50 protein-coding genes and 2 pseudogenes (1 of these 52 cut by a window edge) are annotated in these 56,326 nt (G+C 66.6%); 23 read left to right on the forward strand and 29 right to left on the reverse strand.

Translation table 11 applies throughout. The features are described 5' to 3' along the window. Window positions 1-170 precede the first annotated feature (170 nt). Window positions 171-1,535 carry a methyl-accepting chemotaxis protein gene (locus ACK8CO_RS00775; protein WP_414897805.1) on the forward strand — a complete coding sequence of 455 codons (1,365 nt, stop codon included), beginning with the start codon at window positions 171-173 and terminating at the stop codon, window positions 1,533-1,535. Window positions 1,536-2,280: 745 nt separating this feature from the next. Here ACK8CO_RS00775 and ACK8CO_RS00780 read toward each other — a convergent pair. The 3 genes from ACK8CO_RS00780 to proS all read right to left on the reverse strand — a co-directional run bounded on the left by ACK8CO_RS00780 (window position 2,281) and on the right by proS (window position 6,628). Further along, a complete protein-coding gene (locus ACK8CO_RS00780; protein WP_414897806.1) occupies window positions 2,281-2,958 on the reverse strand; it encodes an ABC transporter ATP-binding protein in 678 nt (225 codons plus the stop codon). Continuing rightward, the gene (locus ACK8CO_RS00785) at window positions 2,951-4,231 is read right to left on the reverse strand and encodes a lipoprotein-releasing ABC transporter permease subunit (RefSeq protein WP_414897807.1); all 1,281 of its coding nucleotides are present in this window, start codon (window positions 4,229-4,231) and stop codon (window positions 2,951-2,953) included. Before ACK8CO_RS00785 ends, ACK8CO_RS00780 begins: the two co-directional genes overlap by 8 nt. A gap of 1,005 nt (window positions 4,232-5,236) precedes the next feature. Continuing rightward, on the reverse strand, window positions 5,237-6,628 hold the full coding sequence (gene proS, locus ACK8CO_RS00790; protein ID WP_414897808.1) for a proline--tRNA ligase: 1,392 nt from the start codon (window positions 6,626-6,628) through the stop codon (window positions 5,237-5,239). Window positions 6,629-6,758: 130 nt separating this feature from the next. Between proS and ACK8CO_RS00795 the strand changes: the two genes are divergently transcribed. From ACK8CO_RS00795 to ACK8CO_RS00810, 4 genes are read left to right on the forward strand one after another with little or no spacing between them, the layout of a single operon-like run. Beyond that, window positions 6,759-7,889 carry an AI-2E family transporter gene (locus ACK8CO_RS00795; RefSeq protein WP_414897809.1) on the forward strand — a complete coding sequence of 377 codons (1,131 nt, stop codon included), beginning with the start codon at window positions 6,759-6,761 and terminating at the stop codon, window positions 7,887-7,889. A gap of 1 nt (window position 7,890) precedes the next feature. Next, the gene (locus ACK8CO_RS00800; RefSeq protein ID WP_414897810.1) at window positions 7,891-8,577 is read left to right on the forward strand and encodes a chromosomal replication initiator DnaA; all 687 of its coding nucleotides are present in this window, start codon (window positions 7,891-7,893) and stop codon (window positions 8,575-8,577) included. Between the two features lie 41 nt (window positions 8,578-8,618). After that, window positions 8,619-10,787 carry an RNA degradosome polyphosphate kinase gene (locus ACK8CO_RS00805; protein ID WP_414897811.1) on the forward strand — a complete coding sequence of 723 codons (2,169 nt, stop codon included), beginning with the start codon at window positions 8,619-8,621 and terminating at the stop codon, window positions 10,785-10,787. A gap of 55 nt (window positions 10,788-10,842) precedes the next feature. Beyond that, window positions 10,843-12,390, forward strand: a complete 1,548-nt coding sequence (locus ACK8CO_RS00810) for a Ppx/GppA family phosphatase (protein ID WP_414897812.1) — start codon at window positions 10,843-10,845, stop codon at window positions 12,388-12,390. Window positions 12,391-12,504: 114 nt separating this feature from the next. Here ACK8CO_RS00810 and ACK8CO_RS00815 read toward each other — a convergent pair whose 3' ends face one another. From ACK8CO_RS00815 to ACK8CO_RS00825, 3 genes are read right to left on the reverse strand one after another with little or no spacing between them, the layout of a single operon-like run. Continuing rightward, a complete protein-coding gene (locus ACK8CO_RS00815) occupies window positions 12,505-12,864 on the reverse strand; it encodes a hypothetical protein (RefSeq protein WP_080616257.1) in 360 nt (119 codons plus the stop codon). Between the two features lie 44 nt (window positions 12,865-12,908). Next, window positions 12,909-13,940, reverse strand: coding sequence for an endonuclease/exonuclease/phosphatase family protein (locus ACK8CO_RS00820; protein ID WP_414897813.1), 1,032 nt, complete (start codon window positions 13,938-13,940; stop codon window positions 12,909-12,911). Continuing rightward, entirely contained in the window at window positions 13,937-14,620 is a 684-nt protein-coding gene (locus ACK8CO_RS00825; protein WP_080616255.1) for a molecular chaperone DjiA, read from the reverse strand. Before ACK8CO_RS00825 ends, ACK8CO_RS00820 begins: the two co-directional genes overlap by 4 nt. Window positions 14,621-15,265: 645 nt before the next feature. On the opposite strand from ACK8CO_RS00825, the gene nhaA reads away from it, so the two are divergent. Further along, window positions 15,266-16,453, forward strand: a complete 1,188-nt coding sequence (nhaA, locus tag ACK8CO_RS00830) for a Na+/H+ antiporter NhaA (RefSeq protein ID WP_080616254.1) — start codon at window positions 15,266-15,268, stop codon at window positions 16,451-16,453. A gap of 96 nt (window positions 16,454-16,549) precedes the next feature. On the opposite strand, the gene scpA is transcribed toward nhaA, so the two are convergent. Then, entirely contained in the window at window positions 16,550-18,682 is a 2,133-nt protein-coding gene (gene scpA, locus ACK8CO_RS00835; protein WP_414897814.1) for a methylmalonyl-CoA mutase, read from the reverse strand. A 96-nt stretch (window positions 18,683-18,778) separates the two neighbouring features. Between scpA and ACK8CO_RS00840 the strand changes: the two genes are divergently transcribed. Then, window positions 18,779-19,240, forward strand: coding sequence for a DUF4174 domain-containing protein (locus ACK8CO_RS00840; protein ID WP_414897815.1), 462 nt, complete (start codon window positions 18,779-18,781; stop codon window positions 19,238-19,240). Window positions 19,241-19,285: 45 nt separating this feature from the next. Here ACK8CO_RS00840 and ACK8CO_RS00845 read toward each other — a convergent pair whose 3' ends face one another. From ACK8CO_RS00845 to ACK8CO_RS00880, 8 genes are all read right to left on the reverse strand, one after another. Beyond that, window positions 19,286-20,278: a DUF6492 family protein gene (locus ACK8CO_RS00845; RefSeq protein WP_414897816.1), complete on the reverse strand. Its 993-nt coding sequence runs from the start codon at window positions 20,276-20,278 to the stop codon at window positions 19,286-19,288. 4 nt (window positions 20,279-20,282) lie between these two features. Continuing rightward, complete coding sequence (locus tag ACK8CO_RS00850; protein ID WP_414897817.1) at window positions 20,283-22,283, reverse strand: acetyl-CoA carboxylase biotin carboxylase subunit; 2,001 nt, start codon at window positions 22,281-22,283, stop codon at window positions 20,283-20,285. Window positions 22,284-22,414: 131 nt separating this feature from the next. Continuing rightward, window positions 22,415-22,618, reverse strand: coding sequence for a hypothetical protein (locus tag ACK8CO_RS00855; RefSeq protein ID WP_080616249.1), 204 nt, complete (start codon window positions 22,616-22,618; stop codon window positions 22,415-22,417). Window positions 22,619-22,961: 343 nt separating this feature from the next. Beyond that, on the reverse strand, window positions 22,962-23,321 hold the full coding sequence (locus ACK8CO_RS00860) for a hypothetical protein (protein WP_414897818.1): 360 nt from the start codon (window positions 23,319-23,321) through the stop codon (window positions 22,962-22,964). 66 nt (window positions 23,322-23,387) lie between these two features. Next, a complete protein-coding gene (locus ACK8CO_RS00865; RefSeq protein ID WP_256714519.1) occupies window positions 23,388-23,513 on the reverse strand; it encodes a hypothetical protein in 126 nt (41 codons plus the stop codon). A gap of 198 nt (window positions 23,514-23,711) precedes the next feature. After that, on the reverse strand, window positions 23,712-24,107 hold the full coding sequence (locus ACK8CO_RS00870) for a DUF6497 family protein (RefSeq protein WP_414897819.1): 396 nt from the start codon (window positions 24,105-24,107) through the stop codon (window positions 23,712-23,714). Further along, window positions 24,104-24,433, reverse strand: coding sequence for a hypothetical protein (locus tag ACK8CO_RS00875; protein ID WP_231119271.1), 330 nt, complete (start codon window positions 24,431-24,433; stop codon window positions 24,104-24,106). Before ACK8CO_RS00875 ends, ACK8CO_RS00870 begins: the two co-directional genes overlap by 4 nt. Before the next feature lie 60 nt (window positions 24,434-24,493). Further along, entirely contained in the window at window positions 24,494-26,026 is a 1,533-nt protein-coding gene (locus tag ACK8CO_RS00880; RefSeq protein ID WP_080616245.1) for an acyl-CoA carboxylase subunit beta, read from the reverse strand. 192 nt (window positions 26,027-26,218) lie between these two features. On the opposite strand from ACK8CO_RS00880, the gene ACK8CO_RS00885 reads away from it, so the two are divergent. The 3 genes from ACK8CO_RS00885 to ACK8CO_RS00895 all read left to right on the forward strand — a co-directional run bounded on the left by ACK8CO_RS00885 (window position 26,219) and on the right by ACK8CO_RS00895 (window position 29,336). Beyond that, window positions 26,219-26,569, forward strand: a complete 351-nt coding sequence (locus ACK8CO_RS00885) for a DMT family protein (protein ID WP_080616244.1) — start codon at window positions 26,219-26,221, stop codon at window positions 26,567-26,569. A gap of 48 nt (window positions 26,570-26,617) precedes the next feature. After that, a complete protein-coding gene (locus tag ACK8CO_RS00890; RefSeq protein ID WP_414897820.1) occupies window positions 26,618-27,862 on the forward strand; it encodes a multidrug effflux MFS transporter in 1,245 nt (414 codons plus the stop codon). A gap of 70 nt (window positions 27,863-27,932) precedes the next feature. Beyond that, a complete protein-coding gene (locus tag ACK8CO_RS00895) occupies window positions 27,933-29,336 on the forward strand; it encodes a helix-turn-helix domain-containing protein (protein WP_414897821.1) in 1,404 nt (467 codons plus the stop codon). Window positions 29,337-29,475: 139 nt separating this feature from the next. Here ACK8CO_RS00895 and ACK8CO_RS00900 read toward each other — a convergent pair whose 3' ends face one another. The 4 genes from ACK8CO_RS00900 to ACK8CO_RS00915 all read right to left on the reverse strand — a co-directional run bounded on the left by ACK8CO_RS00900 (window position 29,476) and on the right by ACK8CO_RS00915 (window position 33,585). After that, window positions 29,476-30,042: a hemerythrin domain-containing protein gene (locus ACK8CO_RS00900; RefSeq protein WP_414897822.1), complete on the reverse strand. Its 567-nt coding sequence runs from the start codon at window positions 30,040-30,042 to the stop codon at window positions 29,476-29,478. Between the two features lie 48 nt (window positions 30,043-30,090). Next, the gene (locus tag ACK8CO_RS00905) at window positions 30,091-31,008 is read right to left on the reverse strand and encodes a DMT family transporter (protein WP_414897823.1); all 918 of its coding nucleotides are present in this window, start codon (window positions 31,006-31,008) and stop codon (window positions 30,091-30,093) included. 46 nt (window positions 31,009-31,054) lie between these two features. After that, window positions 31,055-32,299 carry a histidine kinase gene (locus ACK8CO_RS00910; protein ID WP_414897824.1) on the reverse strand — a complete coding sequence of 415 codons (1,245 nt, stop codon included), beginning with the start codon at window positions 32,297-32,299 and terminating at the stop codon, window positions 31,055-31,057. A gap of 545 nt (window positions 32,300-32,844) precedes the next feature. After that, on the reverse strand, window positions 32,845-33,585 hold the full coding sequence (locus ACK8CO_RS00915; RefSeq protein WP_080616239.1) for a YebC/PmpR family DNA-binding transcriptional regulator: 741 nt from the start codon (window positions 33,583-33,585) through the stop codon (window positions 32,845-32,847). 136 nt (window positions 33,586-33,721) lie between these two features. Between ACK8CO_RS00915 and ACK8CO_RS00920 the strand changes: the two genes are divergently transcribed. From ACK8CO_RS00920 to ACK8CO_RS00945, 6 genes are all read left to right on the forward strand, one after another. Next, window positions 33,722-35,503, forward strand: coding sequence for an SLC13 family permease (locus tag ACK8CO_RS00920; protein ID WP_414897825.1), 1,782 nt, complete (start codon window positions 33,722-33,724; stop codon window positions 35,501-35,503). Window positions 35,504-35,573: 70 nt separating this feature from the next. Beyond that, window positions 35,574-36,518 carry an endonuclease/exonuclease/phosphatase family protein gene (locus ACK8CO_RS00925; RefSeq protein WP_414897826.1) on the forward strand — a complete coding sequence of 315 codons (945 nt, stop codon included), beginning with the start codon at window positions 35,574-35,576 and terminating at the stop codon, window positions 36,516-36,518. A gap of 461 nt (window positions 36,519-36,979) precedes the next feature. Further along, complete coding sequence (locus ACK8CO_RS00930) at window positions 36,980-37,663, forward strand: tyrosine-protein phosphatase (protein ID WP_414897827.1); 684 nt, start codon at window positions 36,980-36,982, stop codon at window positions 37,661-37,663. Window positions 37,664-37,668: 5 nt separating this feature from the next. Further along, window positions 37,669-39,411 carry an ABC transporter ATP-binding protein gene (locus tag ACK8CO_RS00935; protein WP_414897828.1) on the forward strand — a complete coding sequence of 581 codons (1,743 nt, stop codon included), beginning with the start codon at window positions 37,669-37,671 and terminating at the stop codon, window positions 39,409-39,411. A gap of 38 nt (window positions 39,412-39,449) precedes the next feature. Next, on the forward strand, window positions 39,450-40,208 hold the full coding sequence (locus ACK8CO_RS00940; RefSeq protein WP_414897829.1) for a YgfZ/GcvT domain-containing protein: 759 nt from the start codon (window positions 39,450-39,452) through the stop codon (window positions 40,206-40,208). Then, window positions 40,201-41,001 carry a fructosamine kinase family protein gene (locus ACK8CO_RS00945; protein ID WP_414897830.1) on the forward strand — a complete coding sequence of 267 codons (801 nt, stop codon included), beginning with the start codon at window positions 40,201-40,203 and terminating at the stop codon, window positions 40,999-41,001. The genes ACK8CO_RS00940 and ACK8CO_RS00945 overlap by 8 nt, the downstream gene beginning before the upstream one ends. Before the next feature lie 33 nt (window positions 41,002-41,034). Here ACK8CO_RS00945 and efp read toward each other — a convergent pair whose 3' ends face one another. Next, complete coding sequence (gene efp, locus ACK8CO_RS00950) at window positions 41,035-41,598, reverse strand: elongation factor P (RefSeq protein WP_414897831.1); 564 nt, start codon at window positions 41,596-41,598, stop codon at window positions 41,035-41,037. Between the two features lie 214 nt (window positions 41,599-41,812). Between efp and ACK8CO_RS00955 the strand changes: the two genes are divergently transcribed. Continuing rightward, the gene (locus ACK8CO_RS00955; protein ID WP_080616231.1) at window positions 41,813-42,133 is read left to right on the forward strand and encodes a DUF6280 family protein; all 321 of its coding nucleotides are present in this window, start codon (window positions 41,813-41,815) and stop codon (window positions 42,131-42,133) included. 192 nt (window positions 42,134-42,325) lie between these two features. On the opposite strand, the gene ACK8CO_RS00960 is transcribed toward ACK8CO_RS00955, so the two are convergent. The 3 genes from ACK8CO_RS00960 to ACK8CO_RS00970 all read right to left on the reverse strand — a co-directional run bounded on the left by ACK8CO_RS00960 (window position 42,326) and on the right by ACK8CO_RS00970 (window position 45,120). After that, complete coding sequence (locus ACK8CO_RS00960; protein WP_414897832.1) at window positions 42,326-42,931, reverse strand: hypothetical protein; 606 nt, start codon at window positions 42,929-42,931, stop codon at window positions 42,326-42,328. 84 nt (window positions 42,932-43,015) lie between these two features. Beyond that, complete coding sequence (locus ACK8CO_RS00965) at window positions 43,016-44,392, reverse strand: TolC family outer membrane protein (RefSeq protein ID WP_414897833.1); 1,377 nt, start codon at window positions 44,390-44,392, stop codon at window positions 43,016-43,018. 74 nt (window positions 44,393-44,466) lie between these two features. Beyond that, the gene (locus ACK8CO_RS00970) at window positions 44,467-45,120 is read right to left on the reverse strand and encodes a protein-L-isoaspartate O-methyltransferase family protein (protein ID WP_414897834.1); all 654 of its coding nucleotides are present in this window, start codon (window positions 45,118-45,120) and stop codon (window positions 44,467-44,469) included. 241 nt (window positions 45,121-45,361) lie between these two features. Between ACK8CO_RS00970 and ACK8CO_RS00975 the strand changes: the two genes are divergently transcribed. Continuing rightward, window positions 45,362-46,648: a 3-deoxy-D-manno-octulosonic acid transferase gene (locus tag ACK8CO_RS00975; RefSeq protein ID WP_414897835.1), complete on the forward strand. Its 1,287-nt coding sequence runs from the start codon at window positions 45,362-45,364 to the stop codon at window positions 46,646-46,648. Continuing rightward, a complete protein-coding gene (locus ACK8CO_RS00980; protein WP_414897836.1) occupies window positions 46,641-47,621 on the forward strand; it encodes a threonine dehydratase in 981 nt (326 codons plus the stop codon). The genes ACK8CO_RS00975 and ACK8CO_RS00980 overlap by 8 nt, the downstream gene beginning before the upstream one ends. Before the next feature lie 25 nt (window positions 47,622-47,646). On the opposite strand, the gene ACK8CO_RS00985 is transcribed toward ACK8CO_RS00980, so the two are convergent. From ACK8CO_RS00985 to ACK8CO_RS00995, 3 genes are all read right to left on the reverse strand, one after another. Beyond that, entirely contained in the window at window positions 47,647-48,132 is a 486-nt protein-coding gene (locus tag ACK8CO_RS00985; protein ID WP_080616225.1) for a hypothetical protein, read from the reverse strand. Window positions 48,133-48,153: 21 nt separating this feature from the next. Continuing rightward, on the reverse strand, window positions 48,154-48,720 hold the full coding sequence (gene thpR / locus ACK8CO_RS00990) for an RNA 2',3'-cyclic phosphodiesterase (RefSeq protein ID WP_414897837.1): 567 nt from the start codon (window positions 48,718-48,720) through the stop codon (window positions 48,154-48,156). Between the two features lie 302 nt (window positions 48,721-49,022). Next, window positions 49,023-49,550 (reverse strand): glutathione peroxidase, encoded by a 528-nt coding sequence (locus tag ACK8CO_RS00995; RefSeq protein ID WP_414897838.1) that lies wholly within the window; start codon window positions 49,548-49,550, stop codon window positions 49,023-49,025. Window positions 49,551-50,145: 595 nt separating this feature from the next. Between ACK8CO_RS00995 and ACK8CO_RS01000 the strand changes: the two are divergent. Then, window positions 50,146-50,845 (forward strand): annotated as a pseudogene (locus ACK8CO_RS01000) (hypothetical protein); the annotation flags it as partial. A 35-nt stretch (window positions 50,846-50,880) separates the two neighbouring features. On the opposite strand, the pseudogene ACK8CO_RS01005 reads toward ACK8CO_RS01000, so the two are convergent. Together ACK8CO_RS01005 and ACK8CO_RS01010 are read right to left on the reverse strand one after the other, a co-directional pair. Further along, a pseudogene (locus ACK8CO_RS01005) lies at window positions 50,881-51,897 on the reverse strand (IS5 family transposase). 158 nt (window positions 51,898-52,055) lie between these two features. Continuing rightward, a complete protein-coding gene (locus ACK8CO_RS01010) occupies window positions 52,056-52,436 on the reverse strand; it encodes a winged helix-turn-helix transcriptional regulator (RefSeq protein ID WP_414897839.1) in 381 nt (126 codons plus the stop codon). A gap of 85 nt (window positions 52,437-52,521) precedes the next feature. On the opposite strand from ACK8CO_RS01010, the gene ACK8CO_RS01015 reads away from it, so the two are divergent. From ACK8CO_RS01015 to ACK8CO_RS01025, 3 genes are all read left to right on the forward strand, one after another. Continuing rightward, window positions 52,522-53,277 carry a saccharopine dehydrogenase NADP-binding domain-containing protein gene (locus ACK8CO_RS01015; protein ID WP_414897840.1) on the forward strand — a complete coding sequence of 252 codons (756 nt, stop codon included), beginning with the start codon at window positions 52,522-52,524 and terminating at the stop codon, window positions 53,275-53,277. A 266-nt stretch (window positions 53,278-53,543) separates the two neighbouring features. Beyond that, a protein-coding gene (locus ACK8CO_RS01020) for an IS3 family transposase (RefSeq protein ID WP_414896501.1) occupies window positions 53,544-54,697 on the forward strand; the annotation gives its coding sequence in 2 pieces (ribosomal slippage) (window positions 53,544-53,796 and window positions 53,796-54,697; 1,155 coding nt in all). Window positions 54,698-55,123: 426 nt separating this feature from the next. Then, window positions 55,124-55,486 carry a hypothetical protein gene (locus tag ACK8CO_RS01025; protein ID WP_414897841.1) on the forward strand — a complete coding sequence of 121 codons (363 nt, stop codon included), beginning with the start codon at window positions 55,124-55,126 and terminating at the stop codon, window positions 55,484-55,486. Between the two features lie 191 nt (window positions 55,487-55,677). Here ACK8CO_RS01025 and ACK8CO_RS01030 read toward each other — a convergent pair whose 3' ends face one another. Continuing rightward, window positions 55,678-56,326, reverse strand: partial view of an SDR family NAD(P)-dependent oxidoreductase gene (locus tag ACK8CO_RS01030; protein ID WP_414898982.1) — the final stretch only. The gene runs 938 nt beyond the window's last position; only the last 649 of its 1,587 coding nucleotides appear in the window; its start codon lies off the right edge, out of view; it ends in the stop codon at window positions 55,678-55,680.

The raw sequence follows: 56,326 nt of genomic DNA on the forward strand, positions 1-56,326 counted from the left end.
AGCCCGTCGCAAGGCCGGTCTCAACGCCGCCTCCGGCCCGGACCGGTCGCGGCAACCGGGTCCGCCCAATGGGCAGTTCTCTTAACCGGATTTTGAAGAACTTCTCACTATAGAGGCAAAAGGACGTAAGGTCAGCCTGCTTCCCATTACCCCGGAGAGAAGTCATCGCCATGTTCGGACGGCCCAGGAAATCTGCAGCAGAGAAAGAGGCCCATGCGATCGCGGAAGTCTTCATGTCGGTGATCGACCGGACCCAGGCGACGATTCAATTCGCGCCGGACGGCACCATCCTGACCGCGAATGCCAATTTCCTCGATGTGCTCGGCTACACCCTGGATGAAGTCGTGGGCAAGCACCATTCGATGTTCGTCGATCCGGCCTATGTCAAGACCGAAGCCTATCTCAATTTCTGGAAGGCGCTGGCCGACGGCAAGTCGTTCACCGACCAGTTTCCACGCCTCCACAAGAATGGGCAGGTGGTCTGGATCCAGGCCACCTATGCAGCCCATGTCGACGAGACCGGCCGAACCACCCGGGTGCTCAAGATCGCCACCGACATCACCGAGCGTCAGCACGGGATCGAGGCCATCGCCAAAGGGCTCGAACATCTGCAGCAACGCGATCTGTCCCATCGCGTCCCGATCTCGAAACTCCCCGATCTCGCCATTCTCGGCAAGGCCTACAACACCGCCGTCGCGCAGCTGTCCTCCGCGATGTCGGCGGTCAAGTCCCTCTCGGGCAAGGTCGAACGCACCGCCAAGGAGGTTGGCGATGCCTCCTCGCATCTGTCCCAGCGCACCGAAACCCAGGCGGCGACGCTGGAACAGACCGCCGCCGCGATCGAGGAACTGACCGCAAGCGCCCGCTCGGCCGCGACATTGGCCAAGGAAGTCGAGGCATCGGCCAGCAACGCCCAGAATACCGCCGAGGCGGGCGGCAAGATCGTCGAGGACGCGGTCGGCGCGATGTCGAATATCGAAGCCTCCTCGCGCAAGATCGGCCAGATCCTGGGCGTCATCGACGATATCGCCTTCCAGACCAATCTGCTGGCCCTGAACGCCGGGGTCGAGGCGGCCCGTGCCGGCGATGCCGGCCGGGGCTTTGCCGTGGTCGCCTCCGAGGTGCGCGCCCTGGCCCAGCGTGCCAGCGACGCGGCCGGTGAAATCAAGGGGCTGGTCCATGAAAGCTCGGCAAGCGTCAAGCAGGGGGTCGGGCTGGTCAGCAGCGCGGGCGATCAGTTGCAGAAGATCATCTCGGCCGTGGCCGGAATTTACAGCCATATCGGCCAGATCGCGACAGGCGTCTCCGATCAGTCCTTCACCCTGAACGAGATCAATACCGGCGTCTCGCAGCTCGATACGGTCACCCAGCAGAACGCGGCCATGGTCGAGCAGTCGACCGCCGCCAGCCAGGTCCTCGCCAGCGACGCCCAGGATCTCGGCCGGCAGGTCGAGCTCTTCCATACCGAAGAGGACGGCTCCTCTCAGGGGCGCTTCGGTGCCTCCGGCCATCGTCAGAACCGGCCCGCCGCCTGAGCCCGGACCGCGTCCCGTCGAACAGTAACACCGTCATCCGCTCCTTCCATCGCACAGTCTCGGGACACGCGCCTTGCGAGCCTCGAGCGAGCTTGGCCTCACGGACCACGCGACGGGTGGCAGTGAGCCCCTCCTACCGCCCACTCCGTCATGCTTGCCAGGCTCGACCGAACCGGCCAGATTGAGGCGCACATTGTCGATCATGATGACGTCGCGATCCGGCCCCGGCTGAGCGAACTTGGTGAAGCCCCTGGCGAACATGCCCATGCCGGAGCAGCGGCCGCCCCGGTAGCAGAACAATCTGCGGCAGCCCATACATGGCGGGCGGGTCCTGCCGCTGTAACCCGTTTCAGGAAATGGACCCGATCTGACCCCGGCGGTCATACAGACGGGTCCTGCCTTGAAATTGCGGGTGTCTGGAGGATCAGAAGACAGTCCGGGCGACTGTTCTTCCGACAAACGGCCGAAGCCGCTCGATATGTGCCTCGCTCAACCAGAAAGGCCCGCTCCTTATGCCCCCCGCTGCCCAGGCAGCCTGGAACAGGCGGGCGACGCAGTCTCAAACAGGTTTATCGGTCCTGACCTCCGGCAGCCCTTGCCACTATCGCCCAAGCAAGAAGACCCACTCAGGCGGCACTGCCTTGCCCTGGCCGCAAGCCTCGGAAATCTGTCAGAGGGGGCGGCAGCCTCATGGCATGGCCGTTATCCGGGCGTCCGCAGCCCCTCCTCTCCGAGAGCTTCCGCGTCAGACCAGCCGCCCGGCCTCCAGATGCAGGGTCCGGTCCATGCGCGCGGCAAGATCGAGATTATGCGTGGCGATCAGGGCCGCAAGACCGGTGTCGCGCACCAGTTCCATGAGCGCCGAGAAAACGGTCTCGGAGGTCCCGGGATCGAGGTTGCCGGTCGGCTCGTCGGCCAGCAGGAGCCGCGGCCGGTTGCCCAGTGCCCGGCAGAAGGCCACGCGCTGCTGCTCGCCGCCCGACAGCGCGGCCGGCCGGTGCCCGGCGCGGGGCGCGATGCCGACCCGGGTCAGGAGATCCATCGCCCGCGCCTCGGCCGCCGCCCGCGACGTCCCGGCGGCGAGTTGCGGCAACAGGATGTTCTCGAGGGCCGTAAATTCCGGCAGCAGATGGTGAAACTGGTAGACGAAGCCGATATCGGCGCGGCGTGCCGCCGTCCGGCGGCGGTCGCTCTGGCCGGTCATGTCGGCCCCGGCGATCCGTACCGCCCCGCTATCGGGCGTGTCGAGCAGCCCCGCGATATGCAGGAGCGTCGATTTGCCAGCCCCCGACGGCGCGACCAGCGCCACCACCTCGCCGGGCACGACCCTCAGCGAGGCGCCCCGCAACACCATGACCTCTCCGGGCAGGCCCCGGTTGTAGCATTTCTCGACCGCCTCGAGGCTCAGCACGGGATCACTCATAGCGCAGCGCCTCGACCGGGTTCATCCGGGCCGCGCGGCGGGCCGGAAACAGGGTGATGACAAAGGACAGGCCCAGCGACAGGATCACCGCGGACAGCACATCCTTGAGTTCCAGCTTGGCGGGCAGATTGTAGATGCCCCGGATCGAGGGGTCCCAGACGCCCCCGCCCGCCACGTAATTCACGAAGGAGAAGATCGGATCGATATAGATCGCGAAGAGACAGCCCAGCACCACCCCGAAGGCGGTGCCGATCAGCCCGACCGAAGCGCCGCAGATGAAGAACACCCTGAGAATCGAGCCCTCGGACAGCCCCATGGTGCGCAGGATGCCGATGTCGCGGCCCTTGTTCTTGACCAGCATGATCAGCCCCGAGACGATGTTCATGGTCGCGATCAGAACGAGGATCGAGAGGATGATGAACATCACGTTATCCTCGACATCGAGCGCGCGCAGGAACGAGCCCGAGGCGTCGCGCCAGCTCCAGATCAGCGCCCGCTCGCCCGCCGCGCGCAGAAGCGCAGGCGTCAGGGCATCGACATGTTCGGGATCCGCGACCATCACCTCGAATTCATCGGCCACGCCCTCGCGGTTGAAATAGCTCTGGGCCTCGGCGAAGGGCATGTAGACCCGGGTGCGGTCGATATCGTAGCGCCCGGCGGTGAAGATATAGGTGACCTTGTAGGCGTTGACCCGGGGCGAGGTGCCGAAGGGCGTCTTGACCCCGTCGGGCGAGATCAGCCGGACCCGGTCGCCGATGCCGACCCCCAGCTCGCGCGCCACGCCCGAGCCGATGGCGATGCCCTCGCCGAACCGCTCGAGCGATCCCGCCCGCGCCTCTGGATGGGCGATGCGCGGGATCGTGGCCAGATCGGCGGGCGCGATGCCGAAGACCTCGACGCCCGCGGTGCCACCTGGGGCGGCCGCCATCACCTGGCCCTTGATCAGCGGTGCGACCCGGGTCACGCCGGGCACCGCGCGCAACTTCTCGGCGATGGGCTCGTAGTCAGAGATGGTCCGGCTGCGCACACCGGCGGCGTTGACCTCGCTTGCGGCATAGACCGTGACATGGGCATTGGCGCCGAGGATGGTGTCGACGAATTCCTCGCGAAAGCCCGAACGCACGGCCAGCGTCGCGATCAGCGCGAAGACCGCAAGCGTGATGCCCGCGAGGCTGATCCAGGTCATGGTACTGACCCCGCCCTCGGCCTTGCGGGCGCGCAGATAGCGCCAGGCGATCATCCATTCGAAACGGGAGAAGGGGACGGCGGTCATAGGATCTCCGGTCGCTGTGCCGGGCGCAAAGAGCAGGATTTGCGGATCGGGGTCAAGGGCAGGCCGGATCGCCCGCGCTTTCGTGAAGGCGGGACAGGCGGAGACCCTGGCGGGCCCGTTCGGGTCGAAGACGCGTTCTGACCCCGCCAGCAATCAGGCCAGACCGTCGATGCCAATGCGAGCCGGTGCATCCGAAGCGCCGCGCGTGATTCCGAAAATTGCGTCCTGTGATTGCGGCCACGGTCGGCTGGACGCCATCCCGCAGGAGCCGAGCCCCCTTTCACGGATCGGGCGGCGCTGCGCGGAAGACCGGCGAGATCGGGGGATGAACGGCGAGCCGACAGCGCCCCCTTGCCGGGGCGGGCGCTCGAGGCCAACGGCCTTCCCCTGTGCGCCTGTCTGCCAATGAAGGCCATCCCTTGGTACGATGACCCGGCCAGCCGGCCCGCGCGGCTTCTGAAGAAAGCGCTGTCCATGACCCAAGCCTCATGATGGACGCGAGCGAGACTCTGGGCCTGCGTCTCGGGCGACAGGTCCCGGCAAAGCGCGCGGTATCTGGACCTGCCGGACCGCGTCGAGATCCGGAAACTGCCTCATCCGGGGCGTGTCCGAGGCACAAGAACAACTGATCGCAGGCGTCGCGCTGCGCTGATACGGCCCCTGCGGCCACCACACCGAACCAAAGACAGGAAATTGTATTTATTTTACAATCATTGATTTTGCCCGAACAGGCTTCGCCGCTGACAAGACTGTCGGGTTGCGCCGTCGGCGCAGGGATGGATCGAAAGCGATATTGCGACCGAACTCCGGCTTCAACGGTCTTTCAAGACCGATACCCGCTTCGATCCCGCAAACCATCGCCCGCCTCGCGAAGCGAACAGACCACCAGCGCACCAATCCGCGCGTCCGGGCCCCGGGGGCACATATGAAGGCCGGCGCGCACGGTATCCGCGCCGGCTTTCATCTCGACAATCCGGGCGCTGCCCCAGCCCCCTGGCCTGCCGTTCAGAGCCAGGTATGGAAGCTCGATTTTGCCATCGGCTCCCAATGCGAGCCGGTGCGGTGGGGCGCGTAGATCTCGGCGACCCGGGCGATGGCGGCCTCGGGGCTCATCTCCTCGCTTTCGCCGGTCCGGCGCGAGGTCAGCTCGACCACGCCGGTCTTGAGCCCGCGCGGGCCGACGGTGATCCGCCAGGGCAGGCCGATCAGGTCCATGGTAGCGAATTTGGCGCCGGCGCGTTCCTCGCGGTCGTCGTAAAGCGGCTCGAGCCCCTTGTCGCTCAGCGCCTGGTAGAGCCCCTTGCAGGCGGCATCGGCCTCGGCATCGCCCTGCTTGAGATTGACGATGCCGCAATGGAAGGGCGTCACGCCTTCGGGCCAGATGATGCCCCTGTCATCATGATTGGCCTCGATCAGCGCGCCGACCAGACGCGACACGCCGATGCCGTGGCTGCCCATATGGACCGGCACCCGCTCGCCCTTGTCATTGACGACGGTGGCGCCCATCGGCTCGGAATACTTGGTGCCGAAATAGAAGATCTGGCCGACCTCGATCCCGCGCGAGGTCTTGCGGCGGTCCTCGGGGATGGCGCTGTAAAGCGCCTCGTCATGGGTCTCGTCGGTGCGGGCATAGGGCGTGGTCCATTCCGTCACGATCTGCGCGCATTCGGCACGGTCGTCGTAATCGACCTGGCGGTCGCCGAAGGTCAGATCGAGAATGGCCTTGTCATAGAAGACCTCGGATTCGCCGGTCTCGGCGAGCACCAGGAATTCATGGGTGTCGTCGCCGCCGATCGGCCCGCTATCGGCCCGCATCGGCAGCGCCTTCAGGCCCATCCGTTCATAGGTGCGCAGATAGCTGACCATGTGCCGGTTATAGGCATGGATCGCGCTGTCACGGTCGATGTCGAAATTGTAGCCGTCCTTCATGTAGAATTCGCGGCCCCGCATCACCCCGAAGCGCGGACGGACCTCGTCGCGGAACTTCCACTGGATGTGATAAAGCGTCAGCGGCAGATCCTTGTAGCTGGCCACATGCGCGCGGAAGATGTCGGTGATCATCTCCTCGTTGGTGGGCCCGTACAGCATGTCGCGGCCATGGCGGTCGGTGATCCGCAGCATCTCGGGACCATAGGCGTCGTAGCGCCCGCTCTCGCGCCACAGATCGGCCGATTGCAGGGTCGGCATCAGCATCGGGATATGGCCCGCGCGGATCTGTTCCTCGTGGACGATGGCCTCGATCCTCTTGAGCACCTTGAAGCCCAGCGGCAGCCAGGAATAGATCCCCGCCGCCTGCTGGCGGATCATGCCCGCGCGCAGCATGAAGCGGTGGCTGGCGATCTGGGCTTCGGAAGGGGTCTCCTTCAGGACGGGCAGGAAATAGCGGGACAGGCGCATTTTCGGATCGGGCCTCGTGAATTGACGTCCCTGCCCTCCTATGTCATCGCGAACGACCAGACAAGCGCCGCCCTTGCGCGGAGCCCCGGTCTGGGCCAATACGGAATGCAACCGATACGGGAGAGAACGCATGGGCTTGCCGGTCCGGGCGCAGGCAAAATACTGGGGTATCGCGGCAGCGGTGATCATTCTGATCCTGATGCTGCTGGGCGATGTGATGATGCCCTTCCTGGTGGGGATGGCGGTGGCCTATTTCCTGGATCCGGTCGCCGACCGGCTGGAGCGGGCAGGCCTGTCGCGGGTGGGCGCGACGGTGACGATCACGCTTTGCGCGCTGGTGATCTTCGTGCTGGGCGCGCTCCTGGTGCTGCCGACGCTGATCGAGCAGGCGGTGGCGCTGGCCAATACCGCACCCGATATCGCGGGCCATCTCCATGCCTTCCTGACCGAACGCTTCCCGTCCCTGGCCGATAACGGCTCGACCATCCGCAAGACCCTGACCGGCATCGGCGAGGCGATACAGGCCAAGGGCGGCGAGCTTCTGAACGGGGTGCTGACCTCGGTCGTGGGCATCGTCGATCTGGTCGTGCTGATCGTGCTGGTGCCGGTCATCACCTTCTATCTGCTGATGGACTGGGACCGGATGGTGGCCGAGGTCGACAAGCTGTTGCCGCGCGACCATGCGCCGGTGATCCGTCGCCTGGCGGGCGAGGTCGACCGGACGCTGGCGGGCTTCATCCGCGGCCAGGGCACGGTCTGCCTGATCCTGGGCGTGTTCTATGCGGTGGCGCTGGGCCTTCTGGGGCTGAATTACGGGCTGATCGTGGGCTTCGTCGCCGGGATGATCTCGTTCATTCCCTATGTCGGCGCGGTGGTGGGCGGCACGCTGGCGCTGGGGCTGGCGCTGTTCCAGTTCTGGGGCGAGTGGTGGATGATCGCGATTGCGGGCGGCATCTTCCTTGCCGGCCAGCAGATCGAGGGCCATGTACTGACGCCGAAACTGGTCGGCGGCTCGGTCGGGCTGCATCCGGTCTGGCTGATCTTCGCGCTGTCGGCCTTCGGATCTCTGTTCGGCTTCGTCGGCCTGCTGGCGGCGGTCCCGGTGGCGGCCTCGCTGGGGGTGCTCACCCGCTTCTTCATCGCGCAATACAAGGACAGCCGGCTTTATCGCGGCACCTCGGGCCAGACCGGACCGGAGACGGCCCCCGCCTTCGAAAGTGCCGCCTGCGAAGGTCCCGCCTCCGACGAGGATAGTGCCTGAGATGGCCCGGCAACTCGCCTTTGACCTTCCCGTGCGGCCCGCCCGCGGCCGGGCCGCCTTTTTCGTCGCCCCCGCCAATGCGCTTGCGGTGCAGCAGATCGAGGCCTGGCAGGACTGGCCCGCGCGCAAGCTTGTGCTGATCGGTTCCGAGGGCTCGGGCAAGACCCATCTCGTGCATGTCTGGGCCGATCTCGCCGCGGCCGAGGTGATCCATGCCCGCGACCTGCCCCAGGCCGAGCTGCCGGCGCTGGCCGCCCATGGCGCGGTCGCCGTCGAGGATGCCGACCGGATCGCGGGCCGGATGCCGGCCGAGGATGCCTTGTTCCATCTGCACAACCTGCTGGCCGCCGAGGGCGGGACGCTGCTGATGACCGCCCGCCGCGCGCCGCTCGAATGGGGGCTGCATCTGCCCGATCTCGCAAGCCGGGTGCAGGCCGCCGCAACCGCCCATCTCACGCCGCCCGACGACGCGCTGCTGGCCGCGGTGCTGGTCAAGCTGTTCTCGGACCGCCAGATCGCCGTCGGCCCCGAACTCATCGACTATCTCGTCGGGCGCATGGAACGCTCTTTCGCGGCAGCGGCCGAAACCGTGGCCGCGATCGACCGCGAGGCCCTGGCCAGCGGCCGCAAGCCCGGTCTTCGCCTCGCCCGCGAAGTGCTGGACAATGGCTCGGGGCCGCGCGATTAGATGTCATCCTTCCTTCACAGTGATCGCCCATAAGCGCCGCCATGACCCAAGCCGATTTCCTGGTTGCCCCGTTTCCGGATGCCGTCGAGATCCCCGAACCGCAACGGCTCGGCCCGAAGCGGTTCCATAATCGCGAGCTGTCCTGGCTCGGCTTCAACTGGCGCGTTCTCGAAGAGGCCTCCAATCCGCGGGTGCCGCTGCTCGAGCGGGTGCGCTTCCTGTCGATCTCGGCGACCAATCTCGATGAATTCTACACCGTGCGGGTGGCCGGTCTGCGCGAGCTGGCCAGGAAGGGCAGCATCGTGCCGGCTGCCGACGGCCTGACACCGGCCGAGCAACTGGTGCTGATCGACCGCGACGCCCGCAAGCTCTTGCAATCGCAACAGACCGCCTGGAACAGGCTCCGGCGCGAGATGGAGGATGCGGGCATCCACATCCTCACCCGCGCGCGGCTGACCGCGGCCGACCGCGCCCATCTCGAGGAATATTTTCTGCAGAAGGTGTTTCCGGTGCTCTCGCCGCTGGCGATCGACCCGGCCCACCCCTTCCCCTTCATTCCTAATACCGGCTTCTGCCTGGCGCTACAGCTTGAACGCGAGCGGGACGGCCACCCGCTGCAGGCGCTGCTGCCGATCCCGCATCAGATCCAGCGATTCGTGCGGCTGCCGGCCGAGGACGGGCAACAGCGCTTCCTGCCTATGGAAGAGCTGCTGCTGGTGCATCTGGGCTCGCTCTTCCCGGGCTATCGCGAGGTCGGAAGCTGCACCTTCCGGGTGCTGCGCGACAGCGATCTCGAGGTCGAGGACGAGGCCGAGGACCTGGTGCGCGAATTCGAGGTCGCGCTGAAACGCCGCCGCCGCGGCGAGGTGGTGCGCATGAAGCTGTCGGCGGGCGCGCCCGAACGGCTGCGCTCGGTCATCATCCGCGAGCTGCACATCACCGAGGAAGAGGTGATCGAGGTGCGCGGCATCATCGGCGTGGCCGATCTGAAGGAACTAGTGATCGACGAGCGCCCCGACCTCTTGTGGCCGCCCTTCACGCCGCGTGTGCCCGAACGCGTCCAGGACCATGACGGCGACATGTTCGCCGCGATCCGGCAGAAGGACATGCTGCTGCATCACCCCTACGAGACCTTCGACATGGTGGTGCGCTTCCTGCAGCAGGCGGCGCGCGACCCGGATGTGGTGGCGATCAAGCAGACGCTCTACCGGACCTCGAAGAATTCGCCCATCGTCGAGGCGCTGTGCGAGGCGGCCGAGGACGGCAAGTCGGTCACCGCGCTGGTCGAGCTGAAGGCCCGCTTCGACGAGGCCGCGAACATCCGCCAGTCGCGCCGGCTGGAGCGCTCGGGCGCGCATGTGATCTACGGCTTCATCAACTACAAGACCCATGCCAAGATCAGCACCGTGGTACGGCGCGAGGGCGATCAGCTGGTGACCTATACCCATTACGGCACCGGCAACTACCACCCGATCACCGCCCGGATCTATACCGACCTGTCACTGTTCACCTGCGATCCGGCGCTGGGACGCGACGCGACCAAGGTCTTCAACTATGTCGGCGGCTATGCCGAGCCTGCGCATCTGGAGAACCTGTCGATCTCGCCGCTGTCGCTGAAATCGACGCTGATGCAGCGGATCGCCGAAGAGACCGAGCATGCCCGCAACGGGCGGCCCGCCCATATCTGGGCCAAGATGAATTCGCTGATCGAATCCGACGTGATCGACGCGCTTTACGCGGCCTCGAATGCCGGCGTGAAGATCGAGCTGGTGGTGCGCGGCATCTGCGGCATCCGGCCCGGCATCAAGGGCCTGTCCGAGAACATCCGGGTCAAGTCGATCATCGGCCGCTTTCTCGAGCATTCGCGCATCGTCTGCTTCGGCAACGGCCATGGCCTGCCCTCGCCCGATGCCCGCGTCTACATCTCGTCGGCAGACTGGATGGGCCGCAACCTCAACCGCCGGGTCGAGACACTGGTCGAATGCACGAACCCCACGGTGAAGGCGCAGATCACCGACCAGATCATGACCGCCAATCTCGCCGACGAGGCGCAAAGCTGGGTGATGCAGCCCAATGGCAGCTTCCTGCGCGCCGAGGCCGGACCGAACGCCTTCAACTGCCACCGTTTCTTCATGGAGAATGCGTCGCTTTCGGGCCGGGGCTCGGCCGGGGCCGGCGATGTGCGGCAGCTTGCGAAGGTCAAGGATTGACCGCGACTTCGGAAGTTTGGCATTGTCCCCGCGCACGCCGCAGGAAAGGCTCTTCATGGACGGACAGGCCGAGGATCGCCCCAATGCATGGGATCCTTTCGGGCGACCTCTGTTCGGCGGACCGGAAGCGCGCGCGCTTTCGCGCGTCGGCGTGGTCGATATCGGATCGAACTCTGTCAGGATGGTGGTCTTCGACGGCGCTGCGCGCAGTCCGGCCTATTTCTTCAACGAAAAGGTCATGTGCGCGCTCGGCGCGGGCCTGAGCGAAACCAACCGCCTGTCGCCCGAGGGGCGTGTCCGGGCACTGGCCGCGCTGCGCCGCTTTGCCCTTCTGGCCGAGGCGATGGATGCCACCCCGCTCAGCGTGGTCGCCACCGCGGCGATGCGCGATGCCGAGGACGGGCCCGAATTCCGCGCCGAGATCGAGCGCGAGACCGGGCTGAGCCCGCTGGTGATCGACGGCACGGAAGAGGCACGCCTGTCGGCGCAGGGCGTGCTGCTGGGCTGGCCCGGGGCCGAAGGCATCGTCTGCGATATCGGCGGCTCCTCGATGGAGCTGGCCGAACTCAGGAGCGGCACGGTCGGCGCGCGCGGCACCGCGCCGCTGGGACCGCTCAAGCTGCGCGACCTCCCCGGCGACAGGAAGGATCTGGAGCGCTACATCGCCCGGGAAATCGAAGACCTCGCCGCCGCGATGCCGGTCGCGCCCCCCCGGCTCTATCTCGTCGGGGGCTCGTGGCGCGCCATCGCCCGGCTCGACATGGAGCGGCGCGGCTATCCGCTGACCGTGCTTCACGAATATCGCATGACCCAGGCCTCGCTGTCGGACACCATCGACTGGATCGCCGCCTCGGATCCGGACGCGCTGCGCCAGAGGACCGGGACCTCGGCCGACCGCATGGCGCTGGTGCCCTATGCCGGGCAGGTGCTCAGGAAGCTCGTCGCGCATCTGCGCCCCTGCGAGATCGCGGTCTCGAGCTATGGCATTCGCGAAGGGCTTCTTTACGAGCAGATGCCCGAGGATCTGCGCGCCCGGGACCCGCTGATCGAGGCCTGCCGCTTCGCCGAGCAAAGCTCGGCCCGCCAGCCCGGTTTCGGCAGCCGGCTTTACAATTTCATCCTGCCGCTCTTCGGCGATGCCGGTCCCGACAAGCGGCGGCTGATCCGCGCGGCCTGCCTGCTGCATGACACCGCCTGGCGCGCGCATCCCGATTACCGCCACGAGATCTGTTTCGATATCGCCACACAGGCCAATCTGGGCGGGCTGGAACACTGGGAGCGGGTCTTCCTCGGCGTCTCGCTGCTGCATCGCTACAAAAACAGCCGCGCGGGCAGCCGGTTCGAGCCGCTCTTCTCGCTGCTCGACGCCTCCCAGATGCGCCAGGCCGAAGTGCTGGGCAAGGCGATGCGCTTCGGCGCGATGTTCTCGCTGCATGCCCCTGACAGCCTGGCCGAGCTGCGCCACTACCCCCGGAAAAAGCAACTGGAACTGATCCTTGCCGAGCCGGCAGTGCCGCTGTTCGGCGAGGTCGCTCAGGCGCGCTTCGCCTCGCTTGCCAAGGCGCTCGGGGTCGAGACCAGTATGCGGGTCCGAGACGACTGAAGGGGCGCGGGGCGCATCAGGGCCGCCGGATGACGCCGCGGCCCAGTCTCAGGAAGACCGCCGGCAGGCCAAGGCCGGCCGCCGGATCAGGCCTGCTGCCCTCGGGACGGCCGCTCAGATCTCGATCTCGGCCCCGGGCCGTGCCTCGGGCTCGGACAGCGGCGGCGCATCGGGCTTGCGGCGGATGATGATGTCGCCATTGGGCAGGCGCTCGGGCAGCTCATAGGCATCGAGATCGTCGATCAGTTCCATCAGCCGGGTCAGCGCGGGCTTTGCCGTCTCGGCGAAGTCGCGCAGCCGCGGCTCGAGCTCGTCGCCGAGCCCCTTGAGAAACATCTGCATCCCCTCGCCGAGCAGGCCTAGCCCCTCGCTCATGCCACTCTCGCCGTCGGCCCCTCCCCTGTCCTGGGCAAGGACAGGCGAGGCGCTCAGCAGAAGCGCCAGAAGCGGAACCAAGGCAAGCCTGTGTCTCATGCGCTCAATATAGGCCCGCGATGCGGAAAAATGAAGCGCACGGTTCAGGTCGCGACATCGAGGCTGACCGGAAAATGGTCGGAAGCCGTCAGCAGCGCCTCGCGCAGCTCGGGGATGCGGTAGAGATCCGGATCGTCGAAGGGATGCCAGATCCGCCAGCGCGGTCCGTGCGCACGAAGATCCTCCGATATCATGACATAGTCGAGCAGCGCCGACAGGTACCGCCCGGTTGTCGGCACGAAGAACCGCGCCGAGGCGGGCTGTGCCGCCAGAAGCCCCTGCAGCGCCTCGCGCGCATGCGGATCGAACAGCCGCCGCTCGGGCGCCTCGCCCTGCCCCAGAACGATCTCGACGCCCGAACGACCGAAGAGCTTCTCGTATTCGTCGAGCCCCGGACCGTCGTTGAAATCGCCCAGCACGATCAGGGGCACGCCCGCGTCGAGATGGGTCTCGATCCGCTGCCGAAGCCAGATGCATTGCGCCAGCTGCTTGCGCCGGTTCTGGATCGAGATCCGGATCGCCTCATCGGGACTGCGTGCACCATGCGGCGCCTTCGACTTGGCATGGACCCCGATCATCCGGAACCGGACCCCGGCCGCCGTCTCGACCGCCAGTTCGAGCGGCGGTTTGGAGAAGCGGATCAGATCGGGCGCCGCATCGACATCGACATCCCAGCGAAAGACGCCGTCGAAGCGCGGCGCATCCGCTGCGCCCTTGCGGCCGGTCGGCGCGCCCTGCGGGTCGTGGCGGGCCTTCAGCCGGTCGGGGTCGTAGAGCAGCGCGATTTCCTGCTGGGTGTCGTTGCCGAAGCCGATCAGCGCCCGCCGCGCCCGGAGCCCGAAGACCCGGGCGAAGTTCTCGAGCGCCCGGACGGTGCTGCGCCGCCCGTTCTCGGCGGGCGCCTCGACCACCAGCACCGCATCGGCATCGAGCGCGGAAAAGACGATCCCCAGCGCCGCGATGCGATCCTGCCGCGCGAGGCCATGGCGTCCCGACGGGCCCTCGCCCTCGAGAAGCTGGCCCTCGTCGTCGAAGAGCGCATTGAACCATTCGACATTATAGGTGGCGATCCTCACGCCGCGTGGTCCGCGACGATGGTCTCCCAGGCCTGGTTGATCGCGACCAGCCGGCGCTCGGCCAGCTTGATCGCCTCTTCGGGCACGCCCCGCGCCTGCATCCGGTCGGGATGGGTCTCGCGCACCTCGGCCCGCCAGACCTTGCGGATGGTGTCCAGATCATCGGTCGGATCGACGCCGAGAACGGTATAGGGATCGGGCACGGCCTCGGGTACGAAACGGGCGCGGAGCGTGCGGAACTGCCGCTCGCTCAGCCCGAAGATCTCGGCCACCCGGGCCAGGAAGGCGTCCTCGCCGGGATGATAGTCGCCATCGGCCAGGGCGATGAAGAACAGCCCCTCCATCAGGTCGCTGAGCGGCCCCCGGGTCTCGCGGAACATGCGGCGGATGCGGCGGGCATAATCCTCGAAGCCGGCCACGTCCTGCCGGGCCAGATCGAAGACCCGGGCCGCGTTGGCCTCTTCGCCCGGCGGGATGGAAAACACCTCGCGGAAGGCCGCGACCTCGTCGCGGGTAACCCGGCCATCGGCCTTGGCCATCTTCGCCCCGAGCGCGATCACCGCGATGGTGAAGGCGACGCTGCGTTCGGGCGGCGTGCGCAGCCGGTCGAAGACGGCCGCAAGACTCTCGCCCTTGGCCAGGGCGGAAACGGCGTCGGCGATGCGGGACCAGAGCGACATGGAACGAGATTAGCCCGCCATCGCGGCAGAGTCAGGTCGGTCATTCGGCCGCCCTGCACGTCCCCCGGCGCCCTTGCGGCAAATATCCGCCGTCATTCGAGAATCCCGGCATGGATGCGGGGCGCGGCCCGTCGCCGGGCTGCCAGAGCGACACCGGAGGCCGCGCCTCCGGCAAGGCATCCGCGAGCCCGGCGAAAGCACAGCGGGCCGCCCTGCGAAGAACGCCCGGGTCCGGGCGATCGGGCGGCAGGGCAAGAAAGGGCTCCGGAGGCGACCGCCCGTCCCTGTGCCTGTGCCCGTCCCTGTGCCTGCCCCTGTGCCCGCCCCTGCGCCGTGGCTTTCGTAAGGGCCTTGATACCGGCCGTCGTACGGGCCGTCACGCATGCCTCGACAGCCCCCGGCAAGGCGCCGTTCAGGCCCGGGCCCGCCGCTTCTCGGGCCGGGCCTTTCGATGCAAAGCCCGCTGCGAAACGATCTCCGCGCGAGCGATCCCCGAGATCTGCGCATAGTGCCCCATTCCTGCCGCAGGCTCACACCCGGCGGTCGCATGTTCAGAGTTTCACGGCAGGATCGCCGGGCGCAATTGACATCCACAGGCCAGACCCCATTTCGCAAACGTAGAATCAAATAAAATCGGGAGATTCAATGCTGCTCCGCGCGCTCGACAAGTTTTTCGGCCACGAAGCCTCAGGCGGTATCCTGCTGATGCTTGCGGCCCTCGCCGCCCTGATCGTCGCAAATTCGCCCCTGCAACCCTTTTACGACGACACCCTCGGAGCGACCTTCTCGGTCCTGCTCAATGGCGGGGGGCTGGAGAAACCGCTGATCCTGTGGATCAATGACGGCCTGATGGCCGTTTTTTTCTTCCTCATCGGGCTGGAACTCAAGCGCGAGATGATGGAAGGCAAGCTCAAGAAACCGGCCGATGTGGTCCTGCCGGGCATGGCGGCAGTGGGCGGCATGGCGGTGCCCGCGCTGATCTTCGCGGCCTTCAACTGGGGCAGCCCCGAGACGCTGTCGGGATGGGCCATCCCGGCCGCGACCGACATCGCCTTCGCGCTCGGAGTGCTGGCGCTTCTGGGCGACCGCGTGCCGGCGGCGCTGAAGGTGTTTCTTCTGACCCTGGCGATCCTCGACGATCTCGGGGCCATCGTCATCATCGCGCTGTTCTATACCGCAGATCTGAAGGTCGACTATCTGCTGATGGCGCTGCTGCCGCTGGCCGGGCTGATCTGGCTGAACCTCAAGGGCGCGCACCGGGTGGCGCCGATGGTGCTGCTGGGGACCATCATGTGGTTCTTCGTGCTGAAATCGGGCGTGCATGCGACCATCGCGGGCGTGGCCACCGCCTTCTGCATTCCGCTGCGCGACAAATGGGGAAAATCGCCGCTGCACGCGCTCGAGCATGCGCTCTCGCCCTATGTGCTCTATCTGATCCTGCCGATCTTCGCCTTCGGCAATGCAGGCGTGGTGCTGACCGGCATTTCCTTCTCGGACCTGCTGCAACCGCTGCCGATGGGGGTGGCGCTGGGGCTTGTGCTCGGCAAGCAGGTCGGGGTCTTCGCGATCACCTTCGCGATGGTCAAATCCGGCCTCGCGCGGCTGCCTGACGGGGTCGGATGGATCCATATCTACGGCTTGTCCTGCCTTGCCGGGATCGGCTTCACGATGTCGCTCTTCATCGGCTCGCTGAGCTATGCCGATCCGGTCCTGATGAACGACGTCCGCCTCGGCGTGCTGAGCGGCTCTGCGATCTCGGCGGTTCTGGGCTATGCCGCGCTCAGGTTGCTCGCAGCACCGACAGGCAGAAAGGGCGCGGCCCCTGCGCAATAGGCCAACAGGACTTTTCGACGAAAAGTCCTGCAAAAGTTTTCGCCGAAAACTTTTGGCCCGGGCCGCCCGAAAGGGCGGCCCGGGCCTTGCTCCCGATCAGCCGCGGGCTTCGCGGATCAGACGCAGGATATCATTGGCCGCCGCGGGAATGTTCGTTCCGGGCCCGAAGATCGCCTTGACGCCCGCCTGCCGCAGGAAATCGTAATCCTGATGCGGGATCACCCCCCCGCAGATCACGATGATATCCTCGGCCCCCTGCGCCTTCAGCGCCTCGATCAGCTTGGGCGCCAGGGTCTTGTGACCCGCCGCCAGGGACGAGATCCCGACCACGTGCACGTCATTGTCGACCGCGTCCTGCGCCGCTTCCTCGGGGGTCTGGAACAGCGTGCCCACATCGACGTCGAAGCCGATATCGGCAAAGGCCGTCGCGATCACCTTGGCGCCGCGGTCATGCCCGTCCTGCCCCATCTTCACGACCAGCATCCGCGGCCGCCGCCCTTCTTCCTCGGCGAAATCCTCCACCGATTTCTGGATCGCGGCGAATCCCTCATCGCCCTCATAGGCCGCGCCATAGACGCCCGAGAGCGTCCTGACCTCGGCGCGGTGTCTCCCGAACACCTTTTCCATCGCCATGCTGATTTCTCCCACCGTGGCGCGCGTGCGGGCGGCCTCGACCGCCAGCCGCAAGAGGTTCCCTTCGCCGCTTCGCGCGGCCTCTTCCAGAGCCGCCAGCGCGTGATCGCAGGCGGCCTGATCGCGGGTGGCCCGGATCTTCCCGATGCGGGCCGCCTGGCTCTGGCGGACCCTGACATTGTCGACATCCAGGATGTCGATCTCGTCTTCCTTCTCGAGCCGGAACTTGTTGACGCCGACGATCACCTCTTCGCCGCGGTCGACCCGGGCCTGCCAGCGGGCGGCGGCCTCCTCGATCCGGAGCTTGGGCATGCCAGAGGCCACCGCCTTGGTCATGCCGCCCATCTCGTCGATCTCGCAGATGATCGCCCAGGCCGCATCGGCCAGGTCCGCGGTCAGCTTCTCTACATAGTAGGACCCCGCCAGCGGATCGACGACCTTCGTGACCTTGGTCTCGTTCTGCAGAATCAGCTGGGTATTCCGCGCGATCCGGGCCGAGAATTCGGTCGGCAGCGCGATCGCCTCGTCGAAGGCGTTGGTATGGAGCGACTGGGTGCCGCCCAGAACCGCGCTCATCGCCTCATAGGCGGTGCGGACGACGTTGTTATAGGGGTCCTGCTCGGCCAGGCTGACGCCCGAGGTCTGGCAATGGGTGCGCAGCATCAGGGATTTCGGGTTCTTGGGCCCGAACTCGGACATGATCCGGTGCCACAGGAACCGCGCGGCACGGAGCTTTGCGATCTCCATGAAGAAGTTCGTCCCGATGGCGAAGAAAAAGCTGAGCCTGCCGGCGAAGGCATCGACATCGAGGCCGCGCGCAAGCGCCGTCTTCACGTATTCCTTGCCGTCCGCGAGCGTGAAGGCAAGCTCCTGCACCAGGTTCGCGCCCGCCTCCTGCATGTGATAGCCTGAGATCGAGATCGAGTTGAAGCGCGGCATGTCGGTCGAGGTGTACTCGATGATGTCGGCGATGATCCGCATCGAGGGTTCGGGCGGATAGATATAGGTGTTCCGGACCATGAACTCCTTCAGGATGTCGTTCTGGATTGTGCCGGAAAGCTGCCTGCGGTCCACGCCCTGCTCCTCGCCCGCGACGATGAAGCTCGCGAGGATCGGGATCACCGCGCCGTTCATGGTCATCGAGACGGAAATGTCGCCCAGCGGGATGCCGTCGAAGAGGATCTTCATGTCCTCGACGCTGTCGATGGCCACGCCCGCCTTGCCGACATCGCCGACGACGCGCGGATGGTCGCTGTCATAGCCCCGGTGGGTCGCGAGGTCGAAGGCCACCGACACGCCCTGCTGCCCGGCAGCCAGCGCCTTGCGGTAGAAGGCGTTCGATTCCTCGGCCGTCGAGAAGCCCGCATATTGCCGGATCGTCCAGGGCCGGCCGGCATACATCGTGGCCTTGGGTCCGCGGGTGAAGGGCGCCTCGCCCGGGACCGAGCCCATATGCGCCAGGCCCTCGGTATCGGCCTCGGTGTAAAGCGGCTTGACCGGAATGCCCTCCGGCGTCTCCCAGGTCAGGCCGTCGAGCGGCTTGCCGCGCAGTTCCTTCTCGGCCAGCGCGGCCCAGCGTGTGGTCTTGTCCGTCATCGGATCCGTCCTTCTTCTGCATGCCCCGCGCCGGGCGCGGGTTCAGACTTCGCTTTCCGCCCACCTGCGCCTATATCTGGGCCGACAGGAGGGCTCATGAAAAAACACCTGACGATCATGGCATGGGTCGCGCTCATGCCGCTGGCCGGAACCGCCGACGCGGTCAGCGAACCCGAGCCGCTGGCGCGCTGGGAGGCCGACCGAACCGTGGTGCTCGAGGCCGAGGGCGTAAGCCTGTCCGACTTCCACTGGATGGCGCGGCCGGTCGTGGTCTTCGCCGACAGCCCGGCCGACCCGCAATACCGGACCCAGATGCAGCTTCTGACCGAGCGCATCGACGAGCTGGCCGAACGCGACGTGGTGGTGATCGTCGATACCGACCCCGACACCCGCTCCGAGCTGCGCATGAAACTGCGCCCGCGCGGCTTCATGCTGGTGCTGGTCGGCAAGGATGGCGAGATCAAGTTCCGCAAGCCGATGCCCTGGAACGTCCGCGAGATCTCGCGCTCGATCGACAAGATCCCGCTGCGCCAGCAGGAAGTCCGCGACCGGCGCTGAGCGAACGAGACCGCTACAGCTACAGACGGGCCAGGGACAGACGCGCTAGGCATGAAACAATGCCTCGATCTCGCTGTCGGACCGTATGAGACCACGCTCGCGCCAGAACTCGACAAGGTCCTTTCGAACGGTCTCGGTCATAGCCGCAAGAAGGCGGCTATGGGTTCCGATCATCTTGCAATCGCCGCACCGCGCCGCTGCCACAAGCTCTGGCAGCCTGCCGACACTGCCACCGGAGAACAGCGAGAAAGAAGCGGGCAGACCCTCGGCGTGAAGCTCCCACCACAGCCCCCTGCCCTGATCGAGTGCGGCGTAGACAAGCATGAACTCGGTCGCCTTCCCCCGGCGCCGGGCAAAGAACAGCTCGATCGGCCCCAGTTTTTCCTCGATCAGGGCCAGGGCGGATCTCAGATGCTCGCGGGCGAAGACCACCGGCGTGATCGTCGGCGGGGCCGTGGCCAGGGACGCTGGTTCCGGCAAAGCAAGCTTGGCAAAAGACGCCCTGATCCAGCCTTGCTGCTTTTCTGCCGTCTCGACCGCGCGGCTTCGCGGCCGCCCGTCATCGGCCACGAAATCCGAGCCGGTGACGGGCGCGACGAACTGGTTCTTCGCGTCGAGAACAAGAAGATAGGGGGACGACCCCAGCCTTGCAGCCAGCAGCTTGAAGACCTGCTGCATCCCCCAGCCGCCATTTCTGCGCCAGCCTCCGCCCGCGCCGCGCAGTTTTCGTCCCACCCCCCGAAGATGGGTCAGGTAAAACCTCTCAAGCCGCGCCCCGAGGGTCGGGCAGACCGACAGCAACGTGTCGGGCCGCACGACCTTCAGCCTGTCGGCGAACGGGCCGTAATCGGCGCGCATTGCCTCGACCGCCGCCATGCAGGCCGCTTCCTCGTGATCGTTGATGATGACGAAGATCTCGCCCAGAGCGGCGGGGTCGAACTCGCGGGCAATCGAACGCGCCTGCAAGCGCAGCAGCGCAAGCTCACCCGAGAACACGACGGTCACGATGTCCAGCTTCTTCGACGGGGCCTGCGTCATCGGATCATTCGAACTCCATGATCACTTCGTCGACGGCCAGGCTTTCGCCGGGGCCGGCATTGATCCTGGCGACGATGCCCTTCTTCTCGGCGCGCAGCGTGTTCTGCATCTTCATCGCCTCGACGACGCAGAGCGCCTGACCTTCCTGGACCTCCTGGCCCTCCTCGACATCGACGGTCACGATCAGGCCGGGCATCGGGCAGAGCAGGAGTTTCGAGGTGTCGGGCGGCAGCTTCTCGGGCATCAGCGCGGCAAGCTCGGCCTGACGCGGCGTGAAGACCTGCACCTTCAACTCGGCGCCGCGATGGCGGATCACGAAACCATGCGAGCTCTGCGCCACCTTGAGGACAAGCGGCTCGCCATCGATATGCAGGACCGCCAGCGGCTGGCCCGGGGTCCAGTCCGAGGTGATGCGGTGATGATCGCCGCCCTGGAACTGGATCGTGGCCCCCTCGCGGTCGGCGCTCACCGTCAGCGGGAAGCTCTCGCCCTGGGCCACCACGACCCAGTCGCCGCCGACGGTGCGTTCGTGATTGTCCATCCGCCCCGAGATGCGCGCGCGCCGGATCTCGACCACGCGGAACATCGCGGCGGCCGCCGCCGCCACCTTGCGCAATTCGGGCTCGGGCAGGCTGACACCCGCGAAGCCGTCGGGATATTCCTCGGCGATGAAGGCGGTGCTGATCTCGCCCGAGCAGAACTTGGGATGGTCCATCACGGCAGAGAGGAACGGCAGATTGTGCCCGATCCCCTCGACCTCGAAGGCATCGAGCGCGGTCCGCATCTCGTCGATGGCCTGCGCCCGGGTCGGCGCCCAGGTGCAGAGCTTGGCGATCATCGGGTCGTAATACATCGAGATCTCGCCGCCCTCGTAGACGCCGGTATCGTTGCGGACGATGGCCGCGTCATGTGCCGATTCCGCCGGCGGGCGATAGCGGGTCAGCCGCCCGATCGAGGGCAGGAAGTTGCGGTAGGGATCCTCGGCATAAAGCCGGCTTTCCATGGCCCAGCCGTTGATCTTCAGATCCTTCTGTTCGAAGGGCAGCTTCTGGCCGGCGGCAATGTTGATCATCTGCTCGACCAGATCGACCCCGGTGATCAGCTCGGTCACCGGATGCTCCACCTGCAGCCGGGTGTTCATCTCGAGGAAATAGAAATTCCTGTCGCCATCGACGATGAACTCGACCGTGCCCGCGCTGCAATAGCCGACGGCGCGCGCCAGCGCGACCGCCTGCTCGCCCATGGCGCGCCGCGTCGCCTCGTCGAGGAAGGGCGAGGGCGCCTCTTCGATCACCTTCTGGTTCCGGCGCTGGATCGAGCATTCGCGCTCATGCAGATAGACGCAGTTTCCATGGGTGTCGGCCAGCACCTGGATCTCGATATGGCGCGGCTGGGTTACGAATTTCTCGATGAAGATGCGGTCGTCGCCGAAGCTGTTGGCGGCCTCGTTCTTCGAGGCCTGGAAGCCCTCGCGCGCCTCCTGGTCGTTCCAGGCGATCCGCATGCCCTTGCCGCCGCCGCCCGCGGAGGCCTTGATCATCACCGGATAGCCGATCTCGCGGCTGATCTTCACCGCTTCGGCGGCATCCTCGATCAGGCCCATATAGCCCGGCACGGTCGAGACGCCTGCCTCGGCGGCGAGCTTCTTCGAGGTGATCTTGTCGCCCATCGCCTCGATGGCGCTGGCAGGCGGGCCGATGAAGGCGACCTCGGCCTTCTCCAGCGCCTCGGCGAAAAGCCTGTTCTCGGACAGGAACCCATAGCCCGGATGCACCGCCTGGGCGCCGCTTTCCCTGATCGCGTCCATGATCCTGTCGATCACGATATAGGACTGGTTCGCGGGCGGAGGACCGATATGGATCGCCTCGTCGGCCATCTGCACATGCAGCGCATGGCGGTCGGCGTCGGAATAGACGGCCACTGTCTTGATGCCCATCTTGCGGGCGGTCTTGATGACCCGGCAGGCGATCTCCCCCCGGTTCGCGATCAGGATCTTGTCGAACATCTCTGTCCCTTCCAGCGTTCCGCCCGGACGAGCCCGTCCCGGCGCTTACAAAGCAAAGGGCCACCGGGGCGCGCAGCCCCGATGACCCTCACAAATTCTCGTCCGACGGGCCCGGGGCCCAGCGGTTCAGATCAGCGGCAGACGCCCGCGTCGTCACACATGGCGCCGCCGAGCGCGCCAATTGCTGCCCCCGCCGCGACGTTGGTGTCCAGCACATCCGCGATGAGCGCACCGCCGAGCCCCCCCGCGACGGCGCGCTGGCTGTCATTGGACATGTTGCACCCGGCCAGCAGGACAGCTGCGGCCAGAACGGCGAGAAACTTTGGACTGGGCATTCTACTCCGCCTCCACGGATCTTGGTTTTGCGCCCACAAGATACCGGCAAGTGACGGGGCGCGAAACGGAAATACGCAAAGGCCAGCCATCGGCGGGCGACAATCCGCCTTGTGGCCCGGGGCCGGGCGCGGCTTGAGGAGAGGGTCGGCCTGACCCTGAAAAAAGGGTCAGGCCTAGGGGTTGGGGAATGATAAGTATAAAAATGGACAGTCCGGTCTAGGGGTGAACGACCGTTCTGCCGTGTAAGACTGTTGCCGGAACCCGAACAAAAGAAAAGGCCACAACGCAAGGGAGAGCGCATTTGAGCGGAGTCCCGCCGATCGCCGGGAAGGGCCAGCCGTTTCACGCCGGTCCTCCGCCGCCGAAAAGCTCGGGGAAGGCGGCCCGGGCGCAGTCGATATCGACTCGCAGCAGCGCGTCATAACTTTCCGGATCGAACGGCTCTTCGGCCGCCACCACCTCGCGGCCCAGCAGCCAGGACAACCGGCCCGCATCGAGATTTCCGCGCTCGAAGGGCGCGTCGCCGAACTGCTCGATCAGCGCGGCCAAAAAGCCCGTATCGGCGCGGCGATCGGCAGGGCGCCGGTCGGCATAGCGCTCGCGCGCGATCAGACGGGTGGCCCCGTCCTTGTTCGCGCGGCGGATGGTGAACTGGAAATCGGTTCCCGGCAGACGGGAGGGAAAGCCCTTGTGTTTCAGCATGACGCGCCTCCGTAAGGATCGGGGCGCGGCAAAGCCGGGGCGGGACAGGCCCGCCCCGCGCCCAGATCAGTATTTGTTGTAGGTCGGCTCGGGCTGAACCGGCTCGACATAGACCACTTCTTCCTTCTGGGCGCAGGCCGCGACGAAGGCGACGAGCGAGAGGGCGAAAAGGGTTTTGACACTCTTGGACATGGGACACTCCCGTCTGTTTCTGGCGCGGGACCGAACCCGACACCTGCCTGTGGAAAGGCCGCCTTGCCGCGACCTCCCGGGAGGATAGCCCAATCTTTCAGCTTTGCACATGCCACCGCTGCAACACGCGAAGGTTGTGGCAAAACCGGCGCATGGCCGGGCGCGACAGCGGCCGGACGAAGGGAATGCGGCATCGTCTCAGAACCCTTCCCAGATGCAGCGTCCCGCCTCGGGGCGGTAGGCTTCGAAGAACTGCGTGGCCTCGGGATCGGGCTGCCCGAAGGGCACCGGGCGGTCCATGAGCGTGATGACGATCTGCGCCGGTTCGGGGCCGGAGTCGGCCAGCCGCGGCAGCGCGTATTCCGCGCAGAGATAGTCCATGTCGCCCTGCGCCAGCGTGGCCGGCATCCTGGCCAAGTCACGCGCGATACCGGGGACGAGAAAGCGGAACCGCACCGTCAGACCGGCCGGTCCCGGCTCGCCGGTGATGGTGTCGAAATGGGTGGCCGACTGCCCCGAGGGCAGCTCGACGACCTCGCCGGTCGCCCCCAGAGCCAGCACCGCCCCGGCCAGAAGGAGCGCGCGCAGGATCATGCCCCGGGCTCCAGCCGCGCCTGTGCCAGCCAGCGGGCGCGATGGGACGGGCTGGTCAGCAGGGCCGCGATTTTCCGCTCGCAATCGGATCGCGGGAAAGGGGCTGCGGCGCGACCTCCGGCGCTTACCCGCAGCCCCTGCCCCTCCTCCTCAACCGTGACCACGGGCGAAAACCCGCGCAGATCCTGCAGCATCCGCCACAGATCCTGACGGATCTGCAGGGCCAGCCGTCCCTTGCGGGCGCGCGGGAAGGCCGCGCTCGCGCACAGGTCGAAGCGCACGGGAAGCTGCCGCGCCATCGTCAGCGCGCCCTCCTCCCGCAGCATGTGCCAGCCCCTGGAGTCCATGGAAGTCCTCTGCCTCGGCCCTTTCTGCGGGCCCTTGCCTCAAAGCGGAATGTTACCGTGCTTCTTCCACGGCGTCTCGCGGCGCTTGCCGCGGAGCGAGGCGAAGGCGCGGCTGACGCGGCGGCGGGTCGAATGCGGCTGGATCACCTCGTCGATGAAGCCGCGCTCGGCCGCCACGAACGGGTTGGCAAAGCGGTCCTCGTAATCCTTCGTACGGCCCGCGATCTTCTCGGCATCGCCCAGCTCCGAGCGGTACAGGATCTCGGTCGCGCCCTTGGCCCCCATGACCGCGATCTCGGCGGTGGGCCAGGCATAGTTGAAATCACCCCGCAGGTGCTTCGAGGCCATCACGTCATAGGCCCCGCCATAGGCCTTGCGGGTGATCACGGTCACCTTCGGCACCGTCGCCTCGCCATAGGCAAAGAGCAGCTTGGCGCCGTGCTTGATGACCCCGCCATATTCCTGCCCCGTCCCGGGCAGGAAGCCCGGAACGTCGACGAAGGTCAGGATCGGGATCTCGAAACAGTCGCAGAAGCGCACGAAGCGCGCGGCCTTGCGCGAGCTGTCGATATCGAGGCAGCCGGCCAGAACCATCGGCTGGTTGGCCACGACGCCCACGGTCTGGCCTTCGAGCCGGACGAAGCCGGTGATGATGTTCTTGGCGAAATCGGCCTGGATCTCGTAGAAATCGCCCTCATCCGCGACCTTCAGGATCAGTTCCTTCATGTCATAGGGCGTGTTGGCATTATCGGGGATCAGGGTATCGAGGCTTTCATCCACCCGGCCGGGCTTGTCGAAGAAGGGCCGGACCGGCGGTTTCTCGCGGTTGTTCAGCGGCAGGAAATCGACCAGCCGGCGCACCTCGTAAAGCGCCTCGACATCGTTCTCGAAGGCGCCATCGGCCACCGAGGATTTCTTGGTATGGGTCGAGGCCCCGCCCAGCTCCTCGGCGGTGACCACCTCGTTGGTGACGGTCTTCACCACATCGGGGCCGGTGACGAACATGTAGGAGGAATCGCGCACCATGAAGATGAAATCGGTCATCGCCGGGCTGTAGACCGCGCCGCCCGCGCAGGGCCCCATGATGACCGATATCTGCGGGATCACCCCCGAGGCCTCGATATTGCGCTGGAACACCTCGGCATAGCCCGCCAGCGAGGCCACGCCCTCCTGGATGCGTGCCCCGCCCGAATCGTTCAGCCCGATCACAGGGGCGCCGTTCTGCACCGCCATATCCATGATCTTGCAGATCTTCTGGGCATGCGTTTCCGAAAGCGAGCCGCCGAAGACGGTGAAGTCCTGGCTGAAGACATAGACCATGCGGCCATTGATCGTGCCCCAGCCGGTCACCACCCCGTCGCCATAGGGACGGCTTTCCTCCATGCCGAAATCGGTGCAGCGATGGGCGACGAACATGTCGAATTCCTCGAACGAGCCCTCGTCCAGCAGCAGCTCGATCCGCTCGCGCGCCGTCAGTTTGCCCTTGGCGTGCTGGCTGTCGATGCGCCGCTGGCCGCCGCCCAGACGGGCGATGCTGCGGCGACGCTCGAGTTCGTTGAGGATATCTTTCATCGGCGATGCCCCTTGCGGAAATTTTCGGCAACCTACCCATGCAATGAGCTTCATCAAAGTGTTAAACGGTAAATTTGCAAATCATTTTCCGCCACCCTCCTGCATATTGCAAATTCGCAAAGCGACTGGACGATACCGACCGGCATACCATATCGCGTGAGGCCCGCCTCCCCCTGTTGCCGGAGCCACCCCATGCCCGCCCTGCCAGTACCGGTCGTCACGATCGGCCTTCTCGTCCTGTCCAACCTCTTCATGACCTTTGCCTGGTACGGTCATCTCAGGTTCAAGGCCGCGCCGCTGGTCGCCGTCATCTTCATTAGCTGGGGCATCGCCTTCTTCGAATATCTGCTGCAGGTGCCGGCGAACAGAATCGGCTACGGGCATTTCTCGGCAGCCCAGCTGAAGACCATCCAGGAAGTCATCACCCTGACCGTATTTTGCGGGTTTTCAGTCCTTTACCTCAAGGAGCCGTTGCAGTGGAACCATGCGCTCGGCTTCGGTTTCATCGCGCTCGGCGCGTTTTTCATCTTCCACCGCTGGTAAGTCCCGATGTCGCTGGACAAGCCCCCGGCCAGAGCCTAATCCCAAGACATGTCGACGCACCCCCGGGTCCGTTTCCTGGACCGCACAACCCCCCCTCATGTGATCACCCTGGTTGCGCTGGCAGGCCTGCCCGCGCTGACCATCAACATCTTCCTGCCCTCGCTGTCGAACATGGCCGTGCATTTCGACACCGATTACGCGGTGATGCAGCTGTCGGTCGCGACCTATCTGGCCGCGAACGCGGTGCTGCAGCTGTTCATCGGCCCGATTTCCGACCGCTATGGCCGCCGCCCGGTGCTTCTGATCTCGATCGCGCTGTTCCTGCTGGCGACGCTTGGCTGCATCCTCGCGCCCTCGGCCGAGGCCTTTCTCGGCTTCCGCATGGCGCAGGCAGTGGTCGTCACCGCCATGGTCCTCAGCCGCGCCGTCGTGCGCGACATGGTGGCCGACACCCAGGCCGCCTCGATGATCGGCTATGTCACCATGGGCATGGCGCTGGTGCCGATGATCGGCCCGACCATCGGCGGGGTGCTGGACGAGCTCTGGGGCTGGCAGGCCACCTTCCTCGCGCTGCTGCTGGCAGGCGTGGGCGTGCTGGCGCTGACCTGGGCCGATCTCGGCGAGACCGCCACCCCCCGCGACGTGAACCTGATCGACCAGTTCCGCCAGTATCCCGAACTGGTCCGCTCGCGCCGCTTCTGGGGCTATGCGCTGACCGCAGCGCTGTCCTCGGGCGCGTTCTTCGCCTATCTCGGCGGCGCCCCCTTCGTCGGCAGCCATGTCTTTGCCCTGTCGCCCTCGCTGCTCGGGCTCTATTTCGGCATCGTCGCGCTGGGCTACATGACGGGCAATTTCATCTCGGGGCGCTATTCGGTCCGGGTCGGCATCAACGGCATGATCTACTGGGGCGCGCTGATCACGCTGGCAGCCCCCCTGCTGTCGATGGCCTTCTTCGCGACGGGGACGACTCAGCCCATCGCCTTCTTCGGCGCGATGGCCCTGCTCGGGATCGGCAATGGCATGGTCCTGCCCAACGCGATCGCGGGCACGCTGTCGGTCAGGCCGCATCTGGCGGGCACGGCAAGCGGGCTTGGCGGCGCGATCATGATCGGCGGCGGCGCGGCCCTCTCGGCGCTGGCGGGCGCTCTCCTGAAACCCGGCACCGGCGCCTGGCCGCTCCTGGTCATCATGGCCACGACCTCGGCGCTGGCGGTGATGACCGTCCTTTACGTCCGCTGGGTCGACCGTCGCGCCGGGCCGATCCTGGCGATGCCGCCCACGGACACGCCCTGAGCCGCGCTTGCGTGCCGGCTTTGCAAAAGCTAGGAAAGACCTCAGCTAATCGGCAAAGCGAGGGGTCGCGATGGCGACGCGCAAACTCTATGCAGGCGTCAAGCTGCGCGAGACGCGGTCGCGGATGGGGCTGACCCAGAAGGATTTCGCAATCCGGCTGGGGATTTCGCTGCCCTATCTGAACCAGATGGAGAACAACAACCGTCCGCTCTCCTCGACGGTGCTGCTGGCGCTTGTCTCGGAATTCGGCTTCGACGTGACCGAGCTGTCGGAGGGCGATGCCGAGCGGCTGGTCAGCGACATGCGCGAGGCGCTGGCCGATCCGGTCTTCGGCGATCTGGCGCCGCCGCTGGCCGATCTGCGGCTGGCCGCCTCGAACGCGCCGGCGCTGACGCGCGCCTTTCTGGAGCTGCACCGCGCCTATCGCCAGAGCCATGAGCGGCTGGCCTCGCTCGACGAGGCGCTGGGGCGCGAGGACGCGCCGCTGGGCCCGTCGCCCTGGGAAGACGTTCGCGACTTCTTCCATTATTGCGACAACTATATCGACGCGGTCGACCGCGCGGCCGAGCGCTTCGCGCGCGCATCAGATACCGGCGCCGACCCCGAGCAGCGTGCCATGGCCGCCCTCGAGGCACAGGGTATCTCCTTGTGCCTGAAGGATATTCCCGGGCTCAGGGAGTATGACGAGAACACCCGCACGCTGACCCTGTCCAACCATCTGCGCGGCCCGACACGGCGCTTTCAGCTGCTGCACCAGCTTGCGCTTCTGACCCAGTCGCAACTGCTCGAGGCCACGCTCGATCTTGCCCGGTTCCAGAGCCCCGCCGCCCGTGCCATCGCCCGGATCGGCATGGCGAACTATTTCGCCGGGGCGGCGCTTCTGCCCTATAACCGCTTCCTCGAGGCCGCGCAGGAGACCCGGCACGATCTGGAACTGCTGGCCGACAGGTTCGGCGCCTCGATAGAGCAGGTGGCGCATCGGCTCTCGACCCTGCAGCGCCCGGGTGCCAAGGGGCTGCCCTTCTATTTCGTGCGGGTCGACCAGGCCGGCACCATCACCAAGCGCCATTCCACCACAAGGCTGCAATTCGCGCGTTTCGGCGGGGCCTGCCCGCTCTGGAACGTGCACCGCGCCTTCGAGACCCCGGGCCGGTTCCTGCGCCAGCTGGCCGAGACCCCGGACGGGCTGCGCTATATCTCGCTGGCCCGCGACGTCTCGAAGCCCGGCGGCGCCTGGCGCGCGCCGGTCCGGCGCTATGCCATCGGGTTGGGCTGCGAGGTGCGCCATGCCGATCAGATCGTCTATGCCGACGATCTGGATATCGACAATGCCGCCGCCTACGAGCCGATCGGGATCTCCTGCCGGATCTGCGAGCGCCGCGACTGTCACCAGCGCGCGGTGCCACCGCTGGAAAGACGGCTCACGGTCGATGCGAACCGGCGCGGCCTGCTGCCCTATGAGGTCGCGGACTGAGTGACCCCGGGCCGGGCGCAGCACCCCCGCCCTTGCCCGGCCCCGCAAGCTCCGTACGCCCCCTTCTGCATGGCCGGACGGCCTGCGGGCCATGGCCGCCTTCCATCGTTATGGCGCGCCGGGTCCCGCAAGCCGCCGCTCAGGCCTCCAGCGCCACGCCATGGCGCAGCAGGATCGGCAGGACGATATCCTCCTCATCGGTCAGGTGGCGGTCGAGACAGGAGCCGAAGCGCGCCAGCCGCAGCTGCAGCCATCCGATACACCTCTCCAGGTCCTCGGGCCCGGCCCGGATCAGCTCTGCCACCGCCGCGGCAAGTTCCTTCAGGTGAAGATCGAGGGCCTGATGATCGGCATCCAGCATGGCGAAAGCCGCCCCGAGGCCGGGCTCGAAGGTCACGAGGCGAGGGAAGTAATGCAGCTCTTCGACCTTCTGATGACCGTGAACCTCGTTCAGCAGGATGGCCGCATCGCGCCGAACCGCCCGAATCCCGGCCTCTGGCGGTGCCCCGGCGCTTTCCAGGTCCCGGGCGCCGTCCTCCATCCGCGCCAGAAGCATGCGGAACATCCTGTGCCGGTCGAGCCAGAAACGGGTGGAGGCGTGGTCGGGGGGCCGGCTGGCCCAGACCGCCCGCGGGCAGGCATCGAGCAGTTCGCGCAACGCCTCCGGCAGATCCTCGCGAGGATCGAGTACGGAAATATCATGCATTTCCATGCATGTTAGCGCCGCACCCGCGCATCGCAAGCCCATGTTACCCTACGTTTCGGGCGCTCCGGCAGGCGGCGTGACGATGCGGCGCTTGCGGACCGCCTCGCGCCAGGTGATGAAGACCACCGATCCGATGATCAGTCCCCCGCCCAGCAGCACCCAGCCGTCGACCGCCTCGCCGAAGGCAAGCCAGCCGACCAGCGTGGCCCAGACCAGCTGCAAGAAGGTGACGGGCTGGGTCACCGTCAGCGGCGCCGCGCGGAAGGCACGGGTCATGGCGTAATGCCCGGCGGTGGCGAAGACGGCCACGAAGAACAGCCCCAGCACCTGCTGCCAGCTCGGCGCCACCCAGACCGCAAATGCCAGGGGCGCCAGCACGATGGTGACCGTGAGCGACATCATCGCCACCACCACCGAGGCCTCGTCGCGCTCGCTCAGCCGCTTGGCGGCAAGATAGGAGATCCCGAACAGAACGGCCGTGAACAGCATCGCGACATGGCCGTCCGAGATCTCGCGAAAGCCCGGGCGCAGGATCACCAGAACCCCGAGGAAAGCGACCGCGATGGCCAGGATGCGGCGCGCGGCCAGCCGCTCGCCGAACAGGAGCGCCGCCCCGATGGTCACATAGATCGGGTTTAGATAGTTCATCGCCGTCACCTCGGCGACCGGGATCCGGGTCATCGCGAAGAACCAGCACATGACCCCCAGCGCATGCGCAAGGCCGCGCCCGCCGTAAAGAGCGAGCCGCCCGCGGTCGATGCGCGCATCGGAAAGCCGGCCCAGCATCGGCAGCAGGAAGACGAGCCCCAGCAAATAGCGCAGAAAGGCGGATTGCGCCGCCGGAAGCCCCTGTGCCGAGAGCTTCACCAACGCGGTCACCGCGACGAAACTGATCCCGGTCACCAGCATCCAGAGGATCCCCGCGACCGGATTCCCGCCCTCTCCGGGCACCGACTGCATAGCCATGCCCCGGCTTGCCATGCCGACGCGCCCGGCGCAACTGCCGCGCCATTCACGCGGTCACGGCCGCGCCTGCGGAGGGCGGATCGGCCAGGTCCGGGCGCAGGCGCTGGACCAGCGTGCCGCCGGTCTCGACGATCAGCTTCATGCGCTCTTCCATCCGCACCATCTCGGCGATGGCGCCCTTCAGCGCCTCGGTGTCGTCGCCCAGCGCCGCGAGCCCCTCGAAAAGCCGCTGGCTCGCCGCGATCTGGGCCTCGGCATTGACGATCACCGCCGAGAGATGCTCGAGCAGACCGGCCGCCTGCGGCGTCTCGCCCGCGCGTTCCAGTGCCGCGTCGAGATCGGCAACCGCACCCCGCATCGCCTCGAACCAGGCCCGCGACAGCAGCGGCTCGCACTTGGCGTTCAGCATCGCCTCGCGTTCGAGCCGCCGCATGCCGCAGACCAGCCGGTCGACCTGAGCACGCAGATCGCCCTGCACCGAGACGATGTCGTCATTGACCCGCACCACCTTGCCCAGAACCGCGTTCAACTCGTCGATCAGGCGGTTGATGCGGTCGAGAAACAGGTTGAGGTCATGCGCGAGCGCGCCGAATTCGTCGGCGCTGCGCACCTCGGCCCGCTCGCTCAGCGTCCCGAAGGCGCGGGCAAGCCCCGCCACCGTGCCGCGCAGCCGCAGAAGCGGCTCCATCCGCACCCTGAGGATCAGGAACAGCAGAACCGAATGCAGCACGATCTTGCCCAGAGCGAGCCCCGCGCTGAGCGTCACCTCGTCAAGCCAGGCGGCGATGTCGCGCGACAGGTAATCGCGCACCGTCACCCGGCCCAGCACCTGCCCGACCTCGGCCTCGGCATGACAGGTCAGGCAGAAGGTCTCGGCCGCGATCTCGACCTCTGCCTCGCGGAACCGGCCCTCGGGCCAGGTCCCGGCCGGAATGCCCGCGGGCGTGAAGCCGAACAACGCCTCGATCGAGCGCACCGTGACCGGCGCGGGTTCGATCGCGATCTTGTAGCCCAGATCGTCCCAGTTGCGCCTGAGGATCGGATACATCGTGCGCGCCGCGACCGGCCCGCCCTCGTTGCGCATGATGGCACGGACGCTCTCGGCCAGATCCTCGGCCACGTTCTGGGCGTCCTCGGCGCCGCGGGTCTCGAAACTGTAATAGACCAGTGCCGCCTTCAGCGCGAATTCAAGCACCGTCACCGCCAGGAGGACCAGGAAGAAGTCCTTGATCATGTGGATCAGGAACGATTTGTCGAAACGTCCGATCGCGTGGCTGGTACGCTCGCCCATCGACCCTGTCCCCCCCTGCCCGGCCCGGTCACCGCTTTCAGTTTAGGCAGCCGCCACCGCACACGCCAAGCGGGAATTTTGCCGCTTCGCGGCGCGGCCCGGAAACAGGACGGCCTTTGGGATCGCCAGGGCGGTCGCGCCATGCCGGGTCCGTTGCGCCAACGGATATCCTGTCGCCAGGGCAAGGGCTTGAGATCGGGGCGATGTATCCCCGGGGGATGATCCATCCTCGGAGGTTTTCGGGCGAGGCATGAGCGCGGCGCTGCCGATCCCGTGCCAGACACTGACCGCGCCCGGCCGGGCGGTGGGTTGGAAGGCGGGTTGGAACCCGCGCGGTCTGGAAACGGCTATGGCACGCGGCGCGGGCAGATCTGGCCCGATCTGAACCACGGCTTGTCTCCGGCATGCCCGGCAGTGCGGTGTCGGCCGCGATGGGCAGAGATTACCGCCGGCCCCGCCTTCGGGTTCGACGTTGCAGAAGCTGAAATGACAGCCGCGCGGACCCGGTCGGACCCGCGCGGCACGATCTTGCAAAGCCGTCCGGCTCAGAGCTGCTCGAGCACCTCGTCGCTGGCCGAGAAATTGCTGGTGACGTGCTGGACGTCATCGTCATCCTCGAGCGCGTCGATCAGCTTCATAAGCTTCTGCATGCCCTCGAGATCCATCTCGGTCGTGTTCGCGGGCTTCCAGATCAGCTTGGTCGACTCGCTCTCGCCCAGATCGGCCTCGAGCTTGGTGGCGACCTCGTTCAGGTCGGTATCGGCGGTGTAGATCACATGCTCGTCATCCGAGCTTTCGACATCCTGCGCGCCCGCTTCGATCGCAGCCATCATCACCGTGTCGGCATCGCCTGCCGAACCCGGGTAGACGATCTCGCCCATCCGCTCGAACATGAAGGCGACCGAGCCGGTCTCGCCGAGATTGCCGCCGAACTTGGTGAAGGTCGAGCGCACGTTCGAGGCGGTGCGGTTGCGGTTGTCGGTCATCGCCTCGACGATCACTGCCACCCCGCCGGGGCCGTAACCCTCGTAGCGGATTTCCTCGTAATTGTCGCCCTCGCCGCCCATCGCCTTCTTGATGGCACGCTCGATATTGTCCTTGGGCATGGACTGCGCCTTGGCTTCCTTGATCGCCAGACGCAGGCGCGGGTTCTTGTCAGGGTCCGGGTCGCCCATCTTGGCGGCAACGGTGATCTCCTTGCTGAACTTGGAGAACAGCTTGGAGCGCGCCGCATCCTGCCGCCCCTTGCGGTGCTGGATGTTCGCCCATTTGGAATGGCCTGCCATGGATCCCCACTTGGCTTTCTGAAATTGACGGGGCTCTCTATATGTCAGGCGGACATGGACCTGCAAGCCTGCTCGGGGCGTTGGGAAAGGCGAAACCCTCCGGCGCCCGGGCGCCGGACAGCCGGGAGACCCCTGATTGACCCAGGACCAGTTCATTCTGTTCGCCCTATTCGCCACCGTCTTCGTCGCCCTGATCTGGGGCCGCTGGCGCTATGATCTGGTGGCCTTCGGAGCCTTGATGGCCGCGGTGCTGCTGGGCGTGATCGAACCCGACCGCGCCTTCGAGGGCTTCGGCCATCCCGCGACGCTGGTGGTGGCGCTGGTCCTGGTGGTCTCGGCCGGGCTGGTGCGCTCGGGCGCGGTCTATCTGATCACGCGGACGCTGGTGAACAGCGCCCGCGGGCTCGGGCCCCATATCGCGATCATGGGCGGCATCGGCGGGCTGCTCTCGGCCTTCATGAACAATGTGGCCGCGCTGGCCCTGCTGATGCCGGTCGACATCCAGACCGCGCGCAAGGCCGGCCGCGCGCCGGGGCTGAGCCTGATGCCCCTGTCCTTCGCCACCATCCTGGGCGGCATGGTCACGCTGATCGGGACGCCGCCCAACATCATCATCGCCACCTTCCGCCAGGACGCGACCGGCCAGGCCTTCCGCATGTTCGACTTCGCCCCCGTGGGGGGCGTCGCGGCGCTGGCGGGGATTGCCTTCGTCGCGCTGGTGGGCTGGCGGCTGATCCCCAAAAGCGCCGGGCTCGACGCCTCGGCCGACCCGATGTCGGACTATTCCTCCTATATCGCCGAGCTGACGGTGCCCGAGGGCTCGAAGCTGATCGGCCAGCGGCTTGCCGATCTCGACCCCGAGGCCGAAACCAACGACGTCGCCCTGCTGGGACTGGTCCGGGGCGGCAAGCGGCTTTACGGGCTGCAACGCGGCACCGCGATGGCCGCGGGCGACTCGCTGGTGATCGAAGCCAGTCCCGAGGCGCTGGACGAGTTCCGCGCGGCGCTCTCGCTCGATTTCGCCGAAGGGGCCAATCAGGAACGGCTCAAGGCCGAGGGGGCCGGGCTGAGCGTGATCGAGGTCGTGGTGCCCGAACAGGCGCGGATCGCCGGACGCTCGGCCCAGCTTGTGGGGCTCGCCTGGCGGCGACGCACGGTGCTTCTGGGGATCTCGCGCCAGGGCCGCCCTGTCCGCCAGCAGATCCGCAAGACCAAGGTCAGGCCCGGCGACATCCTGCTGCTCCTGACCCCGCAGGACGTGGCCCAGGACGTGGTCGAGTGGCTCGGCTGCCTGACCCTGGCCGATCGCGGGCTGGCGGTGACAGATACCCGCAAGACCTGGATCGCCATCGGGCTGTTCGCGGCGGCGGTGGCGGCGGCCAGCTTCGGGCTGGTCGATCTGACCATCGCCATCGGGCTGGTCGTGCTGGGCTATGTCCTGGCCCGGATCATCCCCATCAACGATGTCTATTCCCATGTCGAATGGCCGGTCGTGGTGCTGCTGGGCTCGATGATCCCGCTCGGGGTGGCGCTCGAAGAGAGCGGCGGCACCCGGCTGATCGCCGAGACCCTGATCGGGCTGACCGGCGACATGCCGCCCTGGGTGATCCTGACCGCGCTGATGGTGGCGACGATGTGCCTGTCGGATGTGCTGAACAATACCGCGACGACGGTGGTCGCGGCCCCCGTCGGCATCCAGATGGCCCAGACGCTGGGGGTCAGCCCCGACCCGTTCCTGATGGCGGTGGCGGTCGCGGCCTCCTGCGCCTTTCTCACCCCGATCGGGCACAAGAACAACACGCTGATCCTCGGGCCCGGCGGCTATCGCTTCGGCGATTACTGGCGGATGGGGCTGCCGCTGGAGCTGATCGTGATCGCGGTCTCGGTGCCGATGATCCTGCTGGTCTGGCCGTTCTGAGCGGCGCCGGCTTGACGAGGGGCCTGCGCTCGGTCAGTGCGGAAGAAGGGGCGGCGGCTGGAGGCGGGCCTTGATCTGGAAGCCTGAGCTATCGGGGGCACTGGCGATGGCGGCGGCGCTTGCGCTGGTCGCGGGCGCCGGGGCGCGGTTCATCCCCGGCAGCAGCGCGGCCGGGCCGCTGGCGCGCATCCTCGACTCGCTTGCGCCCTGGCTCCTGGCCGGCGCCCTGATGCTTGCGCTGGGCGCCACGGCTCTCGGGCTGTGCCGGCTCGGCGCGGGCCTGATGGCGGCCGCTCTGGTCGCGCTGGCCGGGCTCGGAGCGCTCCATCTGCGCCAGAGCCTGCCCGCCCTGCCCGGTCAGACGCCCGACCTGCGCATCCTTTTCTTCAATGCCTGTATCGAGAATGAGCTGCCCGCCGAGACCATCGTCAGGGCCGCGCTGGGGCCGGACCCCGATATCATCATCTTTGCCGAGGCCGAGGCGATCGCCGCGGCGCTGCCGCTGCTGCAGGCGCGCTACGACTTCGTCTCGCCCTGCCAGCCCGGCGCCTGCCAGATCGTGCTGGCCGCGCGCAGCCGGCCCAGGCGGTTCTGGACGATGTCGCTGAATCCGGCCTGGCCCGACCGCTATGCCGTGGCCGAGATCGAGACGGCGGGCGGCAAGCGGGTCTTTCTGGCGGGCCTCCAGCTTCTCAAGCCCTGGATGTCGGGACTGGCGGATACCGAGCTCGAGCGGCTGACCGCCCAGCTTGGCTGGCTGCCCGGCCCCGCCGTCGCCATCGGCGATTTCAACGCCGCGCCCTGGAGCCGGACGCTCTCGCTGATCCATCGCGACACCGGCATGGCCACCGCCCGCCTGCCTAGGGCGACCTGGCCCGTGGCCGCAGGCCGGTTCGGGGTGCCCATCGATCAGGTGCTGGTCGGCGGTGGCGCGCGGCTGGTGCGCCTCAGCCCCTTCGGCGAGGATCTCGGCTCGAATCATCGCGGCCTGCTGGCAGAGATCACCCTGCCCTGACCGGCCCAAGCCCCTGTCAGCGAAAGCCGAACCGGGCCGGTTTTCCTCCCGCCGCGGCGGCGACCGGGCGCCACGGAACCGCCAGAACACCGGCCGCCCGGCGGACACCTTGGCCCTGCGATTGAGCTGCGCTGTCTTTCCCGCCTTGCCGTGGCTCCGGCCCCCGCGGCGAGATCTCAGGAGACCCTCGCCCGAAGCGGGCGAGGAATACCCCGGAAGAGACGCGCGCGAACCCGCACCGGCATGACAAACCGGGCATCGCAAGACGACAGTGGCCGCCTACTGGATACCCCAAGAGGCGGGTCCGAGCCCCGTCGGACGGCCTTCCGGGTTTCCCTCGCTTCTGCCCCCGCCCCGGACCGGACCCCGGGCGGGCGGGCGGCCCCTCGCCGCCAGTTGCTTGTCAGGGCCATGGTTTCGGGCTATCTCGCGGCCTCGTGCCCCCGAACCGAAGGCCTGCGATGTTCGACCAGCTGAAAACCCGGTTCGCGGCGCTCGAACGTCGGATGACCGAGCGCCACGGCACAGATCTGAGCGTCCCGGGCGCGCGCCGGGCAGCGCTTTGGCATTTCCATCTGATGGATCACGGCTTGCTGCGCATCCTCTGGACCAATCTCGTCGAGATCGCGCCCGGGGTCTGGCGCTCGAACCAGCCCTCGCCCGCGCGGCTGCGGCGCTATCGCGACATGGGCATCCGCACCGTGATCTCGCTGCGCGGCAGCGAGCGACCGCATTCGCACTGGTTGCTGGAAGAAGAGGCCTGCGCCGCGCTGGGGCTCCGGCTCGAGGCGGTGACGCTGAAGGCCCGCCGACTGGTCCCCCGAGAGACGCTGCTGATGCTGCTCGACCTCTTCGACCGGGCCGAACGCCCGATGGTGATGCATTGCAAGTCGGGCTCGGACCGGGCGGGCCTTGCCGCCGCGCTGTATCTCATCCATGCCGAGGGCACACCGGTCGCCGAGGCGCGCCGGATGCTGAGCTGGCGCTTTCTGCACAACCGCCGCTCGAAGGCGGGCGTGCTCGATCTGGTGCTCGACCGCTACGAGGCCGACACCGCCCGCAGCCCGATGACGCTGCGCGACTGGATCTCCACCCGCTACGATCCGGACGCCATCAAGAGCGATTTCAAGGCGGGACGGAGCTAGACATCATGGCGGGCGGCGCCCAAATCTTCGGCTGGCTCTGGCGCGGATATCTGCGCCGCCATTCCCTGACCATCGGCATCGCGCTGACGCTGATGACCATCGAGGGCGCCTCGCTCGGGCTGCTCAGCTACAGCTTCAAGCCGATGTTCGACCGGATCTTCGTCGCGGGCGAGCGGAATGCCATTCCGCTGGTGGCGGGGGCGGTGCTGGCGATCTTCCTGGCCCGCGCGCTCAGCGGCTTCGGCCAGCGCGTGCTGATGGCCCGCGCCGGGCTTTCGATCACCGGCGAATTGCAGAAGGACATGGTCGAGCATCTGCTCGGGCTCGACGGCTCCTACTTCCAGCGCACCCCCCCCGGCGGGCTGATCGAGCGGGTGCGGGGCGACACCACCGCCGCCGCCAATGTCTGGAACACGGTGCTGACGGCCTCGGGGCGCGATTTCGTCTCGCTGGTCTCGCTGATGGCGGTGGCGCTCTCGATCGACTGGGCCTGGACCCTGATCGCGATGGCGGGCATCCCGCTTCTGGTCGTGCCGATCATGGTGCTGCAGCGCTGGATCAGGCACACCGCCCGGCTGGCCCGGGTGCAGGCGGCCGAGATCGCGGGCCGGCTCGACGAGATGTTCCACGGCATCGTCACCATCAAGCTGAACCGGATGGAGCGGCGCGAGCAGGGCCGTTTCGGCGCCAGCGTCGCGGGCTTCATCGCCTCGCAGCTGCGCGCCCAGGCGGGCCAGGCCGGCATGCCCGCGCTTGTCGATATCGTCGGCGGGCTCGGTTTTGCCGCGGTGCTGATCTTCGGCGGCCTGCAGATCATCGAGGGCGACAAGACCGTCGGCGACTTCATGGCCTTCTTCACCGCCATCGCTCTGGTCTTCGAACCCTTGCGGCGGCTCGGCAACGTGTCGGGCGCCTGGCAGGCCGCGCTGGCCAGTCTCGAACGCATCCATGCGATCTTCGAGGAACGCGCCACCATTCTGGATCCGGCCCGGCCGAAACCGCTGCCCGCCCCGGCCGAGCGCTGCGATCTGGCGCTGGAGGATGTGCATCTGAGCTATGGCGAGACGCCGGTGCTGCGCGGCCTCGACCTGACCGCGAAGGCGGGCGAGATGACTGCGCTGGTCGGTCCCTCGGGCGCGGGCAAGTCGACCGTCTTCAACCTGCTGACCCGGCTGATCGAGCCGCAATCGGGCCGCGTCGCCATCGGCGGCGTCGCGGTGGGGGATCTGGCGCAGGCCGATCTGCGCGATCTGTTTTCGGTCGTCACCCAGGAGGCGCCGATGTTCGATGACAGCCTGCGCGACAATATCTGCCTCGGCCGCGACGTCTCCGAGGCACGTCTGCGCGAGGTGATCGAGGCGGCCCATATCGACGAATTCCTGTCCGGACTGCCCGCGGGGCTCGACAGCCCTGCCGGGCCGCGCGGCTCGAACCTCTCGGGCGGGCAACGCCAGCGTGTGGCCATCGCCCGCGCGCTGCTGCGCGACGCCCCGATCCTGCTGATGGACGAGGCCACCTCGGCGCTTGACGCGCAATCCGAACGCGCCGTGCAGGAAGCGCTGAGCCATCTGGCGCAGGGCCGCACCACGCTGGTGATCGCGCACCGGCTGGCCACCGTCCGCGACGCCGACCGTATCGTGGTGATGGAGGCGGGCCGGGTGCGCGAAGAAGGCCGCCATGACGATCTTCTGGCCAGGGGCGGGCTTTATGCCGGGCTCTACCGCTTGCAATTCGCCACCGAGTCCTGACACCTTCGGGCCGAGAACGGCACGGGGAGAAGACAGCCATGACAGGCGAAGAGGCAGCGGACAGGACGGTGCTTGCGATCACCGGCGCGGATCGCGTGAAATTCCTGCAAGGGCTCGTGACCAATGACATCACGGCGCCCGAGGGACGGCTTGTCTATGCCGCGATGCTGACGCCGCAGGGCAAGTATCTTGCCGATTTCCTGCTGAGCGCGCGCGACGACACGATCCTGCTCGACGTCAGGGCCGATATCGCCGAGGCGCTGGCCCGGCGGCTGTCGCTCTACAAGCTCCGGGCCGATGTCCGGATCGCCCCGGCCGGGCTCCATGTCCATCGCGGGCTTGGCGAGCCGCCCGAAGGCGCCCTGCCCGATCCGCGCCACGCGTCGCTTGGCTGGCGCGCCTATGCCGGAACACCCGGCACCGCCCCCGCCATCGACTGGGACAGGATCCGGGTGGCCGAGTGCATTCCCGAGACCGGGATCGAGCTGATCCCCGAGGAAAGCTACATCCTCGAAGCCGGGTTCGAGCGGCTGAACGGCGTCGATTTCCGCAAGGGCTGCTATGTCGGCCAGGAGGTCACCGCGCGGATGAAGCACAAGACCGAGCTGCGCAAGGGCCTGGCCACGGTGGGCGTCGAGGGCTCGGCCCCGCCCGGCACACCGATCGAGGCCGGTGGCAAGGAGGCCGGGCGGCTCTTCACCCAGGCCGGCGATCTGGCCATCGCCTATCTGCGCTTCGACCGGGTCGCGCCCCGGATGACGGCGGGGGCGGCGACGGTGCTCTGGCCGGATGGCTGAACGGGCGGCGCTGGAGGCACTGGTCGGCGCCGCCATCGCCCGCAGCCTGCCCCTGCAGGGCGGCGATCTTTCCCGGGTGCTGCGGCTCGATCTTGAAGACGGCCGCCGGATGGTCGCGAAATCGGGCCCCCGGGTCGCGACAGAGGCACGGATGCTTCGGGCCATCGCCCGGGCGGGCGTACCTACACCCGCGGTCATGGCCGAGGGCGGCGGCTGGCTCCTGCTCGAGCATCTCGACGAAGCGCCGGCCTCGGCCCCGGGCTGGGGCGCGCTCGGCCTGGCGCTTCTGCGGTTGCACAGGGCGACGGGAGAGACCTATGGCTGGGACGAGGATCACGGCTTCGGTCCGGCCAAGATCCCGAACGCCGCCTGCGCCGACTGGCCCAGCTTCTGGGCCGAGCGCAGGCTTCTCGCCTGGCCCGAAGCGCTCCCCGCCGACATTGCCCTGAGGGCCGAAACCCTGGCTGCCCGGCTCGACGGGCTGATCCCGCGCCATCCTCCGGCGGCCCTGCTGCATGGCGATCTGTGGGCGGGAAACGTGCTGTTCACACAGCAGGGGGCCGCGCTGATCGACCCTGCCTGCTATTACGGCGATGCCGAGGTCGATCTGGCGATGCTGGACCTTTTCGGCAGCCCCGACCCCGTCTTTCGCGCGGCGTATGGCACACCTGCCCCGGGCTGGCCCGAGCGGCGCGCGGTCTATCAGCTCTGGCCCGCGCTCGTTCATCTGCGGCTGTTCGGCGGCGGTTATCGCGGTCTGGTCGAGCGCTGCCTGGAAACGCTCGGGGCCTGAGCCGGGGCCCCGGCAGGATGCGGCGATCCGGCCTCAGGCGCGGGCCGAGTATTCCATGGTCTCGGTATTGACGACGATGTCTTCCCCCGGGCCGATGAAGGGCGGGACCATCACCCGGACGCCGTTTTCCAGCATGGCGGGCTTGAAGCTCTTGGCGGCGGTCTGGCCATTCACCACCGGCTCGGTCACGGCGATCCGGCAGGTGACCTTGGCCGGCAGCGTCGCATTCAGCGCCTCGGCCTCGTAATATTCGACGACCACGGTCATGCCATCCTGCAGGAAGGCCCGGCGATCCCCCAGAAGATCTGCGGGCAGCTCGGTCTGTTCGTAGCTGTCGGTATCCATCACCACCAGCATGCCATCGGCTTCGTAAAGGAACTGCTGGTCGCGGCGCTCGAGTTCGACCCGGTCGACCTTGTCGGCACTGCGGAACCGCTCGTTCAACTTGCTGCCGCTGCGCAGGTTGCGCAGCTCAACCTGGGCGAAGGCCCCGCCCTTGCCGGGCTTGACATGATCAACCTTCACCGCGGCCCAGAGCCCGCCGTCATGGTCGAGGATATAGCCCGGACGAATTTCATTACCGTTGATCTTCGCCATACGGAAACCCTTAACAGACGGTTGATAGGAATTGCGCCGGACCTATATCTTGCGGGAGCTGGGCTGGCAAGACGACTAGATCGGGGACTGTCTTTTGCAAGCCATGCACCGAGCGCATGGCCGACCTGCAAAATGAAGAATACCGAATCACGACAAATGCGTCATATTCGGCCGCACGCCCGAAATGCAAGAGCAAGAATAAAAGGACGACGAGATGGTCGATTTCGTTGATGGCACGGCGTTCAATCACGAACAGGGGCATCGTGCCCGAAAATTGTTCGCTGCTGTGGTGCTCGCCGCGTTGGACGACGCGATCGCGGACGACAAGAAATATGGCAACGGCCCTGAACAGATCGCGCGCTGGGCGCGGTCCCGCGATGGCCGTGAGGTCCTGTCCTGCGCCGGTATCGACCCGAACGAACGGGTTGTGCGCGGCCTGATGGAGTTCGTCGCTCGCGGCGTCCGGACCTCTGTTGCCCTGTCGCGCGAAGAAAGCGAACGACGCCACAGCCAGGAACAGGCCGAAGCCGCCTGACCCGCCTGCGAGCTTTCCATGCGAATGGCGCGCCCAAAAGGGCGCGCTTTTCGCGTTTCTGACAAGGTTGATCGTCCCGGGACGATCCGGGCCCGGAGAGATCAGCGCCAGTCGGACCGGGGATCGGCCACGCGGGCGTGCATCATCCGCGGGCGTCGAGGCGGCTGACCGCAATAATACGTCGGGAAAAGATCAGTCGAGATCGCGTTCGGCAAGCGCGCGGGCGATCTCGCGGCGCACCATCTTGCGCAGGTTGCGGCCGATGCCCTCGCCCAGCGTACCGCGCAGCTCCTGCCGCACGACCTCGCGCACGATATCGGACACCATCACGCGAAGCGCGGCCTCGTCGCCGCCTGCCGCTGCCGGACCGGCAGACACAACCTGCGCCTTCCCGACCCAGGGCACCGAGGGCAAACCCTCTTCGCATTCGGGGTCCCAATCGGCATCGACCCCGGCCATGGCGGCCTCGAGCTCGGCGATGCGGCGTTCGAGCGTAACCGCGTCGCGCCGGTTCGCCTCGGCCAGATCGGCCACCGAAACGGTCCGCGGCCCGGGAGGAACCGCCTCCCGGGAGGCCCGCAGGGCCGGCGCGCCGGGATCATGCGGCAGGGGCCCGCGCAGCAGCACCGGCATCGGCCGCGCCGGAGCGGGCTGGTTCTCGGGTTCCGGACGGACACGCAGGTTGGGTGTCAGCACCAGCCGCGCCAGACGCGGCTCGTTGCGCGGCGGCGCGGGCTCCTGCGACGGCTCTGCCGGGCGGACCCCGGCAGTGTCGACGATGCTGCGCAGTTCAACCATGGCACGGCTCCGGACCGGAAATACGGTTAATCACAGGGCGGAATGCTAGCCCCTCCGCCCTGCGGAAACAACCGGGCACGAGGCTCAGTTGCGCCCGATGCTTTGCAGCACACGGTCGAGCTTGCCGCCCTGAAGGCTTTTCGCAGGCGCCGAGCTGACCGCGTTGTAATAGGCATTGGGATCATAGGTCGGAATGCCCAGTCCCAGATGCTCGGCCGTCAGCAGCCCCATCGAAGCCAGCACGCTGTAGATCGCGGTATATTGCGTGGCCTCGGCCTCGACCCGGGCGGTCCGGGCATCGAGCAGGTCCTGTTCGGCATCGAGCACATCAAGCGTGGTACGCGCACCGAGCCTGGCCTCTTCCTTGGTGCCGTCGAAGGCAAGCTGCGCCGCCTGGATCCGCTGGTCGCTGGCCGTGACCTGGGCCCGCGCCACCGCAAGGCTCGACCAGGCATTGCCGACATCGAGCTCGACCAGCCGCACGGTCTGCAGAAGCCCCGCGCGGGAGGCCTGCATGTTGGCCATGGCCTGACGCTCGGCCGCATAGAGGCGCCCGCCGGCATAGATCGTCTGCGACAGTTGCAGCTGGGCCTTCGTGCCCTCGTTTGAATTATCGTCGCGTTCATAACCGAGCGAGGCGGTCAGGCTGGGGCCTTGCGCGGCCTTGGCCCGGGCGAGGTTCAGCTCGGAGACGGTGACATTGTGCTGCGCCTGGAAGATGTCGGGATGGGTCTTCACCGCAACCGAACGCGCCGCCTCGGGCGATCTGGGAATGCTGGGCAGATTGGGAATGCCGCTGAGCCGTTCCGGATAATGCCCGACCGCCAGCTTGTAGGATTCGCGCGCCGTCGCCAGCTTGCCATTGGCCGCGACCAGGTTCGAGCGGGCCGCGGCCAGCGCCGATTGCGCCAGCGACACATCGGTCCGGGTCACCTCGCCAACCTCGAAGCGGTCCTGGGTGGCCCGCAACTCTTCGGCGATCAGCCGGTTGTTGTTCTCGGCCAGGCTCACGGTCTGCAGCGCCGCGAAGACGTCCATATAGGCCTGAACCGCAGAAAGCAGCACATCCTGCTCGATCCCGATCAGCGCGGCCCGGGTCGCGAGCACGGTTTCCTTGGTGGCATCCAGCGCCAGCCGGTTCTGGCCGCTATCGAAGATCGTGAGAGTTGCGGTCAGCTCGGCCGAGGCGCTGGTATGCTTGTTGCCGTTCGCCGCCGAGGCCGGGTCGACATAGTTCCCGTTCATGGCAAAGGCGATCACAGGGCGCAGCGTCGCCAGCGCCTGGGCCACATCCTCGTCGGCCGCGCGCAACAGAGCCCGGTTCTGATCGAGAAGATGCGAGTTCTTGTAGGCCGCGATCAGGGCATCGGTCAGCGTCTCCGCCTGTGCCGCCCCGGCCGCCCAGAGGGCGAGCGTCGCCGACAGAGCCGTACCGGCGAAGTTACGTAGGAAACTACTCATATCCGTGCCTCGTCTGGCTTTTGCCATTATCAGACCGCGTTTCTTCGATGCGGCTCTTGTATGTCTTTCACGTGTCAGAATTCGAACTCTGCCGCGCGCGCGAAGCCCGGCATAACCGGGGCGCTCGCATTGAACAGAAAACGCCAGCTCAGCGCGCCCTCGACCTTCCAGCCGATGCGGGCCACACCAAGCGTGCCCTCCATGAAGAGCGCGACGATCCGGCCGCCGTCCTTGAGCTGATCGGCGATGGCCTGCGGCAATTCCTCGATGGCGCCCTCGATCACGATCGCGTCATAGGGGCCGTGCCTGGGCGCGCCATCGGTCAGCGCGCCGACCTCGACCGCGACATTGTCGACACCGTGCTCGCCGAACATGGCTTCGGCCTCGCGCGCCATGGTGCCGTCCTCTTCCAGAGCCACCACCGCATCGGCCATCCGCGCCATCACGGCCGCCGAATAGCCCAGCCCGCATCCCAGATCGAGCACCATGTCGCCCGGCCCCAGATCGAGCGCCTCGAGCATCTTGGCGAAGGTGCGCGGCTCGAGCAGGACGCGGTCATGCGCCAGCGGAAGGTTCTCGCCGATATAGGCGGCCTCGCGCAGGCGGGCGGGAACGAAGGCTTCGCGGGGGACGGCAAGCATCGCCTCGATGATCGGCAGACGCGTGACGTCCGAGGGACGGACCTGGGTGTCGACCATCGCTTCGCGGCGGGCAGCGTAATCGGCCATGCGGCTGAACTCTCCAGTTCGATATAATCAGGTTTGGTGATGCCACAGAAGTCCGGGCACGGCAATGGCCTGACACCCCATGTCGGACGAGGTATGGCAAGAGCGAAACAGGACGCAGGCCGTGCCGCCTTGCCAGCCCGGCACCGGGCGCGTAACCCTTTCGGCACAGATCCGGTCTTCCGGCTGTGCCGAGCCCTTGTTCCTGCATCCCGCATTCTTCATCCCACCGCCCCGAATTGCCGTGCTGAGCTACCGGATCCTTCTTTCCCTGGCCGCCCCCGGCCTCGCGCTGCGCCTGCTGCGCGAGCGGCCCTTCGCGCGCGAGCGGCTCGGCCTGAACGGGCCGGACCGGGCGCCCGGCCCTGCGATCTGGCTGCATGGCGCCTCGAATGGCGAGCTGGCCTCGGCACGGCCGCTGATCGAGCGCCTGACCGAGCGTCGCCCCGATCTCGCAATCGTCGCGACCAGCAATTCCCGGACCGGGCGGGCGCTGGTCGAGAGCTGGGCCCTGCCCCGGGTCTCGGCGCGGCTCGCGCCTTATGATTACCGCTGGACGCTGCGCCTGTTCATCGGGCGCTGGCAGCCCCGGGCGCTGGTGCTGATCGAAAGCGAACTCTGGCCGAACCGGATCTTCGAGGTGGCGCAGCGGGGCCGCCCGGTGCTTTTGCTGGGCGCCCGGCTTTCGGCACGGAGCGCGGGGCGCTGGCGGCGGATGCCCGCGCTGGCGCGGCGCCTGACCGGCGCCATCGCCTATCTTTCGGCCCAGGACCCGGCCTCGCAGGAGCGCTTCGCGGCCCTCGGCCTCGCCCCCGAGCGGAGCGGCCCGGTGATCGATCTCAAGGCCTTCGCCCCCGCGGCCCGGCCCGATCCGGACGCGCTGAAGGCCCTCGCCCCCCTCCTGCCCCGCACCAGCACCCTGCTGGCGGCCTCGACCCATGAGGGCGAAGAGGCGCCGGTCCTGGAAGCCTTCGCCCGGCGCTGGCGCGCCGATCCGGCCGCGCGCCTGATCCTCGCCCCGCGCCACCCCCGGCGCGCCGCCCAGATCGCCGCGCTGATCGAGCGGGCCGGCCTCGGCCATGCCCTGCGCTCGAGCGGCGGTCTCCCGGGCCCCGAGCGACCGGTGCTGCTGGCCGATACCATGGGCGAAATGGCGCTCTGGTATGCTTTGGCCGGGGTCAGTTTCGTCGGCGGCTCGCTGGTGGACAAGGGCGGCCATACCCCGTTCGAACCCGCCGCCGCGGGATCTGCGATCCTGCACGGCCCGCATGTGGCGAATTTCGCCGCCGCCTATGCCGCGCTCGACCGCGCCGGGGCCGCCGAGGCCGTTGCCGGGGCCGACGGGCTTGTCACAGCGCTGGCCGCGCTCGATGGCCCCGAGCAGATCCGCCGGGCGGCCTGCGCCAGCGATGTGCTGGCCGGGCTTCGCGCCCGGGCCCCCGGCCCCGACACGCTGATCGACGCGCTCGAGCGCCTGATCGGCACGCCCCCCGACAAGGCCCCCGACAAGAAGGACCCCGATGATGGCTGAGCCGCAGTTTTCGCTCGACGATCTGGAACAGGCCGCACGGCTCATCCATGCAAGGATGCCGCCGACGCCGCACTATGCCTGGCCGCTCCTGGCCGAGGCGATCGGCACCGAGGTCTGGGTCAAACACGAGAACCACGGGCCCACCGGCGCCTTCAAGCTGCGCGGCGCCTACACCTTCATCGACTGGCTGACCCGCACCCGCCCCGACTGCACCGGCATCGTCACCGCGACCCGCGGCAATCATGGCCAAGGTCAGGCGCTGGCGGCCCGCGCCGCCGGGCTGACCGCCCGGATCTATGTTCCCGAGGGCAATTCGGCCGAGAAGAACGCCGCGATGCGAGCCTTCGGCGCCGATCTGCGCATCTTCGGGTCCGATTTCGACAGCGCCCGCGAAGAGGCCTTCCGCGTGGCCGAGGCCGAGGGGCTTTACCCGGTGCCGCCCTACCACCGCGAGCTGGTGCGGGGTGTCGCAAGCTATGCGCTGGAACTGTTCACCGCCCAGCCCGACCTGCACAGCGTCTATGTGCCGATCGGTTGCGGCTCGGGCATCTGCGGCACCATCGCGGCGCGCGATGCGCTGGGGCTGTCGACCCGGATCGTCGGTGTTGTCTCGGACCAGGCCGATTGCGTCCTGCGCTCGATGGCGGCCGGAGATCTGGTCGAAACCCCGACGGCGCGAACCTTCGCCGACGGGCTGGCGGTGCGGGTGCCGGTGGCCGAGGCCCTCGCGATCTATTCGGCCGGGGCCGAGCGCATCGTCTCGGTCTCGGATGCCGAGATCGCCGAGGCGATCCGGCTTTACTTCAGCGCCACGCATAATGTGGCCGAAGGCGCCGGCGCGGCCCCCCTGGCCGCCCTGATGCAAGAGCGCGAGATGATGGCGGGCCGCAAGGTCGGCGTCATTCTCTGCGGCGGCAATATCGACAGTCCGCGCCTTGCAACGGTGCTCGGGGGCGGCGTGCCCACCCCCTGAGGGCGCGACTGCCGGACCGCACGGGCTAGAGGAAGCTGACCAGCTCGCGCTCTTCGGCGCAGACCGCGACGCAGGCACCGGGCAGGCAGACCGTGATGCTGCGCTCGTCGTGATATTCGACCTCCGGACGGATGAAGCACTGGTCATGCGGGTCGAAGAAGCCGCCCAGCAGCAGGCCCGCCGCGGGAAAGCAAAGCTGCTCCTGGCAGAGCCGTGCCGGACCAAGCTGGGCCTCCATCAGCTTGACGACCGCCTGCGGGTCCGCGTCGAAGAGCGACGCCCCCTGATAGCGCACCCCCGAGACCTTCCTTCCGGCAATGATGCAATTGAGACCGTTCGGGCCATATTCGCAAATCGGCACCGAAAGGCCACGATATTCCATAACCCGCCCCCGGCTGCCGCGATAGACATGCCCAGGGCGCCCGAGATCGGGATGCGCCTGAACGTCTTCGGGCGTCATCCCAAAGGCCAATGCCCCGAGCCCGCGCCCGGGTTGAACGGTCCAGATCATGTCTCCTCCCCTTTTACGGTATTATGCCCCAGAAGAGGCACCCTGCGAAGAGAATAACGTATATCGCGACATTTCCGTATAATGCGCAGCATTTCTTCCTGTTTCAGAACGGTAAAGTCCGAAAAAGCCGACCTTGAACGGGCCGGCGCGAAAATCGGCCGACTGCGCTACGGCCAATTCCGCGCATTTCCAGGCGCGGCGGTCGTGCCCCAATCTGGCAAGTGTGACATGGGGCGTAAAACGGCGCCGCTCCGGCGCGACCCCGATCCGCCGGGCGGCGGTTTCGAGCCTGGCCTGCAAATGCCGGAGCGCAGCACTTTCGGCCAGGGTCGCATGCAGGTTATGCGGCCTGTCGCTCCCGAACAGGCCAAGGCCGGACAAGGTCAGCTCGAGTTCCGGGGCCCGGATGCCGGCAAATTCCATGTCCAGGTCATCCAGTTGCGGTTCGGGCAGACTGCCCAGGAAAACAAGGGTCAGATGAAGATTTTCGGTCGGGACCGGACGGATCTCGGGCAGGCCCGCCTGCACCTCTGCCAGGCGGGCGCGGATTTCCGGCGGCAGGGCGATGGCAGAAAAGGCGCGGATCATGCGAACGCTCCGATGACAGGGCCTCAAGCAATGGCGGCTCGATCTGTCTGGCAGATGGGATCGGAGCTGCGCGGTTCAAGGCGCGGCGATATCGCGGGGGAGTTATGCCGCAATGTAGCTGATCCGTGCTGCAAATGCGAGAAACACTTTCCGAATAGGAATTTCACGTCATATGGAATGCAATATGTAGATAATTTTTCAAATTCCAGAAAAGAATTAAAAATTTTGCCCACCCCGACAAAGCGCAACAGAACGCCCTCCCGAAAGGATCCGGTCAGGTCGTCGCCCGATAACACATGTCGTTATTGCGACAGAAGGGTTTCGATTTTCGAGGTCAACTTCGCCGATTGCGGCTTGGTGAAAGCGCCGAATGTGGCAACCGGATGCCCGGAACCATCGAGAAGGACCTTGTTGAAATTCCAGCCCGGCTTGAAATCGTGCTCTTCAGCCATCCAGCGATAGAACGGATGCGCCTCGGCCCCCTTCACATGGGTGATCTCGGTCATCGGCAGCGTCAGTCCGAAATTGACCTCGCAGAAATCCTTCACCGCGGCCTCATCGGCCAGTTCCTGATTGAAATCGTCCGAGGGCACGGCCAGCACCACCAGCCCGCGCGGGCCGTAGCTGTCCTGCAACGCCTGCAACCCGTCATATTGCGGGGTGAAACCGCATTGAGAGGCGGTATTGACCACCAGCACCGGCCGGCCGCGGAACGCCGCGAGGTCGATCTCGCCGCCATCGATCGAGGAAAACCGGAAGCTCTCGGCGGCAGAGGCAGAGCCCGCACCGAACAACAGGGCGGCGACAACCGGAAGAATGGCAGGGCGCATGCGCAGACATCCCAATGCTGTATCTATGGAAAAGGACCTATTTCACGATGCGAGAGGGTCAAGCCAGGCAGGGGATGATCTCCCTGAAGGTCGCGTCGCTCGCGGCCCGCCCTTCGCGTCCAGCCGGACCGAACCGGTCGAATGCTCCGCGCTCCAGGCTGGCCGATAGCGGGATTGCGGCAAACGGGCACGAGCGTCTCCGGCGTCTCTCTACCACGAGGGCCTCGTTTTCCCGGTCGGCTCCCTCGGAACCGCGCCGATGCGGCGTCGGATTGAAGCCTCGGCCGGGAAGAGGCCGGCACCGTCCTTGCGGCGCTTGCGCGCGCCATTCAGACGCCCGACCGGATTGGGGCCGTGTCCCGCCGCGTTGCCCGGCCAGGCAGGTCATATCGGCCGGAACGTCCCCTGGCGTTCCATGAGCGTTGCGAGATTCGGACGCCTGGCGAGCCTCTCATCCGCCACGAGACGCCACAGGGCCCATCGCCGCCACATGATGGTTCGCGCAAAGGCGCTGGCAATGAGGACGGAGGCCACCTAGGTGTTTGATCCCACGGTTTGATGCTGCGATGCTTTCTCATGAATGGACGGATGCCCTATGGGACAAGTTCGTCACGGCTGCGCCACGACCTCGCCCGCCGTCAGAGCAGCAATACAGCGATCGCAGGCTTCGCTCGCGCAGCTGAGCCGGGATCTCGGGAGTGAGGAGGATCGAAAAACGATCCAGTGAATCGTTTTCCCGACGAACCCCAAAACGGTTGCGAAGTGGCGCAAACGCCAGACGGTCGATGATCTCAGGACAGGTCCAAAGGAGCCACGTTCGACGGTCCTCACGGAGGCGGAGGAGGCGGCCATCGTCGCGTTCCGACGCCATACGCTGCTGCCGCTGGACGACTGCCTCCATGCCCTGCAGCCGTCCATCCCGCATCTGACACGCTCGGCGCTGCATCGGTGCCTTCAGCGATGAGCCATTGTGCGCCACCGGTTCAAGCACGATGGCGAATGCATCTCTCGACTACCCGCCGTGTCGGGCGACAAGCCGAAGCGGTCGAAGTTCAAGCGCGATCCTATCGGCCCTCGCCAGCGGGTCTCGAACCGATGGCGACCACGCAGGCTCGATCCACATCGACATCGCCGAGGAGCAGACAGCTGAAGGAAAGCTCTTCCTGTTCGTCGGCATCGACCGCACGAGCAAGTTTGCCGTGACCCAGCTCGTCGAGAAAGCGGACAGGAAGACGGCCCGCGAGTTCCTGCAACACATGCTCGAAGCCGTGCCATATCAGGTCTACACGGCATTGTTTTTGAGGCGTGACTTGCCCTTTCCCCTTCAGGTTCAAGCCACGCGGACGCTCTCGGCGGTGCCGAGAGCATTGAGGCGGTTGATGAATGAGCCATGTCGCGCCATTGGTCCGAGCGATAATGCGAATGACGCGGATGTGGATTTCGGTGGTTTGGCGGTCTGGGTTTCTCGCGGCGATGCGCTCTCCGAAGGACTTGAGGTCGAGCCGGTTCAGCGCCACCGGTTCGAGCGAACCGGCGAGGGCATCTTTGCCTCGGCGCGACTCCGGCTGTTGTATCCACTCCATCGTCGCCAAATGGCCCGACCGAGGTATTTCGATGCGCGCAGCGCCTCGTTTCGCGCGGCCGCGCCAGCGGTGCCAGTCTTCCATGGCTTGGCGTTCTTGCGGGGTGGGATGACAGCTTGGGCGCCGCAGTCAGCGATGGCATCGCGGCATTTGCGGGTATCGCAGGCGCCGCCTGCGTTCGCAGGCCCACCGCTGCCGATCTGCTGGCTCTCAGGTATCTGGCTGAGACGGTCGGGCAAGACCGGTGCATCACCAATGTGGCTTCCGGTTATCTCGACAGCCCGGATTGCCAAGGTTTCCTCGTCAATCCCGAGATGGATCTTGCGCCAAACACGTCGTTTGGGGCCACCATGCTTGCGGGCGTGCCGCTCACCTTCGCCCCCGACCTTGATCCCTGTGCTGTCGATGAGCAGATGCAGCGGGTCCTTCGATCCGCGATACGGGATGGCCACGGCCAGCGTCTTCTGACGGCGAGACAGCGTGCTGAAGTCGGGCACCGACCAGTCGAGGCCAACGAGCCGCAACAGACTCTCGACGAACCCGGTCGTCTGCCGGAGCGCCATGCCGAACAGCACCTTCATCGTCAGGCACGACCGGATGGCGGCGTCGCCGCAGGTCCGCTGGCGGCCACGCCTGCCTGTCGGTGCGGCATCCCGGGTCATGATGGGACCGAACCAGATGGTCAGCGAACCCCGGCGCTTGAGCGCTTCATTGTAGGCCGGCCAGTTCCTGGTCCTGTAGGTTGCGGGTGTGGGGCTGCTCATCCATCCCAGCTACCACTCTGGATTCACAAGATGAATCCTCTACGGGATTTGTCCAACAGAGCCGATCCGGAGGGCTCCTGATGCCTTGCGGCGTTACCGCGACACAGTCTCTTTTTCGCTGTGATCAACGAAGACGATTTGCGGATCGCGCGCAGGGCTCAGCCTTTCGGCTCGTCGCCAATCATAGAGGTGGCCGCATCTTGCCGCGCGACATCATCGGCCCAATCGTACAGTTCCGAGAGGATGCCACGCAGGGCTTCTCCCCGCGCCGTCAGGACATAGGTGACTTCACGGGGAAAGATGTTCGTCTCGACCCGCCGAACCAGGTCGCGGCCTGTCATCCCCGCGATCCGTTCGCTCAAGACCTTGGGCGAGATCCGCGGCAAGAGCGCCTGAAGGTCCGAAAACCGCTTTGGCCCGCCTGACAGATGCCACAGCAGCAGCGCGTTCCAGCGGTGACCGAGAAAGCCCAGCCAGCCCTCGGCAAGGCATTGGTCGGGGCGGTTGGCCGGGGTCGGCGCGGCTGTCGGTTCGGGCATCGTACTTCCCATTTGGTTAGTCCAGAGTCGCCGTGTTCTGAGCGCTCGGGGACTCTCGCAATCCCGATATCACAAGGACCATGACATGAAACGGATACTCATCATCGGCGGCTATGGCCATGTGGGACAGGAGATCGCGCGACGGCTTCTGGCGGCGGACAGGGCGGTGACCGTCGCGGGGCGCGACGGCGCAAAGGCCGCAGCCGTGGCGGCGGAGTTGGGCTGCGAGGGGGCGATGCTGGATCTCGACCGGCCCGAAAGCTGGGCGGCACCGCTGTCGACGGCCGATGTGGTGATCTGTTGCCTCGACACGCAGACGGCGGACCTGGCGCGGGCCGTGCTGGAACGTGGCGCACGCTACATCGATATCTCGGCGACTGACGCGGTGTTGAGCCGTATCGAGGCGTTGGATGGGCTGGCGCGTGAGAAGCGCACGCTGGCGGTGCTGTCGGTCGGACTGGCACCCGGGCTGACCAACCTGTTGGTGCGGGAGGCGCGCGCGCGCTGTCCCGAGGCCGCCCGGTTCCGCATCGGCATCCTGCTGGGCCTGGGGGACAGCCATGGGCCGGCCGCGATCGACTGGACCCTGCGGAGCCTCGCGCCGCTTGCGCGGTCGGACATCAAGCCGATGCGGTTCGGCGACGATCGCCGTCCCCTGCCTTCGATCCCCTTCGACTTTGCCGATCAACACGGCCTGATGCGCCGGGGGTTCGGCCCGCTTCAAGGTGAACGAGCACAAGAAGGAGATCACCGACATCTATCCCGACCCGGCGACGGGCCGAGCGCGTCGACACCGTCATCGTCAATGTCATCCCGCCCTGGATCGTCCTCGTCGCCCTGATCTGGTGGATCGCGCCGTCGCCCAGCGAGATCGCGCGAAGGGTCACGGAAGCCGTCAGGGGGAGTTAATCTGTTCAGCGCTGACGCACGGCCACAAGACGCTTTTGCACACGGCAACCGGAAGTCTAAATTCTGAGTGATTAGCAAGCTCTCGCTTCACTCCCAGGCGCGCGGAGACCGGGAGCTTTGAGCTACCCCCCGAAATTCGGACAGTGACGTAAGCTACGATTTGCAGTCTGCTGATCTTCGACGAGAAGGAGATCAGAGATGTCGAAACGCAAGCAGCACGCGCCTGAGTTCAAGGCGAAGGTCGCGCTGGAAGCCCTGAAGGGTGAAGAGACGGCGGCCGAGCTGGCGAGCCGGTTCGGAGTGCATCCGACGATGATCCATCAATGGAAGCGCGCCCTGCTCGAAGGCGCGTCCGGCGTGTTCGAGCGCGGTGGCCGCAAGAGACCCGAGATCGACGAGGAGCAGGTGAAGGAGCTCCACGCCAAGATCGGGGAGCTGGCGGTGGCCAACTCTTTTTTGGAACGAAAGCTGAAGCCCTGGGGCGGGAAGTGAGGCGCGGTATGATCGAGCCTGACCATCCTCAGCTGTCCATCGGTCAGCAGTGCAGGCTGCTGTCGATTGCGCGCTCGTCCTATTACTACGAGCCGAAGGGAGAGACCGCACAGAACCTCGGCCTGATGCGGCAGATCGACGAGCAGTTCCTGGAGACGCCGTTCTTCGGTGTCCGCCAGATGACCTGGCACCTGCGCAATGACGGGCATCTCGTGAACGAGAAGCGAATACGCCGGCTAATGCGCCTCATGGGGCTGATGCCGATTTACCAGAAGCCCAACACGAGCAGGCCGGCGAAAGGACACAAGACCTATCCTTACCTTCTGAAAGGGCTGCACGTGGATCGTCCGAACCAGGTCTGGTGCTCGGACATCACCTACCTGCCCATGCGCCGCGGGTTCCTATACCTCATAGCGATCATGGACTGGCACACGCGCAAGGTTCTATCCTGGCGGATCTCGAACACCCTGGAGGCCGACTTCTGCGTCGAAGCACTGAGCGAGGCCATCCACAAGTTCGGCCCGCCCGAGATCATGAACACGGATCAGGGCAGCCAGTTCACGTCCTTCGCCTGGACCGACCGGCTCCGCCGATCCGGTGTGCGCATCTCGATGGATGGGAAAGGCCGATTCCTCGACAACATCTTCATCGAGCGGCTGTGGCGAACCCTGAAATACGAATGCGTCTACCTGCATGCCTGGGAGACCGGATCAGAGACGAAAGGGGCTATCCGGAAATGGATGACCTTCTACAACCACCAGCGTCCTCACTCAGCCCTCGGCGGCAAGCCACCGGCGCTGGTTTATTGGCAGAGAAATGATATCAACAAACCCGATCAGCAGGTGCAAAGAGTAGCTTAAATTACGCCAGATACTGTCCAACCGATGGGGAGTAGCTCACTTTCGATCAGAGCGCAAGCCCCCTCCTCCGGTTCATCCCCGCGTGTGCGGAGAACAGCAAGGAAAGGGACCGGAGTGTCCCGACTATCCCGAACTGTACGCAACTGTCCCGCAAATGTCCGCCGGACAGTGTCGGGACAGTCTTGAGGCGACCGGGCAAGGCTGAGAAGAAGGGAACCGAGATGGATGCGAGGGAACAGGCCCAGGGCGAGAAGCGGGTGGGGCCGCCGATCTGACGCGGATCTGCGTCACCGGGGACATGCCGCCGATGACGCCCTGGCGTTAAGACGGATTGCACCGTTCAATGCCAGGCAAGGATCAAATTGGCATTTTCTCTTCGTGGGAATAGATTGGACCCTCGAATTCTCAGCACACGAGGAGATTGGCGTGCGCGCACTGACTATCTTATGCCTTGTCTTCCTGACCGGATGCGCATCGCAAATCATGAAGGGCTATGTCGGCAAACCTGTCACCGAGGCGATGCTGGATTATGGCGCCCCAAGCAATGTCATGACCCTGGAAGATGGTCGGCGGGCCTATCAGTGGACAATCCAGAATACCGGCACGGTTGCGGTTCCGACGACATCCACGGCAACCGTCTATGGCGCAGGCGGCACCGCAACCGCGTTCGGGCAATCAACATCGTACGTGCCGTATTCCGAAAAGTGCGTTTACACCCTGACGGCATCGCAACAGGGTGAGGCGTGGATCGTCGATGGGTTCCGGAAGCCCAGACTTGCGTGCGAGTGAACTGTAACGGCCTCGCCCCCCGGAAACATTTTTCTTGACGAACATTTGCCCCCGTTGACATAGTTCCGTCACCCAATTTGCGCCCGGAGCGGATCCCCCGCCCCGGGCGCTTTGCGTTCCGGGACGGGCTCTTGCAGCCGGCTGGCAGGGAGGGATGGCATGAAGCTGACGGCAGCTGTCTCACCCTCGGATCAGCGCAAGCTGGTGTCCCGGCTTCGGGATGTGGAGCGCAAGCAGATGGCCATGCCGCGCCAGCCCCGGCTGGTCCATCGCTGCATCTGGGAGGCGCCGCTGAAGGCCGGGATGGAGGATCTTGCCGTCACGACCGGCGCCTCCGAAGCCTCGGCGCTGAGCGCCGTCCGCGTCCGCTGGGCCGAGGGGAATCGCATCAACGAGGTCTTCCGCACCGGCCGCGTCCGGCTGTTCAAGCGCCGCGAGCACCTCACCGGCTGATCTGTCCTCCCATGACGAGGCCCGCCATGACCGTCACCAGCACCGCGCGCCCCGATACCCCGGGCGCCGCCCTGCGGGGCGCGGCCCGCCCGCAAAGGAGCCCGCCATGCAGGAATTGACCACGCAGATCCGGGACTGGTGGGGGGTGATGCTCTCGCTGCTCGGGCTGCCACCCGTGTCTCGGATTTCCCAGACGGATTGACCGTCGCTCCTTTCCAGCCAGTAAAGGCGAGCACCTGCGGCTCGACGCGGCATAGTTCGATCAATTCCTCCAGATCGTCGGGATGCAGTCTGACCGCCCGCCCCATGCGGATGGTCTTTCCATGGGTGTCGGCCGCCCGCCGCAGGCTCTCTTTCGGAACCCCGAGTACGCGCGCCGCTTCTGTG

The organism is Rhodovulum sp. HP10, assembly GCF_047553435.1.
Lineage (GTDB): Bacteria > Pseudomonadota > Alphaproteobacteria > Rhodobacterales > Rhodobacteraceae > Rhodovulum.

Coding starts and splice junctions, on each gene's coding strand:
- ACK8CO_RS00900 (WP_414897822.1), bottom strand. CDS start 30,042: ATGCATGATATTTCCGTACTCGATCCTCGCGAGGATCTGCCGGAGGCG.
- ACK8CO_RS00895 (WP_414897821.1), top strand. CDS start 27,933: ATGGCGACGCGCAAACTCTATGCAGGCGTCAAGCTGCGCGAGACGCGG.
- ACK8CO_RS00780 (WP_414897806.1), bottom strand. CDS start 2,958: ATGAGTGATCCCGTGCTGAGCCTCGAGGCGGTCGAGAAATGCTACAAC.
- ACK8CO_RS00905 (WP_414897823.1), bottom strand. CDS start 31,008: ATGGCTATGCAGTCGGTGCCCGGAGAGGGCGGGAATCCGGTCGCGGGG.
- scpA (WP_414897814.1), bottom strand. CDS start 18,682: ATGACGGACAAGACCACACGCTGGGCCGCGCTGGCCGAGAAGGAACTG.
- proS (WP_414897808.1), bottom strand. CDS start 6,628: ATGCGCCTGTCCCGCTATTTCCTGCCCGTCCTGAAGGAGACCCCTTCC.
- ACK8CO_RS00875 (WP_231119271.1), bottom strand. CDS start 24,433: ATGCTGCGGGAGGAGGGCGCGCTGACGATGGCGCGGCAGCTTCCCGTG.
- ACK8CO_RS00910 (WP_414897824.1), bottom strand. CDS start 32,299: ATGGGCGAGCGTACCAGCCACGCGATCGGACGTTTCGACAAATCGTTC.
- ACK8CO_RS00885 (WP_080616244.1), top strand. CDS start 26,219: ATGCCCGCCCTGCCAGTACCGGTCGTCACGATCGGCCTTCTCGTCCTG.
- ACK8CO_RS00815 (WP_080616257.1), bottom strand. CDS start 12,864: ATGAGACACAGGCTTGCCTTGGTTCCGCTTCTGGCGCTTCTGCTGAGC.
- ACK8CO_RS00845 (WP_414897816.1), bottom strand. CDS start 20,278: ATGACGCAGGCCCCGTCGAAGAAGCTGGACATCGTGACCGTCGTGTTC.
- efp (WP_414897831.1), bottom strand. CDS start 41,598: ATGGCGAAGATCAACGGTAATGAAATTCGTCCGGGCTATATCCTCGAC.
- ACK8CO_RS00945 (WP_414897830.1), top strand. CDS start 40,201: ATGGCTGAACGGGCGGCGCTGGAGGCACTGGTCGGCGCCGCCATCGCC.
- nhaA (WP_080616254.1), top strand. CDS start 15,266: ATGCTGCTCCGCGCGCTCGACAAGTTTTTCGGCCACGAAGCCTCAGGC.
- ACK8CO_RS00860 (WP_414897818.1), bottom strand. CDS start 23,321: ATGCTGAAACACAAGGGCTTTCCCTCCCGTCTGCCGGGAACCGATTTC.
- ACK8CO_RS00865 (WP_256714519.1), bottom strand. CDS start 23,513: ATGTCCAAGAGTGTCAAAACCCTTTTCGCCCTCTCGCTCGTCGCCTTC.
- ACK8CO_RS00775 (WP_414897805.1), top strand. CDS start 171: ATGTTCGGACGGCCCAGGAAATCTGCAGCAGAGAAAGAGGCCCATGCG.
- ACK8CO_RS00985 (WP_080616225.1), bottom strand. CDS start 48,132: ATGATCTGGACCGTTCAACCCGGGCGCGGGCTCGGGGCATTGGCCTTT.
- ACK8CO_RS00960 (WP_414897832.1), bottom strand. CDS start 42,931: ATGGTTGAACTGCGCAGCATCGTCGACACTGCCGGGGTCCGCCCGGCA.
- ACK8CO_RS00880 (WP_080616245.1), bottom strand. CDS start 26,026: ATGAAAGATATCCTCAACGAACTCGAGCGTCGCCGCAGCATCGCCCGT.
- ACK8CO_RS00915 (WP_080616239.1), bottom strand. CDS start 33,585: ATGGCAGGCCATTCCAAATGGGCGAACATCCAGCACCGCAAGGGGCGG.
- ACK8CO_RS00825 (WP_080616255.1), bottom strand. CDS start 14,620: ATGTCGCTCTGGTCCCGCATCGCCGACGCCGTTTCCGCCCTGGCCAAG.
- ACK8CO_RS00870 (WP_414897819.1), bottom strand. CDS start 24,107: ATGATCCTGCGCGCGCTCCTTCTGGCCGGGGCGGTGCTGGCTCTGGGG.
- ACK8CO_RS00850 (WP_414897817.1), bottom strand. CDS start 22,283: ATGTTCGACAAGATCCTGATCGCGAACCGGGGGGAGATCGCCTGCCGG.
- ACK8CO_RS00970 (WP_414897834.1), bottom strand. CDS start 45,120: ATGGCCGATTACGCTGCCCGCCGCGAAGCGATGGTCGACACCCAGGTC.
- ACK8CO_RS00940 (WP_414897829.1), top strand. CDS start 39,450: ATGACAGGCGAAGAGGCAGCGGACAGGACGGTGCTTGCGATCACCGGC.
- ACK8CO_RS01010 (WP_414897839.1), bottom strand. CDS start 52,436: ATGCCCGAACCGACAGCCGCGCCGACCCCGGCCAACCGCCCCGACCAA.
- ACK8CO_RS00995 (WP_414897838.1), bottom strand. CDS start 49,550: ATGCGCCCTGCCATTCTTCCGGTTGTCGCCGCCCTGTTGTTCGGTGCG.
- ACK8CO_RS00855 (WP_080616249.1), bottom strand. CDS start 22,618: ATGCCCAGTCCAAAGTTTCTCGCCGTTCTGGCCGCAGCTGTCCTGCTG.
- ACK8CO_RS00840 (WP_414897815.1), top strand. CDS start 18,779: ATGAAAAAACACCTGACGATCATGGCATGGGTCGCGCTCATGCCGCTG.
- ACK8CO_RS00805 (WP_414897811.1), top strand. CDS start 8,619: ATGACCCAAGCCGATTTCCTGGTTGCCCCGTTTCCGGATGCCGTCGAG.
- ACK8CO_RS00955 (WP_080616231.1), top strand. CDS start 41,813: ATGGTCGATTTCGTTGATGGCACGGCGTTCAATCACGAACAGGGGCAT.
- ACK8CO_RS00795 (WP_414897809.1), top strand. CDS start 6,759: ATGGGCTTGCCGGTCCGGGCGCAGGCAAAATACTGGGGTATCGCGGCA.
- ACK8CO_RS00890 (WP_414897820.1), top strand. CDS start 26,618: ATGTCGACGCACCCCCGGGTCCGTTTCCTGGACCGCACAACCCCCCCT.
- ACK8CO_RS00965 (WP_414897833.1), bottom strand. CDS start 44,392: ATGAGTAGTTTCCTACGTAACTTCGCCGGTACGGCTCTGTCGGCGACG.
- ACK8CO_RS00980 (WP_414897836.1), top strand. CDS start 46,641: ATGGCTGAGCCGCAGTTTTCGCTCGACGATCTGGAACAGGCCGCACGG.
- ACK8CO_RS00935 (WP_414897828.1), top strand. CDS start 37,669: ATGGCGGGCGGCGCCCAAATCTTCGGCTGGCTCTGGCGCGGATATCTG.
- ACK8CO_RS00810 (WP_414897812.1), top strand. CDS start 10,843: ATGGACGGACAGGCCGAGGATCGCCCCAATGCATGGGATCCTTTCGGG.
- ACK8CO_RS00785 (WP_414897807.1), bottom strand. CDS start 4,231: ATGACCGCCGTCCCCTTCTCCCGTTTCGAATGGATGATCGCCTGGCGC.
- ACK8CO_RS01015 (WP_414897840.1), top strand. CDS start 52,522: ATGAAACGGATACTCATCATCGGCGGCTATGGCCATGTGGGACAGGAG.
- ACK8CO_RS00800 (WP_414897810.1), top strand. CDS start 7,891: ATGGCCCGGCAACTCGCCTTTGACCTTCCCGTGCGGCCCGCCCGCGGC.
- ACK8CO_RS00930 (WP_414897827.1), top strand. CDS start 36,980: ATGTTCGACCAGCTGAAAACCCGGTTCGCGGCGCTCGAACGTCGGATG.
- thpR (WP_414897837.1), bottom strand. CDS start 48,720: ATGATCCGCGCCTTTTCTGCCATCGCCCTGCCGCCGGAAATCCGCGCC.